This window comes from Citrobacter sp. Cpo090, assembly GCF_030332665.1.
Lineage (GTDB): Bacteria > Pseudomonadota > Gammaproteobacteria > Enterobacterales > Enterobacteriaceae > Citrobacter > Citrobacter portucalensis.
In genome coordinates, this window is record NZ_JAOWHK010000025.1 from 1,374,353 (window position 1) to 1,432,023 (window position 57,671).

Genomic DNA, 57,671 nt, shown 5'->3' on the forward strand with positions numbered 1-57,671 from the left:
ACTGTCTACCGCCACTAACGCCATACTATGTGATGCGCGTCGGACAGTTACCGCTGCTGCCTTATTTCAAACCCGGCCATGAAGGCATTGCCAGCGCACTGAGTGAAATCGCGGCAGACCATACGGCAGCGTTGCTGGCTAATCACGGGCCGGTAGTAAGCGGTCGCTCGCTGCGTGAGGCAGTGTTTAACGCCGAGGAGCTGGAAGACAGCGCCCGCATCTGGCTGACATTAAAACCGCTCGGCTATGTTCCGCTCTCAGAAGAGGCGGTGGCCGAACTTGAACATTCCCGGCAAGCGTGAGGTGACATGATGATCCCCGAGCAACGACGTGATTTTATCTACCGCTACGTGCACGAAAAGAATGCCGCCTCATTTAATGAACTGGCAGATCTGATGAGCGTGTCGCATATGACCGTGCGTCGCGACATTCAGTTGCTGGAAGAAGAAGGCAAAGTTATTGCCATTAACGGCGGCGTAAAGCTCAATAACCTGCTGAAATCCGAACTGCCGTGGCGGGAAAAAGCCGAGTTGAATCATGACGTGAAGCGTAAGATGGGCCAGCTCGCCGCAATGCTCATTGAGCCCGGACAAACGCTGTATCTGGATGCCGGAACGTCGTTGTTTGAAGTGGCGAAAGCGGTGGCCGCCAGCCACTGTTTCAATCTGACGGTCGTCACCAACGATTTTTCTATCAGCCACTATCTGATGGATATGCCACACATTACGCTCTACCACACCGGCGGTCTGGTGGATCAGCGTAACCGCTCATGTCTTGGCAAAAGCGCCGCCAGTTTTCTGCGCACCATTAATATTGATGTGGCGTTTCTCAGCTCATCGTCGTGGGATACCGAGCGCGGCATGTCGACGCCGAGTGAAGGGAAAGCCTCAGTCAAAGAAGCGGTACTCACCGTCTCACGGCGTCGGGTGCTGGTCTGCGACAGCAGTAAGTTTGGCAAATACGGCATGTTCCACATCTGTGGGCTGGAGCAGTTAACGGACATTATTTCTGATAACCGGTTACCGGAAAATGCTCAGCAGACTATTGCCAGCCAGGGCGTTAAGCTGCATCTGGTTGATGGCCGGGAGGGTGCACGCCATGCTGAAGTTAGCGGCTAACCTCGACTGGTTATTTACTGATTTACCGATAGCAGCGCGATTTTCAGCGGCGCAGGCGGCTGGTTTTCGCGGCGTAGAAGGGCTGTTTCTCTGGCAGCACCCGCTGGAGCATTTGCGAGCCGCTCAGCGGGAAACATCACTGCCGGTGGTGCTGATGAACGCCCCGGCTGGCAACTGGGCGCAGGGTGAACGGGGGCTCGCTGCATTGCCTGGTCGAGAGCAGGAATTTCATCACAGCCTGAACGTGGCGCGAGATTACGCCACAGCACTGGGTTGTCGCCGGGTTCACGTTATGTCCGGCTTGCTCTGTAATGACCTGACGCTGCACGCTCAGCGCGATCTCCTGACGAACCGACTGCGCATCGCTTGCGATGTGATGGCAGATGCGGAAATCGATGTTCTGATTGAACCATTAAATTCGCAGGATATGCCCGGTTATTTTATTGACAGTTTCCCGCTGGCTGAATCTATCATTCACGAGGTTGGTAAGAAAAATATCGGCTTACAGTTTGATATTTACCACTGTCAGAAAATTCATGGCAACGTGGCGAAAAATATCGAACGCTATTTTACCCTTATTAAACATTTTCAAATCGCCTCTGTTCCTTATCGCCATGAACCGGGAACCGGGGAGTTAAATGAAGCATGGTTATTTAATTTTATAAGAAAAATGAATTACCAGGACTGGATTGGCTGTGAATATCAACCGTCAACATCAGGGCCGGAATCATTACGCTGGATAACGCCTTACCTATAATTTTAATATCTTTATCTCTGTACCGGAGGAAAAAATGTCGGATACTGTTATTATTTCGCTGGCACCCGTTGCCGCGGATTGCCCCAGAGTTATACCCGAAGAACTGGCGCAGGAAATACTCGCCAGCGTAGAACATGGCGCGTCCATCGTACATTTACACGTTCGCGATAAACAGGGACGTCTGACGCCAGATACTACCGACTTTCAGGCAACCATTGACCGCGTTATGCGCCATTCAAACCTGATTATTCAGGCTTCTACCGGCGGCGTCTCTTCTATGTCCATCGCCGAGCGCTGCGCACCACTGGCCTGCCCCGGCGTGGAGATGGCCTCGCTGAACGTCGGTTCCGTCAACCTCGGTGATGCGGTGTATTTTAATCCCGGCCCTGACGTGGAATATTGTTCCCGGCAAATAACCGAACGCAATATTATTCCAGAGTTTGAAGTTTTTGAAATCGGCATGATTAATAATATCCTGAACCTTGAAGATAAAATAAAATTTCGAAAACCCATGCTCTTTAATATCGTGCTCGGTCACCGCGGCAGTACGCCTGCAACCGTTGACGCATTAATTGCTCTGCGTAGCATGATCCCACGCGACGCCTTATGGGGAATTACTCATTTTGGCAGAAAGAATTTCGATATTATCGCTGCTGCGGTCGCTATGGGTGCCAGTGAAGTGCGAATCGGTTTTGAAGATAGTTATTATTTAAGCGCCGAAGAAAAAGCGCAGCATAATTATCAGCAGGTCGCCAAACTCGCTTCGCTCATTCGCAGCATGGATAAAAAAGTCGCTACGCCGGAAATTGCGCGGCGCATGTTATCTATTCCACCCCGGCAGCAATAACAACAGCAAGGACATTTCAACATGACTATGACCACTGTTATTCACAAAACCGGACTCGGCGTCAGCGTTGCGGGCGCGGCGCTGGCGATTATCGGCGCACTCATCCAGTCCGCGGCGCTATGGCAACCTGGGCTGGTGATGTTCACCGCCGGATTCGCCGCCGGCGCGGGCTACTGGCCTGGTTTACGCAGCTATCAGTTTACGCTGTGGATCATCGCCGGTTTTGTTGCCGCCATGACCTGGTCTACGGATCTGATTGTCTGGGGCGGTTTCAATATCACCCATAAATGGATCGTGTTCCTCGTGATTCAGGCCACCATGTTCAGCATGGGCACAAAGCTGACGATCCAGGATTTTATTGATGTCGCCAAAATGCCGTGGGCCGTTTTTATCGGTACTTTCTGCCATTTTGTGATCATGCCCCTGCTCGGTCTGAGCATTACCCTGATCTTTGATTTTCCGCCTGAAGTGGCGGTGGGCATTTTGTTGATTGGCGCTTGCCCCAGTGGCCTCTCGTCGACGGTGATGGTTTACATCGCCAACGCTAACCTCGCGCTGGCTGTGTCAATCGCCGCAGTCTCAACGCTGGCAGCAACGGTAATGACGCCACTGTGGGTTAATCTGCTGGCCGGTTCGATGATCGATATCCAGCTCACCGCGATGGTGATGGACGTGGTGAAAATCGTATTAATTCCCATTGGCGCAGCAATTCTGCATGACTATCTGAAAACCTATGCCGACGTGCGCGGCCGCCGTGTCGTCCAGATGCTGGCCGGGATCGGCGCGCTTTGGCTGCTGTATATGATTGCCGGCGGCTGGGACGCGCTGTTTGGTCACGCCAGCGCCGAAGCACAGATGTACGCGGTGGTCCTCAACTTCGTAGCAGGCGGTCTCGTGTGGGCATTGTTCTACAACTGGCTGTATGGCCGCGTGGCGGGCGTGAAGAAGGTCATGCCAACCATCTCAATGATGGGGATCATTTTCTTTACCACCACCGCCGCAGCAGCCGGGCGCGACAACCTGGTGCAGGTCGGTTTCCTGCTCTGTTTCGCCATGCTGATGCATAATCTCGGCGGCTTCCTGATTGGTTATCTGATGAGCCGCTGGATCTTCCGCATGGACGTGCAGTCTGCCCGTACCGTGGCCTTTGAAGTTGGCCTGCAAAACGGCGGTATGGCATCCGGGCTCGCCGCGGCGATGGGCAAACTGGCAACGGTTGGCCTCGCATCAGCGGTGATGACACCTCTGGGTAACGTTAGCGGCTCGCTGCTCGCCAACTACTGGCGCAAAAAAGACGCCAGACAGGCGCAGACTGCCGCAGCCAAAGATCCCGTTCAACCCGCTTGCGAAAATCTGTCGAAAGGATAATCACGATGACAACTCTCACTCTGGAACACGCCCAGCGCGCCGTAACCTGTGCGCTCGAACTCGCCGAAACACGTTACGCAAATCGCCCGTTAAGCGTGGCCGTATGCGATGCAAATGGAGAACTGCTTAGCTTTGCGCGGATGGATAACGCCAAACTGTTAACCATCGAGTTAACCCAGCGTAAAGCGCGCACCAGTAGCCGCCTGGGCTGTACCACGCAGGCATTTTTACAGCGTCTGCAAAAAGAGCAACTGGACATTAGCTATTTTGCCGACCCGCGTTTTACGGCGCTGCCGGGCGGGATCCCAATTCTGCACCAGGGAAAATGCCTTGGAGCCGTCGCGGTAGGCGGTTTATCCGCGCAGGAAGATCATGATGCGGCGCTGACCGTCGCGGAAACGTTACTTAAGGAGATTGCCCAATGAAAAAGGTCGCCATGCTGCATACCAGTGCAGCCACGCTTGCGATGATGCAACAGCTGATCGCCGACATTATGCCGGACGTTGAAGTGATGCACCTGGTTGAAGAATCTATGATTAAACAGGTGATGAAAGCCGGAGGCGTATCGCCAAATATTGCCGCCCGCATCGCCGACTATGTGCATATTGCCGAAAAGGCGGACTGCGATATCTTTATTACCGCCTGTTCCTCAATTGGTACTGCGGTAGAGCAATGCCAGTTTATGACCCCGCTCCAGCTCGCGCGCATTGACTGCGCGATGGTGGAAGAGGCGATTGAAAAAGGCGAACGGATCGCCGTGTTAGCAACCGTGGCAACCACGCTGAAGCCAACGCTGGATTACGTCCAGCGCAAAGTTCAACAAAGCGGTAAATCGCGAACCATTACGCCTGTATTAATGGAGGAGGCATTCCACGCGCTGCTGGCGGGAGATATGGATACCCATGACCGTATCGTCAGTGAAGGGTTACAGAGCGCCTTTACTCAAGCGGATGTCGTGATGCTGGCGCAGGCTTCGATGGCGCGCGTTTTACAACAGCTCCCTTCCCCACCGGTGCCGGTAATGACCTCACCGGAAAGCGGTATTCGCTGGTTAAAAACGCTGGCTGAAAGCTAAATTCCCGGCAAAAAAAAGGCCATCATCAGATGGCCAACCATGTCGAAACGGGACCAGCCCTTGACCACGCAGACAGTCAGGGCTGTTTTTTTATTTCTTACTTAATAACGCTTTTCAGTGCTTCGCCGATATCGGCCAGGCTACGAACTGTTTTCACGCCTGCGGCTTCCAGCGCAGCGAATTTCTCATCCGCTGTACCTTTACCACCCGCGATGATCGCACCCGCGTGACCCATACGCTTACCTTTCGGCGCAGTCACACCCGCGATGTAACCCACAACAGGCTTGGTCACATGATCTTTGATGTAAGCAGCCGCTTCTTCTTCCGCGCTACCGCCGATCTCACCGATCATGACGATCGCTTCAGTCTGCGGATCTTCCTGGAACAGCTTCAGGATGTCGATGAAGTTAGAGCCAGGGATCGGGTCGCCGCCGATGCCCACACAGGTAGACTGGCCGAAACCGTAGTCGGTGGTCTGCTTAACTGCTTCATAGGTCAGGGTGCCAGAACGGGAAACGATACCCACTTTACCCGGCTTGTGAATGTGGCCCGGCATGATACCGATTTTACATTCACCCGGAGTGATAACGCCTGGGCAGTTCGGGCCGATCATACGTACGCCAGCTTCATCCAGCTTCACTTTCACGGTCAGCATATCCAGCGTTGGGATACCTTCGGTGATGGTGATGATAAGCTTGATGCCTGCATCGATAGCTTCCAGGATGGAGTCTTTGCAGAACGGCGCCGGAACGTAGATAACGGTGGCGGTTGCGCCGGTCGCTTCTACCGCTTCACGTACGGTGTTGAACACTGGCAGACCCAGATGCGTGGTGCCGCCTTTACCCGGCGTAACGCCACCGACCATTTGCGTACCGTAAGCGATCGCTTGTTCAGAGTGGAATGTCCCCTGGCTACCGGTGAAGCCCTGGCAGATAACCTTGGTATCTTTATTAATTAAAACTGACATTATTTCCCCTCCACTGCGGCAACAACCTGCTGAGCTGCATCCGTCAGACTTTTCGCTGCAATAATATTCAGGCCGCTATCAGCCAGTTTTTTCGCGCCGAGTTCAGCGTTGTTACCTTCCAGACGTACCACGACCGGAACGTTTACACCTACTTCTGCTACCGCGCCGATGATACCGTCAGCGATCAGGTCGCAACGTACGATACCGCCGAAGATGTTAACCAGTACGGCTTTAACATTGTCATCAGAGAGGATAATTTTGAACGCTTCGGTTACACGCTCTTTGGTCGCACCGCCGCCAACGTCGAGGAAGTTAGCCGGTTCGCCGCCGTGCAGCTTAACGATGTCCATGGTGCCCATTGCCAGGCCCGCACCGTTAACCATACAACCGATGTTACCGTCCAGTGCGACGTAGTTCAGTTCCCACTGTGCAGCCTGCGCTTCACGCGGATCTTCCTGAGACTGGTCGCGCATTTCGCGCAGGTCAGCCTGGCGGAACAGCGCGTTGCCGTCAGCGCCCAGTTTGCCGTCGAGGCAGATCAGGTCACCCTGCTTGGTCACCACCAGCGGGTTGATTTCGATCAGCGCCAGATCGCGCTCCAGGAAGATAGTCGCCAGACCCATGAAGATCTTGGTGAACTGCTGAACCTGTTTGCCTTCCAGACCCAGTTTGAACGCCAGCTCACGACCCTGGTAAGGCATTGGGCCTGCCAGCGGATCGAGCGCCACTTTGTGGATCAGGTGCGGGGTTTCTTCCGCTACTTTTTCGATTTCCACGCCGCCTTCGGTAGACGCCATGAAGACCACGCGACGGGAGCTACGGTCAACAACTGCGCCGAGGTAAAGTTCTTTACCAATGTCGGTCGCGGCTTCAACCAGAATCTGATTTACCGGTTGGCCATGAGCGTCTGTCTGGTAAGTAACCAGACGTTTACCCAGCCAGTGTTCAGCAAAAGCGCGAATGTCTTCTTTGCTGTTTACCACCTTCACACCGCCCGCTTTACCACGGCCACCAGCGTGAACCTGACATTTCACTACCCACGGGCCAGCGCCGATTTTAGATGCAGCTTCTTCGGCTTCACGCGGAGTAGTACAGGCATAACCCACCGGTGCCGGTAAGCCATAGCGGGCAAAAAGTTGTTTTGCCTGATATTCATGTAAGTTCATGTGTTCTGTCCATCCTTCAGGTAATCGTTATCTTTTACCCGTAGGCCTGATAAGCGTCCAGACCTACGGGGCAGGTGATACTCTTATTAACTACACGTCCAGCAGCAGACGCGTTGGATCTTCCAGCAACTCTTTAATGGTTACCAGGAAGCCCACTGACTCACGACCATCGATCAGACGGTGGTCATAAGACAGCGCCAGATACATCATCGGCAGGATTTCAACCTTGCCGTCTACTGCCATCGGACGATCTTTGATGGCATGCATACCCAGGATGGCGCTCTGCGGTGGGTTGATGATCGGCGTGGACATCAGGGAACCGAACACACCACCGTTAGTGATGGTGAAGTTACCACCCGTCAGATCTTCGACCGTCAACTTGCCGTCGCGACCTTTAACTGCCAGTTCTTTAATATTCTTCTCGATATCAGCCATACCCAGCAGATCCACATCACGCAGGACCGGCGTGACCAGGCCACGCGGCGTGGAGACCGCCATGCTGACATCAAAGTAGTTGTGGTAAACCACGTCATCACCATCAATGGACGCGTTCACTTCCGGATAGCGTTTCAGCGCTTCAACAACCGCTTTCACATAGAAAGACATAAAGCCCAGACGGATACCGTGGCGTTTCTCGAACGCATCACCGTATTGCTTACGCAGGTCCATGATTGGCTTCATGTTGACTTCGTTGAACGTGGTCAGCATGGCGGTGGAATTTTTCGCTTCCAGCAGACGCTCGGCTACGCGTTTGCGCAGACGGGTCATCGGAACACGTTTTTCGCCACGCGCGCCCAGTTGAGCCTGTGGTGCAGGTGCTGCTGCCGGCGCTTTTGCTTCGGCTTTCGCAGCCGGAGCTTTCGCCAGATGTTTTTCAACATCTTCACGGGTGATACGACCGCCGACACCGGTGCCGTTGATAGCGCTGGCTTCGAGGTTATGCTCACCCAGCAGGCGACGGATCGCCGGGCTCAGGGCATCGTTGTTCTGCTCAGCAAGAGACGCCTGCTGGCGCTGTGCCGGAGTAGAATCTTTCTCTTCAGACTTAGCACTGGTTTCTTTACCGGTGCTGTTGCCTTCACGCAGGCGACCGAGGATCTGGCGAGAAGTGACGGTTGTCCCTTCATCTTCCAGAACCGCATCAAGAATACCGTCCGCTGATGCCGGTACTTCCAGTACCACTTTGTCAGTTTCGATTTCTACCAGTACTTCATCACGACGTACTGCATCGCCCGGTTTTTTGTGCCAGGTTGCAACCGTTGCATCCGCTACGGATTCAGGCAGGTCGGGAACAAGAATATCTACGCTACTCATTATTTATCCTTTATTTAATCGACGTTCAGCGCGTCATTTACCAGATCTTGTTGCTGCTTCTGGTGAACGGACATATACCCTACTGCCGGAGAGGCAGAGGCCGGGCGACCTGCATAACGCAGAGCTGACCCAAATGGAATTACTTCACGGAAATGATGCTGGCTGCAGTACCATGCGCCCTGGTTGAGCGGCTCTTCCTGGCACCAGACAAAATCATGTACATGAGCAAACGGTTTCAGCGCTTCCTGCACCGCTTTATGCGGGAACGGATAGAGCTGTTCGATGCGCACAATGGCAACATCTTTTTGGTCGTTCTTGCGGCGTTGCTCCAGCAGGTCGTAATAAACCTTACCAGAACACATCACGACACGCTTCACGCCTTTAGGATCAAGTTCATCGACTTCACCAATGGCTGGCAGGAAGGTGCCGTTTGCCAGTTCGTCCAGCGTAGACACCGCCAGCGGATGACGCAGCAGCGACTTAGGTGACATCACCACCAGCGGACGACGCATACCGCGCAGCGCCTGACGACGCAGCATGTGGTAAACCTGCGCCGGGGTGGACGGGACGCAAACCTGCATGTTTTGCTCAGCGCAAAGTTGCAGATAACGTTCCAGACGCGCGGAGGAGTGCTCCGGACCCTGACCTTCGTAACCGTGCGGCAGCAGCATAACCAGACCGCACATACGGCCCCATTTCTGCTCACCGGAAGAGATGAACTGGTCGATAACCACCTGTGCACCGTTGGCGAAGTCGCCGAATTGCGCTTCCCAGATGGTCAGCGTGCGCGGTTCTGCTGTGGCATAACCGTACTCAAACGCCAGCACAGCTTCTTCAGACAGCACGGAGTCCCATACGCGGAACGTCCCCTGGCCGTTATGCACATGCTGCAGCGGCGTGTAGGTTGAACCGTTCGCCTGGTTATGAATTACCGCGTGACGGTGGAAGAAGGTGCCGCGACCGGAGTCTTCACCCGACAGACGGACCGGAATGCCTTCGTCAACCAGCGTGGCGTAAGCCAGATTCTCTGCACCACCCCAGTCAAACAGCTTCTCGCCTGCGGCCATGGCCTGACGGTCGCCGTAAATCTTGGCAACGCGCGACTGCATTTCAACCGCTTCAGGTACGGTGCTGATGCGTTTTGCCAGCTCCTGCAGACGCTTCATCTCAACTTTGTTCGGGTAGTTTTCATCCCACTCGTGGTTGAGGTACGGCGACCAGGTGAAGGAGTGCATGTTCATTGGACGCCACTCTTTCACTACGCATTCGCCAGCATCCAGCGCGTCACGGTACAGATTGACCATTTCGGTCGCATCTTCCAGCGTGGCAACTTTGTCCGCTTCCAGCTTATCAGCGTAGATTTTGCGCGGGGTCGGATGCTTTTTGATTTTCTGATACATCAGCGGCTGGGTTGCGCTCGGCTCGTCGGCTTCGTTGTGGCCGTGACGGCGGTAGCACACCAGATCGATGAATACATCGCGTTTAAAAGTATTACGGAAATCCAGCGCCAGACGCGTAACAAAAGCAACCGCTTCCGGGTCATCCGCGTTCACGTGGAAAATCGGCGCCTGAACCATCTTACCGATGTCGGTGCAGTACGGTGTAGAACGCGCATCCAGCGGGTTAGAGGTGGTGAAGCCTACCTGGTTGTTGATAACGATGCGAACGGTACCGCCCACTTCGTAACCACGCGCTTTCGACATGTTCAGGGTTTCCTGAACCACGCCCTGCCCGGTAACTGCCGCGTCACCATGAATGGTGATTGGCAGGACTTTATTGCTGCTCGGCTCGTCCAGACGATCCAGACGTGCACGTACGGAACCGATAACCACCGGGCTAACGATTTCCAGGTGCGACGGGTTAAACGCCAGCGCCAGGTGTACCAGACCGCCTTCGGTTTCGATATCAGACGAGAAGCCCATGTGGTACTTCACGTCACCGGTGCCGAGGTGTTCTTTATGTTTGCCCGCAAATTCGTCGAACAGTTCCTGCGGGCGTTTGCCCAGTACGTTAACCAGAACGTTCAGACGACCACGGTGCGCCATGCCCAGCACCACTTCACGGGTACCGCTGTTACCGGCGTGGCGGATCATCTCTTTGAGCATTGGGATTAACGCATCACCGCCTTCCAGCGAGAAGCGTTTTGCGCCCGGGAACTTAGCGCCCAGGTAGCGTTCCAGACCTTCCGCTGCGGTCAGTTCGCTGAGGAAGCGTTTCTTCTCTTCACTACTGAACGCGGCACGTCCAGACTCGATACGCTGTTGAAGCCAGCGTTTTTCTTCGGTGCTGGTGATGTGCATATACTCGGCGCCAATTGGGCCGCAGTAGGTTTGTTTCAGCGCAACAACCAGGTCGCTCAGCTTCATGGTGTCTTTGCCGCCGGCAAAAGAACCTACGTTAAAGCTTTCCTGGAAATCCGCATCGGTCAGATCGTGGAAAGACGGGTCCAGATCGGCCACATTTTCTTGTTGCCACAGTCCCAGCGGATCGAGATTCGCATGCTGATGACCGCGGAAACGATAGGCGTTAATGAGCTGCAGGACTTTAACCTGCTTCACATTGGCATCAGGGTCGGAAATAGAAGAAGAGTAACGTGGGGTAATCAACGCCTGTCGACGGAAATAATCACGTGTTTTTGAGTGGAGTTGATCCGGTTTGACTCCGGTACCAGGTAACTGCTGGAACGTCGAACGCCAGTTAGCATCTACCGAGTCAGGGTCGGTTAAGAAGTCTTCATAGAGCTGTTCTATCCAGCTCTGGTTAGAACCAGAGAGGTAAGAAGAGTCCAACCAGGCTTTCAAAGCGCTGTTCTGCATCGTGATCCCTTAAGCATCTTTTCTGCTTATTTAATACTCTAAATAGATCACGTTTCAGGAAGGCGGCAAGCTTGCGAATCCCCGGGAGCTTACATCCAGTAAGTGACCGGGGTGAGCAAGTGCAGCCAACGCACATGCAACGTGATCTATGACGAGTATTTCGCCGTGGATACTACCACGCACACCGATGTGCGTGCCGGGGTTCACTTGTTGCGGACTGTCGTGTTTTCTGCGTCCGCTAAGGAACCTTTAAAAACTGTCTAATAATCGTCGCTGTTCAGGCTGCGACTGCGTTGCAACCTTCACTCACTCCGGTCACATAGTTAACTATGCTCCCGAAGATTCGTTCCGTGCGCGCCTTGTCTCGCACTGAACATCTCGATTATTGCTATCAATGTGGCAGTTTTTAGAGGTTTCCTGCACTACCGGGGAATCACTTCCCCGGCAACAACAACTTACGCACTACGTTTGAGCAGCATCGACTTAATATGGCCGATGGCGCGCGTCGGGTTCAACCCTTTCGGACATACGCTGACGCAGTTCATGATGCTATGGCAGCGGAATACGCTGAAAGCGTCACTTAAACCTTCCAGGCGGCTGTCGGTTTCGGTATCGCGGCTATCGATTAAGAAGCGATACGCTGCCAGCAGGCCTGCCGGGCCAATAAACTTGTCCGGGTTCCACCAGAATGATGGACAGGACGTTGAGCAGCATGCACACAAAATACATTCATACAGCCCATCGAGCTTCTCACGCTGCTCTGGCATTTGTAAATGCTCACGAGCCGGCGGATTTTTCCCATTATTCAACAAGTAAGGCTTAATCTTCTCATACTGTGCGTAGAATTGCCCCATGTCTACCACCAAATCGCGCACAACCGGTAAGCCCGGCAGCGGGCGAATGACAATTTTCTTGCCCGGCTGATTCAGCGCAGAAATAGGTGTGATACAGGCCAGTCCATTTTTGCCGTTCATGTTCAGACCGTCGGAGCCACAAACCCCTTCACGGCAGGAGCGACGAAACGACAGCGACGGATCTTTTTCTTTCAGCTGCATCAATGCATCCAGCAGCATCATGTCGCGCCCTTCTTCCGCCTCCAGGGTGTAATCCTGCATGCGCGGAGCATCGTCAACATCCGGGTTATAGCGATAAACTGAAAACTCGAGTTTCATTGTCCTGTCTCCGCATTAATAAGTACGAATCTTCGGCGGGAATGCCGGGCGCAGCTTCGGTTCCATATTGACTTGACGTCGCGTCATGGATTCCGACTCTGGCAGGTACAGGGAATGGCACAGCCAGTTTTCATCATCACGTTCCGGGAAGTCGAAGCGGCTATGCGCGCCACGGCTTTCGGTACGGAAGTTTGCAGATACTGCAGTGGCGTACGCGGTCTCCATCAGGTTATCCAACTCCAGACACTCAACGCGCTGGGTGTTGAACTCGCTGGAAGTATCGTCCAGACGGGCATTTTTCAGGCGTTCGCGAATCGCTTTCAGCTCTTCCAGACCTTTCGCCATCGCATCGCCTTCGCGGAATACCGAGAAGTTATGCTGCATACATTCTTGCAGCGCTTTGCGAATCGCCACCGGGTCTTCACCGTTACGGTTACCGTTCCAGCGGTTCAGACGCGCCAGAGAAGCGTCGATTTCATCTTCGGTCGCATCCAGCAGGTCACCCTGCTCAGCAATAGATTCCTGCAGGTGCAGACCAACCGCACGACCAAATACGACCAGGTCCAGCAGCGAGTTGCCGCCCAGACGGTTGGCGCCGTGAACCGATACGCAGGCGATTTCGCCGACGGCAAACAGCCCAGGGATCACCACATCTTCGCCCTGCTCATTCACGGTCAGCGCCTGGCCAGTAACTTTGGTCGGAATACCGCCCATCATATAGTGACAGGTAGGGATAACCGGAATCGGCTCTTTAACCGGGTCAACGTGAGCGAAGGTACGGGACAGTTCGAGAATGCCCGGCAGACGGGATTCCAGTACTTCTTTACCCAGGTGGTCGAGTTTCAGTTTGGCGTGCGGACCCCACGGGCCGTCGCAGCCGCGACCTTCGCGAATTTCGATCATGATGGAGCGCGCCACCACGTCACGACCCGCCAGGTCTTTCGCATTCGGGGCATAACGCTCCATGAAGCGCTCGCCATGTTTGTTCAGCAGGTAGCCACCTTCACCACGGCAGCCTTCTGTTACCAGAACGCCTGCACCGGCGATACCGGTTGGGTGGAACTGCCACATCTCCATATCCTGCACCGGCACGCCAGCGCGGATAGCCATACCAACACCGTCACCGGTATTGATGTGGGCATTGGTGGTGGACTGATAAATACGGCCAGCACCGCCGGTCGCCAGCACGGTCGCGCGGGCTTTGAAGTAAACCACTTCACCGGTTTCGATACACAGCGCGGTACAACCGACAACGGCGCCATCGGCGTTTTTCACCAGGTCCAGCGCATACCACTCGGAGAAGATGGTGGTATGGTTTTTCAGGTTCTGCTGATACAGCGTGTGCAACAGCGCATGACCGGTACGGTCTGCCGCTGCCGCGGTACGTGCCGCCTGCTCGCCGCCGAAGTTCTTCGACTGGCCGCCAAACGGACGTTGATAAATTGTGCCATTGTCGAGGCGAGAGAACGGCAGCCCCATGTGGTCCAGCTCCAGAATCGCTTCCGGACCGGTTTTACACATATATTCAATAGCGTCCTGGTCACCAATGTAGTCCGACCCTTTAACGGTGTCGTACATGTGCCATTCCCAGTTATCTTCATGGGTATTACCGAGCGCAACGGTGATGCCACCCTGCGCGGATACGGTATGGGAACGGGTTGGGAACACTTTGGAGAGCAGCGCACAGGTCTGACCGCTCTGGGAAATTTGCAGCGCCGCGCGCATACCTGCGCCGCCGGCACCAATCACAACAGCATCAAATTCTCTGACTGGCAGTTTCATTACACACCCCACACCACAACAAATCCATAAATGACGTAAACCACCAGCGCAACGACGATAGCCAGTTGCAGAATCAGGCGCACAGCCAGAGGTTTAACGTAGTCGGTCAACACCTGCCACATGCCGATCCAGGCATGAATCAAGATGGAGAAAAGTGCCAGCAGGGTGAAGACTTTGGTGAATGCCGATGAGAAGAAACCGGTCCAGACTTCATACGTCAACTCGCCGCTGGTGGCGAAGAAACCGACCATATAGATGATGTATAACGTCAGAACGATAGCGGTAGCACGGACCAGAATGAAGTCATGTACGCCATTGCGTCCTAATGCGGAGGCGTTGCTTACCATACGAGGACTCCTGCGAGAAGTGAAAGCACGACAATGATAACGAAACAAATTTTGGCGGAGCGTGTCCCTGCTTCGAGGGTTTCTTCGATATAGCCAAAATCCATCAACAGATGGCGAATGCCCATTACGGCGTGATATGCCAGCGCAATCAGGATCCCCCACAGAATTAACTCCACAAAGAAGTTATTCATAATGGATGACGCGGTGAGGAAACCTTCAGGGGAGGAAAGGCTGGTACCCAATAACCACAACAGAATCCCGACCGCCACGAAGGTGATCACTCCGGATACGCGATGGAGAATGGACGCTATCGCCGTGATTGGGAACCGGATCGTTTGCAGATCCAGATTGACAGGTCTTTGTTTTTTCACATTTCTTATCATGAATAACGCCCACATGCTGTTCTTATTATTCCCTTTGGACTTCGGGTACAGAAGATGAAGACACCTGTAGCCTGAAAGACGACGGGATTTCCTTCCTCCGGTCTGCGTGCGGGTCAGACAGCGTCCTTACTATAACTACGCGTCATATAAAACACTGCTTCCAGATGCTAAAACGACACGTTACAACGCTGGTTGGCTCGGGATTGCAGGGTATTCCGGAGACCTGGCGGCAGTATAGGACGTTCACAAAATCATTACAATTAACCTACATATAGTTTGTCGGGTTTTATCCCGAACAGTGACATAGGTCACGATAACAACATTATTTTAATTTTTAATCATCTGATTTGACAATCATTAAACAAAGTTGTTACAAACAACACCAGAAAAAGCATATAATGCGTAAAAGTTATGGGGTCACTCTTTCACCGGAGATTTAGTTATGTAACAGTGTGGAAGTATTGACCAATACCTTCAGGACAGTTATTAGTGATAGACAGGTTAAATAATTCGGATTGCTAAGTTCTTGATTTGCAGTTTATTCGCCATGAAAAGACCGTTTTACCTGCAAGCGCCCATAGCTCTGTACCCAGGTCATCCCCTCTTTCGCAGAGCGGCGAGCCAAATAACAAACTGGTAACGGTTTATTGATGCACGAAGGCAAATTTAAGTTCCGGCAGTCTTAAGCAATAAGGCGCTAAGGAGACCGTAAATGGCTGATACTAAAGCAAAACTCACTCTAAATGGTGACGCTGCTATTGAACTGGATGTGCTGAAAGGTACGCTCGGTCAAGATGTTATTGATATTCGTACCCTTGGCTCAAAAGGGATGTTTACTTTTGACCCAGGTTTCACCTCTACCGCATCCTGCGAATCCAAAATTACTTTCATCGACGGTGACGAAGGTGTTTTGCTGCATCGCGGCTTCCCGATTGACCAACTGGCGACCGAGTCCAACTATCTGGAAGTGTGTTACATCCTGCTGTACGGCGAAAAACCGACGCAGGAAGAGTACGACGAGTTCAAAACCACAGTCACTCGCCATACCATGATCCACGAGCAGATCACCCGTCTGTTCCACGGTTTCCGCCGCGACTCTCACCCGATGGCCGTTATGTGCGGTGTCACCGGAGCGCTGGCTGCGTTCTACCACGACTCGCTGGATGTAAATAACCCGCGTCACCGTGAAATCGCCGCCTTCCGCCTGCTGTCCAAAATGCCAACCATGGCAGCGATGTGCTACAAATATTCCATCGGGCAGCCGTTCGTGTATCCTCGTAACGATCTCTCCTACGCCGGTAACTTCCTGAACATGATGTTCTCTACGCCGTGCGAAAAATACGAAGTGAATCCGATCCTGGAACGCGCAATGGACCGTATCTTAATCCTGCACGCTGACCACGAACAGAACGCCTCAACCTCTACCGTACGTACCGCGGGCTCTTCTGGCGCTAACCCGTTTGCCTGCATCGCGGCCGGTATTGCTTCCCTGTGGGGACCGGCTCACGGCGGCGCAAACGAAGCTGCGCTGAAAATGCTGGAAGAAATCAGCTCTGTTAAACACATTCCGGAATTTGTTCGTCGCGCGAAAGACAAGAATGATTCCTTCCGCCTGATGGGCTTTGGTCACCGTGTTTATAAAAACTATGACCCGCGCGCTACCGTCATGCGTGAAACCTGCCATGAAGTACTGAAAGAACTGGGCACCAAAGATGATCTGCTGGAAGTGGCGATGGAACTTGAGCACATTGCGCTCAACGACCCGTACTTCATTGAGAAGAAACTTTACCCGAACGTAGACTTCTACTCCGGCATCATCCTGAAAGCGATGGGTATTCCGTCCTCCATGTTCACCGTTATCTTCGCCATGGCGCGTACCGTTGGCTGGATTGCACACTGGAACGAAATGCACACCGACGGCATGAAAATCGCCCGTCCGCGTCAGCTGTACACCGGCTACGACAAGCGCGATTTTAAGTCTGCTATTAAGCGTTAATTGTCTGCCGGACGGTGCCAATGCCTGTCCGGCTTATTGCCATTAACTATCACGGGTCGGACAAGGCATTAAAGCCAGAATCCGACCTGTTTTTATTTGATCCACATTATTTTATTCTTATCGTGCTTTCTCTATGATTTACTGAGATTTCTCACATTTTACTCAGGAGCATGGGATGCCTGTTTTGCAGTGGAGCCTGCTGTTTGTGCTATCGCTCCTTCTTTCCCTGCTCTTTCTGTTTATCCATCTTCCAGGACCCTTGCTGCTCGGGTCGATGATCGTCGGCATCATTTTCAGTATGCGCGGCATCTCTCTGCACCCTCCCCGCTGCACATTTCTTGGCGCGCAGGCAATTCTCGGCTGCATGATTGCCCAAAATCTGACCGGTTCAATCTTCACAACCCTTGCGGCCCACTGGCCGATGGTGATTGCTATCCTGCTGGTAACCCTTATCAGCAGCGCGATAATCGGCTGGCTGCTGGTTCGCTACAGTAATCTACCGGGGAATACCGGTGCGTGGGGCTCGTCACCAGGCGGCGCAGCGGCAATGGTCGCGATGGCCCAGGATTACGGTGCCGACATCCGGCTGGTGGCGTTTATGCAGTATCTGCGCGTACTGTTGGTGGTCGGCGCGGCAGCGCTGGTCACCCGGTTAGTGATGGGCGACCAGGCGCAAACGGTCAGTGAACAAATCATCTGGTTTCCACCGCTAAGCGGCAATCTTTTCAGCACTCTGATGCTGGCCGCCGTTGCCGGTACGGCTGGACGCCTACTGCGTATTCCCTCTGGCGTCATGCTATTGCCAATGCTGGTGGGTGCCTTGCTGAATGCAAGCGGAGTGATGGTGATTGAACTGCCGGAGTGGCTGCTGGCGATAGCCTACATGTCAATTGGCTGGCAAATCGGTCTTGGCTTTGATAAGCAGATCTTTTTAATGGCATTACGACCACTGCCGCAGATCCTGTTGTCCATTTTTTCACTGATGGCGATCTGCGCCGCCATGGCCTGGGGACTGGCGCATTACATGCAGATCGACTTTCTCACTGCCTATCTGGCAACCAGTCCTGGAGGAGTGGATTCTGTTGCGGTAATCGCCGCAGGAAGCCACGCAGATATGGCGCTCATCATGGCGATGCAAACCCTGCGGCTGTTCAGCATTTTGTTAACTGGCCCCGCAGTCGCAAGATTTATTTCGGTGCACGCGCCAAAACAGCCCGCTTAGTGCTGACATCCCGGACACCAGTAAAAGGGGCGCGAAGAGAGCATCGTTTTTTCGATGATTCCACCACAGCGCTCACAGGCTTCACCGTCCCGATGAAAGACCTTGAAGCGAAACAGCGCGCCGTGATGTTTATTCTCATCGACCAGGCCGCGGGTATTATAAGACAGGCGCGGAATATCAAGCAGCGCATGTGCCAGTTGATCCAGTTGCTCATCACTAAGCTGCGACGCTTTATGCTGCCCGGTCAACCCAACCTGCCAAAGGATCTCTACCCGCAGGTAGTTACCTAATCCCGCCAGAAACGCCTGGTCCAGTAGCAGACCAGAAAACTGGCGATTGCGAAAACGCGGAGATAACAGACGCGCTTTAACCTCATCGGGAGTTAAACGTAAATCCAGTACATCCGGCCCAACCCGTTGCAGGAACGGATGGGTGGCAACCTGCTCTGGCGTCAGCATTTCGATATCAGACGCGCTATAGAGCAGAATTGTCTTGTCATGTGTTTGCAGACTGACGCGCAGTACCCGCGAAGTTTGCGGGATTGTGCCGGTATCCACCACTCGCCACACACCATAGAGCTGATTGTGACTGTACAGCGTCAGGCCATTAGAAAAATGGGTCAGTAATGCTTTCCCCCGCGTTTCAAGCTGGGTAACACGTTGCCCAATCAGTTGAGATTGATACGGTTTTAACTGCTCAAAGGCAAACCAGACATCCGTCAGGGGTTTGCCTTTGACTGCCGCCTCCAGGTTATCCGCCGCGCGGCGAATCTCCGGGCCTTCAGGCATAATACTGTCCTTTGTTAATGTGTTGCGCCGCCCGTCACTGCGATATCGCTTTCCACCTGCAAGGCGGTGGCAATCGCAATCTCCAGCGCACGGCGCACCGTTTCTGTCGCCATACTTGGCGCCCCGGGATGCTGTGCAGCCTGTTGCGGCAAATAAGGGATATGAATAAAGCCGCCCTTCACCGCAGGTACGTCGCGTAGTTTATGCAGCAGGCCATACATCACGTGGTTACACACGAAAGTACCCGCAGTCTGGGAAACCGAGGCCGGAATTCCCGCGTTGCGCATGGCGACAACCATCGCTTTAATCGGCAACGTACTAAACCATGCCGCCGGGCCATCGACTACAATCGGCACATCTACCGGCTGTTGTCCCTGGTTATCCGCAATACGCGCATCGTCAACGTTAATCGCCACGCGTTCCACGGTGATATCCGTGCGACCACCCGCCTGCCCCACCGCCAGCACCAGTGATGGCGACAACGCGTCAATCGCGGCATTGAGTACGGCAAGAGACTCGCCAAATACACACGGTAGTTGGCGGGCAATAACGCGGCATCCGCCGATAATAGCATTGTCGAGGCTCGAGACCACTTCCCAGGAAGGGTTAACTGACTCGCCGCCAAAGGGTTCAAATCCCGTGATGAGTACTGTTTTCATCCTTCCTCCTTACAGGAACATCAGGAAATACATCAGGAATACGTTGACCAGTAGCAGCAGTACGCCGGTTGGCACCTGCGCTTTAATCACCGCGTTTTTGTCCGGTAGCTCCAGCAGCGCTGCTGGAACAATATTAAAGTTCGCCGCCATCGGCGTCATCAGCGTCCCGCAATAGCCGGAGAACATACCAATCGCCGCCATTACCGCTGGATTGCCGCCGTGTTGCAGTACGAGGATCGGAATACCAATCCCTGCGGTCACGATCGGGAAAGCAGCAAACGCATTACCCATGACCATGGTCAGCAATGCCATGCCGATGGTGTACACCGCCACCGCAATAAAGCGACTATCCACCGCCAGATATTCCTGCGTCAGGTATGAAATGCCGCTACCGACACCCGCCGCTGTAAACAGCAGCCCGAGCGTAGCCAGAATCTGCGGCAGAATGAACGCCCAGCCAATGGAGTCCAGCAGACGGCGCGCCTCCTGAATCGGTTGATGCACCCGCTCATGGGTCATTTTTATCGCCATCGCCAGACCAATCAACGAGCCCGCTGTCATTGAAAAGAGCGTCACCAGCGTGGCGTGATTACCCGGCCCAAACAGCGCATCCTGTAAGCCCGGAATATGGTTGAACATCAGTACGCCAATAACCGTTACCACCGGGATCGCCAGCGCTGGGAAAAACAGGCGGTTGCCCAGGCGGCTGGCGCTTTCTTCGCGCTGTTGCTGCGTGCGTTGATGGTAGCTTCCCAGCTTCACACCGCCAAAACCTGCGATCAGGGCCAGCACGACCACCGCAACGCCGACGGCAATATGCACTGCGCGTTTATCGCCAAACAGCGAGTATGTCCAGTCACCAAGCAGAAACAGTACGCCGTATATGCCCCAAAACAGGCCTGTGGTGAAACGACGCGGGTTCGCTTTGTCCTGCCAGGACATCAGCGCCACAATCAGTAATACCGCACCCGCCAGCCAGTAGAGATAGCTTTGTTGAAAATTCATTTCGCTTCCCCTTTCGCTGCGGCATTCGCTTTCGCCACCTCTCGTTGCAAATAGCTATCCAGACGCCACAAACGCGTGCCGTGGATCAGGAAAGCACAAATTGCCGTTGGGATCCCCCACAAGGCGATATGCAACGGTTCAGTCTGGATGCCACCAGACTCCAGCATAAAGTTGTGCATGAATATGATCGCGCCGAAGGCAACAAAGATATCTTCACCGAAAAACAGCCCAACGTTATCGGTCGCCGCTGACATTGCGCGCAGTCGATAGCGAACCGCGCCGGGTATCTCGCCGTGATTTTTCTCGGCGGCCCCTTCCGCCATTGGCGCCAGCAGCGGGCGCACCATCTGCGGATGCCCGCCCAGACTGGTCAGCCCTAACGCAGCGGTCGCTTCGCGAATGAACAGATAGACAATAAGCAGACGGCCACTGGTGGCGCTGCGGATTTTAGCAATCCACGCCTGAGCGCGCTCTTTGAGTCCGTGACGTTCCAGCAGGCCAATAACCGCCAGTGGGATCAGCAGGATAAACGGCAGGTTGCGGGTGTTAAGAAAACCTTCACCCAGCTTCTCGAGAATGGTGGCGATCGGCATATGCGCCGCCAGTCCCGTGACGATCCCGGCAATAATTACCACCAATACCGGATTAAAACGTAAAAGAAATCCGACCACAATGACGGCGATGCCCGTCAATGGCCAGAGAGAAATAGCCTCTCCCATAATTAAAACCCTTATGTTGTTGTGTAATATCTTATTGTTTTATATTAAAAAATTATGCGCTAATTTGAATATTGCATGCATTAAAGGCGCTACGCAAGCGACGGGCAAAAGCGAGTGCGTGCTCGCCATCCCCATGAATGCATACCGTCTGGGCGGTCACGCTTGCCCATGTTCCACTTTGGCTTTTTACTCTGCCGGATTGCACCATTTCTAACGTTTGCGCCAGCGCCTGCTCTTCATCCTCAATCAGTGCGCCCGGCTGACTGCGAGGTACCAGACTGCCATCGGCCTGATAACCGCGATCGGCAAAAACCTCCTGACGTGTTATCAAGCCATAGTGTTCTCCGGCGCGAATCAGTTCGCTACCCGCCAGCCCGACCAGAACCAGCGACGGATCGCAGGCATGAACCGCTTTAGCAATCGCATCGGCCAATTGAGGATCTTTCGCCGCCTGGTTATAGAGCATGCCATGCGGTTTGACATGACGCATCACGCCGCCTTCTGCCCGCGTGATGGCAGCCAGCGCGCCAATTTGATATAGCGTCTGTGCATACACCGTTTGCGCAGGCAGTGCCATGGCGCTACGGCCAAAATTTTCCCGATCAGGAAAGCTCGGATGCGCGCCTATCGCCACGCCATTTTTTAGCGCTTCGCGCACGCTTGAGAGCATGGTCTGCGCATCACCGGCATGAAACCCACAGGCAATATTGGCTGAAGACACGAGTTGCAGCAGCGCTGCATCGTTCGCACATCCCTCACCGAGGTCCGCGTTGAGATCAATTTTCATTGTTAAGTCGCCATGTTAACTGTTCCAGGTAACGCTGCTGGTCGTACCGCGCCTTCAGCGCTTCCTCCAGCGAACACTGCACAAAATGAATCGGTTGACCGAGCGGGATCTGCGCCAGATGATACATATCTGCCTCGATGATACAGGCGATGCGCGGATAGCCACCCGTCGTCTGAGCATCGTTCATCAGCACGATTGGCTGGCCATTATGCGGAACCTGCACCACGCCGGGGAGCAAACCATGCGACAGCAACTCGCGATCGGTCGTGCGCGTCAGCGGCTGCCCCTGAAGACGATACCCCATACGGTTGCTTTGTGGGCTAAGTTGCCACGGCGAGCGCCAGAAAGAGGCCTGCGATACCTCATCAAACTCCTGATATTCAGGGCCAGGCAGTGCGCGGATGAGATTACCCCACATCAGTTGTTTTACACCTTGTGGCCCGTTGAATTGCCGGGCAGATACGCCAATCGCCAGTCGATCGCCATCACGCAGCAGACGCCCTTCAAACCCACCAATGCCCACTTTCAGATCGGTACTGCGCGAGCCCATCACTTCGGGAACATCAATACCGCCCGCTACCGCCAGATAACTGCGCATGCCATGAAGCGGACGTTTTAGCGTCAGGCGCTGCCCGGCTTTTACCGGTAGCCGCCACCCACTCCATACGGGAGTACGATCCAGATGTGCTTCGCATCCGGCACCGGTCAGGGCAAACCAGCCATCGGCTTCAAACTCCACCACCAGTTGCCCCAGCGTGATTTCCAGCGCGGCAGCATTCGCATCATTACCCACCAGCAGGTTGGCGACGTTCAGCGCCGGTTTATCCAGCGCGCCACAGTGACTGATTCCGGATTGACGAAAACTATGGCGTCCCCCGTCCTGTACTGAGGTGTACATGCCAGCGCGGATGATGTTTAACATATCCCCTCCTTCTGCGGGACAAAACGCACGGTATCGCCAGCCCGTAACAGAATCGGCTCCTCCCGTTTTGGATCAAATAACGAAACGGAGGTACGCCCAATCAATTGCCATCCACCGGGTGTGGAAAGCGGGTAGATCCCCGTTTGAGATCCACCGATACCGACAGAACCTGCAGGAACAAGCAAGCGCGGTTCCGCACGTCTGGGGGTATGCAGCTGTTCAGGTAAGCTCCCGAGATAGGGAAATCCCGGCTGAAAACCGATAAACCACACCACATAGTCAACTGACGCATGAAGTTCGACGACCTGCTTGTCGCTTAATCCACTGTGTCGGGCGACCTCTGCCAGATCGGGGCCAAACTCACCACCATAGGTCACAGGTATTTCAATGAAGCGTGAATCCGGCTCCAGTGCTTCGCTCTCTTCCCACCAGCGCTGCAGGCGTTCAATAGCATCCAGCGCCAGCGTTTGCGGGTCGCGCAGGGTAACCGTGATATTGTTCATTCCCGGAATAGCTTCAAGCACATTCGGGGCGTCAACTAAACGCTGAGCCAGACGCCAGATGCGTTTCTGAGTCGCCAGCGTGATGGGAGGCTCCAGTTCGAGAACCACCGCCGTTTCACCTAACAGATAACAACGCGCTCGCTGCACTTTCATCCCTCTTTATTACGCTGGATTAGGAATATCGATAAAGGTTACGTCCAGATCGGTATTTTCATTCAGCCATTCGCTTAATGCGCGAATGCCGCCGCGTTCGGTCGCATGGTGACCGGCAGCATAGAAATGCAGCCCCTGCTCGCGGGCTGAGTGAATGGTTTGCTCAGAGACTTCACCGGTAATAAAGGCGTCGACACCAAATCGGGCTGCGCTATCAATAAAACTTTGACCGCCCCCGGTACACCAGGCTACGCGCTGAACGTTTTCCGGCCCGGTATCACCGCACCATAACGGTTTACGACCTAAACGTGCTTCAATCCACGACGCCAACTCCAGTCCCGGAACCGGCATGGAGAGTTCTCCCCATGGCACCAGCGGTTCAATTTCCCCCATCACGGTGATTCCCAACAGCGCGGCCAACTGCGCGTTATTCCCCAGTTCCGGGTGCGCATCCAGCGGCAAGTGCCAGCCATACAGGTTGATATCATTTTCTAACAGCGTTTTCAGACGATTGCGCTTCATGCCGCGAATAACCGGAGATTCGCCTTTCCAGAAATAACCGTGGTGAACGATAACCGCATCCGCTTGCTGGCGTACCGCCTCGTCCAGCAATGCCTGGCTTGCAGTCACGCCGGTCACGATTTTATGCACCGTCTCTTTGCCCTCAACCTGCAAACCATTCGGCGCATAATCGCTAATGGCGGCGCTGTTTAGTTTGTCGTTGATCAGTTGTTCCAGTTCGGTGTTTTTCATCATCGTCCTCGTAGTCATCATTTCTGCCTGCCCAATCAGCAACACAGCTTAGGTTAAAATAGCGTCCCCGCCTGCGTTCGTCGATAGCCATTTCACTGACACATCAAGAAACAATCACTCCCGCTTTGAACGTAATTTGCTTACCACCACCCGATCTAATTCATGTATATTTATGCAATCAGACAGCATATTGCAAAAATAATCAGATCTGTATCAAAGTTACAACTTTAAGGAAACACACTCGCGCAGCACGTTCAGCCAGTCGCGAGGCATTTACTTCGAGAAAATAATGAATAAACAAGCATCTCAACCACGGGCGATTTACTACGTTGTCGCGCTACAAATCTGGGAATACTTCAGTTTTTACGGCATGCGTGCGCTGCTGATCCTGTATCTCACCAATCAGCTTAAGTACGACGATAACCACGCATATGAACTGTTCAGCGCCTACTGCTCGCTGGTCTATGTCACCCCTATTCTCGGGGGATACCTGGCCGATAAAGTGCTCGGCAATCGAATGGCGGTGATGATCGGCGCATTTCTAATGGCGGTGGGACATCTGGTATTGGGTGCCAGCGAAATGGCCCCGGCGTTCCTCTATTTATCGCTGGCGATAATTGTCTGCGGCTACGGTCTGTTTAAATCAAATATCAGTTGCCTGCTGGGCGAGTTGTATCAACCTGAAGACCCGCGTCGCGACGGTGGATTCTCTCTGCTTTACGCCGCCGGTAACATCGGTTCGATCATTGCACCAATTGCCTGCGGCTACGTGCAGGAAGAATACAGCTGGGCGATGGGCTTTGCGCTGGCTGCCATCGGCATGCTGGCAGGACTGGTGATTTTCTTATGTGGTAATCGCCATTTCGCTCACACCACCGGCGTCAACAAGGCCGTTCTGTGTGCTAAAACCTTTATCCTGCCAAACTGGGCCTGGCTGTTAGTTCTGCTGGTTGCAGCACCGCTGCTGATTACTGTCCTGTTCTGGAAAGAGTGGTCCGTTTACGCCCTGATCGTTGCCACCATTATTGGTCTGGCGGTTCTGACAAAGATTTACCGCCAGGCACAGACGCAGAAACAGCGCAAAGAACTGGGACTTATCGTCACCCTGACCTTCTTCAGCCTGTTGTTCTGGGCCTTTGCTCAACAGGGCGGCAGCTCGATTAGCCTGTATATCGACCGCTTCGTTAACCGCGATATCATGGGATACTCCGTCCCTACCGCGATGTTCCAGTCGGTTAACGCTTTTGCCGTGATGCTGTGCGGTATCGTGCTGGCATGGGTAGTCAAAGAGAGCGTGAGTGGCAATCGTACCGTACGTATCTGGGGTAAATTTGCCCTTGGCCTCGGCTTAATGAGCGCTGGGTTCTGTATTCTAACCTTGAGCGCTCGCTGGTCCGCAGCTTACGGCCACTCTTCCATGCCGCTGATGGTACTTGGGTTGGCGGTCATGGGCTTTGCCGAACTGTTTATCGATCCGGTGGCAATGTCACAAATTACGCGTATTGAGATCCCTGGTGTTACCGGCGTATTAACTGGCATTTATATGCTGCTTTCCGGTGCCATCGCCAATTACCTGGCAGGTGTTATCGCCGATCAGACCTCACAAGGCTCGTTTGATGCTGCGGGCGCTATCAACTACTCCATCAATGCCTATATTGATGTCTTTAGTGAAATTACCTGGGGCGCGCTGGCCTGTGTGGTGCTGGTGCTGCTGATTTGGCTGTACCAGTCGCTTAAGTTCAAAAACCGTCCGCTGGTGGTAGAATCCTGAGTGTACGGCCCGATGATGCAATCTGATTCGGGCCTGTTTTTTCAGGGAATTACGCATGACTGGCAGTCAAGTCCTCTTCAGAAAGACCTGTAACCAGTAGCACCATATCGCGATCTATTCCCTGCTCCAACATGGTTTGCGCTATACGTATTGCAGCTTCTCGTGTTCCTTGTTGTAATCCTTGTTGTAATCCTTGTTGTAGTCCTCGCTGCATCCCTTCCTGTAATCCATCTAATCGTAAACGCTCGGCAATCGTCATCAGCTTCTCCTTGTGTTGGGGGATCCGTTGCGCCATCTCTTGCATGAATTCATTAAAACGAGATTCATCACCGGATTGCAGAATGTAATTAAACATCGCCTGTAGTTGCGTGTCATTAGCGCACCCTGTAAGTAACAGCGTGGCCAACTGATCTACCAGCCCCATCAAATCCCGCTGACGGATATGTTTTTGCATGAGTTCCAGCAGTGCCATTCGCCTGTGAGCCATAATTTCATCATCCGGTACCACTGTGATATCCACCAATGGAAATGCGCTGGCATAAAGTTGCCGTGCCGTTACAGGATCGGTAAACGCATCAAGCCAGCAAAGTGAGTACGGATACGGGCTTCGACAGCCATGATAAAACAGCATGGGTATCACCAGCGGCAGTTCTTTGTGCCCGGCATCCAAATGACGCTGCATCGCCGCCATCGCGTAACGCAGAAGACGAAAAGCCATATGCGGATCGGCTGAACTCTGGTGTTCTATAACCACATAGACATAACCTTCACCGTCGTGTGTCTGCACAGACCAGAGCACGTCGGAGTAGCGGGTACGTAAATCCGCTTCAATAAAGCTTTCTGACTCCAGCTTCAGCGTATTTAAATCGCAAAGCACTTGCAGATCTGCGGGAAGATGAATTTCGAGGAAGTCCCGAGCTGTTTGCGGATGATGTAAAAACGTTTTAAATACCGCATCGTGCGGTGTGGGTGTCGTTGGCATTGTCATCAAGTTCCGTCACCTGACTGAAGATAACGGAACTTTACTGCGGGAGAAAAACGTCTTCATCAAGGCATTTACGGCCTTGCGCGCACGTTTCAGCACTAACTGCGCCCCACTGCAACATATTCATTTTGCTGGAAGGTATTACGCAGAAATCCGCTGCGAGCTTATCCCTTACGTGCTGCCTCATATGCCGCCAGCGTCGCCAGCCTTGCCTGTTTATGCTCCACAATCGGGCGAGGATAACTTAGTGTTACCTGCGCTTTTTCAGCCCACGTCCACGGGTCATGAATGGCTTTACCCGGCACGTCGCGCAGTTCCGGCACCCACTGGCGGATAAACTCACCGTCACGGTCGAATTTTTCGCCCTGCGTCGTGGGGTTAAAGATACGGAAATACGGTGCGGCGTCGGTTCCGGTTGAGGCGGCCCACTGCCAGCCGCCGTTATTAGCCGCCAGGTCGCCATCGATCAGTTGCGACATGAAATATTGTTCGCCTTTACGCCAGTCTATCAGCAGGTCTTTCACTAAAAAACTGGCGGTAATCATGCGTAAACGATTATGCATCCAGCCCGTGGCGTTGAGCTGACGCATGGCCGCATCCACAATTGGGTAACCCGTACTCCCCGTTTTCCAGGCCTGCAAATGCGTCGGATTATTCTGCCATTGCACGCGATCGGTCCAGCGAATAAAAGGTTGATACCGACACAGCGCCGGATGGTAAGTCATCAGATGACGATAAAATTCACGCCAGATAAGCTCGTTCAGCCAGACGCTGCCCGTCCCGCCCTCAAGTGCCTGCGGTTGCTCAGCGAGAAGTCGATTCAGGCACTGGCGCGGTGATAGCCCTCCTGTCGTCAGGCTCGCGGATAATCGACTGGTTCCGTCAATCGCCGGAAAGTCACGCAACTGCTCATACTCTCCGGCGGCCTGCTGGCAAAAATGGCGTAATTGCGCGATGGTCAATTTTTCTTCTACCGGAAACAGCTGCGTATCAAAATCTTGCTGCGGGTAGCTCAGCGCGATGGATGTTAATGGAGAGTCAAGAGCACCACTTTCTCTTACCTTCGGTGCACTGACACATTCTGGGATCCCGTCTTTTATCCGCTTCAGCCAGGCATTTTTAAACGGCGTAAAGACTTTATACATCTCATGATTACCGGTCATGACCGCCCCCGGAGGCAAGATCACGCTGTCGTCAAACCCTTCGCACACCACCTGAGGTAATGACTTTTCGACGGCAGCATCACGCTGGCGTTCGTTTATTTCATATTGATAGTTATAAAATAATCGACTGACGCCATGTTTTACGCAGACGTTTATGACGGTTTCCACGCTGGTCGCAAAATCAGCAACTTCATGAAACAGAAGCGGGATGCCCTTTTCTGCCAGCGCCGTTTGTAACGCGTTCAACTGCGCGTTAACCAATGCCGCCTGACGTGGGGCCATATCATGCGCCTTCCACTGTTCAGGCGTGGAGATATAGAGCGCGAGTACATGTGCAGAACGATCCCGACAAGCCGCCGCCAGCGCGAGATTGTCATGCAGACGTAAATCACGCCGAAACCAGACCAGATGCGTGGTCATAACACTCCCTGATAAAAATTAATCATTGCCCTGTAAACGCCAAATCGCAGGCCAGAGTTCAAAATAACGTTGCCCGGACAACCAGGTGTTCGGGTGCTCAGCCATATAGTGTTTGAGGAGCATTAAGGGTGCAAGTAGCGGCTGCGCCTCGCGTCGATAGTTATCGATTATCGAGGTCAGTTCCTGACGTTGACGCAGATCGAGCTGATTGCGGAAATAGCCCTGTACGTGCATCAATACATTGGTATGGTTACGCCGGGTAGCAGGATTTAATAACAGATGGGTCAAGCGTAGGCGATACTCGATAAAAAAGGCATCGAGATTTTGCCATTCGTGGATTGCGGCAACGAAGGGGCCAAGCTCCCGATACTCTGGCTGGGAATGCGCCAGTAGTACCAGTTTGTAGCGGGTATGATAGTCAATTAATGCGCCCCGCGTTAATCTTCGCTGACGCATACGGTGCAATTCGTGCAAAGCATAAATACGTATTAATGTATTTTCGTCGAACTGAGGTGCCTCACTCGCTTCTGTGGTCAGACAGGTGCGGATACCAACAGGAATTCTCGTGCTCATCGCCACTCCTTATCCATTACTCAGATAAGTGTAGACGGCGGCGTATAAAAAAACCGCCACATTGCTGTTAGCGGTTTTCTTGAGCAAAAACGACAACTTAATAGAAGTCGCAGGTGGCTTTTTCAGCCTGCTCCATCCACACCGGTTTATCACTGGTTTTGGACCAGACGCGGTGCAGATAGCTGTAAAAACGGGCGCGGTCTTTCCAGAACAACATGACCGGCAGCGCCAGCACGCCCGCCACAACGGCAAAGGTACGGCGCAAGAAAACAATGTGTGCTGGATATTCTTTATAAAAGTCCATAATCCTCTCCCATATATCTGTTCGGTGAATCGCACCGGAAAAATAAACTTGGTTAACTGATGAAAATAATACCGCCTTGTGTGTAATTTTGCTACTCATCCGACCACTTATTTTTATCTATTGATGCTCCGTTTAGCTAAAAACCGTAATTAAGTTACATAAAAGTTAAATTAATACTAATCATTAGTTAAATAATGGTCTTTGCCATTTTTATACTTTTTTTACACCCTACCCACTGATTTTTGCGAAATCTTTGCAAGCAAAAATCTACGCTCTGGTTATCACATTTATGCCACTGGAGGTGCACCGTGAGTGCAGGCGTGATAACCGGCATTGTGCTGGTCTTTTTATTATTAGGTTATCTGGTGTATGCCCTGATTAATGCGGAGGCGTTCTGATGGCGGCCCAAGGATTTTTACTCATTGCCTGCTTCTTGCTGGTGTTGTTTGTCATCGCCAGACCGCTGGGTTTTGGCTTGGCTCGGCTGATCAATAATACGTCCCTGCCGGGCCTGGCTGGCGTGGAGAGTTTGCTCTGGCGCGGTCTGGGCATCTCGCAGCAAGAGATGAACTGGCGGCAGTATCTGTTGGCGATCCTCGCACTTAATGTGCTGGGTTTGCTGGTCCTGTTTTCAATGCTGATGGCACAAAACCTGCTGCCGCTAAATCCGCAACAGTTACCAGGGCTGTCGTGGGATCTGGCACTCAACACAGCGGTGAGTTTTGTCACTAATACCAACTGGCAATCCTATGCTGGTGAAACCACCTTAAGCTACTTCAGCCAGATGGTCGGGCTGACCGTGCAGAACTTCCTGTCAGCGGCAACCGGGATTGCGGTGATTTTTGCCCTGGCCCGTGCCTTTACTCGCCAGAGTATGAACACGCTGGGTAACGCCTGGGTCGATCTGGTTCGCATTACGCTGTGGATCCTGCTCCCCATTGCATTGCTTATTGCGTTGTTCTTCATTCAGCAAGGTGTGCTGCAAAACGTGTTGCCCTATCAGCCCATTACTACCCTTGAAGGAGTGAAACAACTGCTGCCGATGGGGCCCGTCGCCTCACAAGAAGCGATTAAAATGCTTGGTACTAACGGGGGCGGTTTCTTTAACGCTAACTCATCACATCCGTTTGAAAACCCGACTGCGCTGACCAACCTGGTACAGATGCTGGCGATCTTTTTGATTCCCACCGCACTGTGTTTTGCCTTTGGTGACGTGGTGGGCGATCGTCGCCAGGGGCGGACCCTGCTGTGGGCCATGTCGCTGATATTTGTAGTCTGCGTAGCCGTGGTGATGTGGGCTGAAGTTCAAGGCAACCCGCACCTGATGGCATTTGGTGCAGACAGCAATATCAATATGGAAGGCAAAGAAAGCCGCTTTGGCGTGCTGGCCACGAGTCTGTTTTCCGTCGTGACGACAGCCGCATCCTGCGGCGCTGTCGATGCGATGCATGACTCCTTCACCGCGCTGGGCGGGATGGTGCCGATGTGGCTAATGCAGATTGGCGAAGTGGTCTTCGGTGGTGTCGGTTCGGGTCTGTACGGCATGCTGCTGTTCGTGTTGTTGGCGGTGTTTATCGCGGGCCTGATGATTGGTCGCACGCCTGAATATCTGGGTAAGAAAATAGACGTGCGCGAAATGAAAATGACCGCGCTGGCGATTCTGGTCACCCCTGCGCTGGTGCTGCTCGGTACGACGATAGCGATGATGAGCGATGCCGGGCGCAGCGCCATGCTGAATCCTGGTCCACATGGTTTTAGTGAGGTGTTGTACGCCGTATCGTCTGCCGCGAACAACAACGGCAGCGCCTTCGCCGGATTAAGTGCCAACAGCCCGTTCTGGAACTGTCTGCTGGCCCTGTGCATGTTCTTAGGCCGCTTCGGCGTGATCATTCCCGTGATGGCAATTGCCGGATCGCTGGTCAGTAAAAAGATCCAACCAGCAAGTCCTGGCACACTGCCTACCCACGGTGCACTGTTTGTCGGGTTGTTAATCGGTACGGTGTTACTGGTTGGCGCCCTCACCTTTGTTCCTGCCCTGGCGCTTGGCCCGGTCGCAGAATACCTGTCATTACACTGAGTGATGCGGAGCACATGACTATGAGTCGCAAGCAACTGGCGCTGTTCGAACCCTCTCTGGTCGCACAGGCGCTGATGGACGCCGTGAAAAAATTAAGCCCACATACCCAGTGGCGCAATCCGGTGATGTTTATCGTCTGGCTGGGTAGTCTGCTGACAACCCTGTTAACGGTGGCAATGGCAGCAGGCCATATGCAAGGCAATCCGTGGTTTACCGGCGCGATAAGTCTGTGGCTGTGGATTACCGTTCTGTTCGCCAACTTTGCCGAAGCGCTGGCAGAAGGACGTAGTAAAGCTCAGGCTAACAGTCTGAAAGGCGTTAAAAAAACCGCCTTTGCCCGCAAACTTCGCGAGCCAAAATACGGCGCGGCTATGGATCACGTTCCCGCCGATGATTTACGTAAAGGGGATATCGTGCTGGTGGAAGCTGGCGATATTATCCCGTGTGACGGCGAGGTCATCGAAGGTGGCGCATCGGTAGATGAAAGCGCCATTACCGGTGAATCCGCGCCTGTCATTCGTGAATCCGGTGGTGATTTTGCCTCCGTCACCGGCGGGACTCGTATCCTCTCCGACTGGCTGGTGATCGAATGCAGCGTAAACCCTGGTGAAACGTTCCTCGACCGGATGATCGCCATGGTTGAAGGTGCACAGCGGCGTAAAACGCCCAATGAGATCGCCCTGACGATCCTGTTGATAGCCCTGACCATCGTCTTTCTACTGGCGACTGCCACGCTGTGGCCGTTCTCCGCCTGGGGCGGTAGCGCGGTCAGTGTCACGGTGCTGGTTGCCCTGCTGGTGTGTCTGATCCCCACCACCATCGGCGGGTTGCTCTCCGCAATTGGCGTCGCTGGGATGAGCCGCATGCTGGGCGCGAACGTTATCGCCACCAGCGGACGTGCAGTTGAAGCGGCGGGTGACGTGGACGTACTGCTACTGGACAAAACTGGCACCATTACGCTGGGTAACCGCCAGGCTTCGGATTTTCTGCCCGCTCTGGGCGTGGACGAAAAAACGCTGGCCGACGCCGCGCAACTTTCATCGCTGGCCGATGAAACCCCGGAAGGCCGCAGCATCGTGATTCTGGCTAAACAGCGATTTAATCTGCGTATTCGCGACGTACAATCGCTGCACGCCACCTTTGTGCCATTTACCGCTCAAAGTCGGATGAGCGGTATTAACATCGACAACCGTATGATCCGCAAAGGGTCGGTCGATGCTATTCGTCGTCACGTCGAAGCCAACGGCGGCCACTTCCCTGCCGACGTGGAGCAGAAGGTTGAAAACGTCGCACGCCTTGGCGCTACGCCGCTGGTTGTTGCCGAAGGCTCCCGCGTGCTGGGCGTGATTGCCCTGAAAGATATTGTAAAAGGCGGGATCAAAGAACGTTTTGCCCAACTGCGCAAAATGGGGATCAAAACGGTAATGATCACCGGCGACAACCGTTTGACCGCCGCCGCGATCGCCGCTGAAGCCGGAGTAGATGACTTCTTAGCTGAAGCCACGCCGGAAGCCAAGCTGGCGCTGATTCGTCAGTATCAGGCGGAAGGTCGTCTGGTGGCGATGACCGGCGACGGAACCAATGACGCCCCGGCGCTGGCGCAAGCCGACGTGGCGGTCGCCATGAACTCCGGAACCCAGGCGGCGAAGGAAGCAGGCAACATGGTGGATCTTGACTCTAATCCCACCAAACTGATTGAAGTGGTGCACATTGGTAAACAGATGCTGATGACGCGCGGCTCGCTGACCACCTTCAGTATAGCCAACGACGTGGCGAAGTATTTCGCCATTATCCCGGCCGCGTTTGCCGCCACCTATCCGCAGCTCAATGCGCTTAACGTGATGGGGCTGCATTCGCCGGACTCGGCGATCCTCAGTGCGGTTATCTTTAACGCACTGGTTATCGTCTTTCTGATCCCACTGGCGCTTAAAGGCGTGAGCTACAAACCGTTATCCGCGTCCGCGATGCTGCGCCGCAATTTGTGGATCTATGGTCTGGGTGGTCTGGTTGTGCCGTTTATCGGTATCAAAGCAATTGATTTACTGCTGACCCTGCTGGGTCTGGTGTGAGGTTTCAGATGAGTGGATTACGTCCTGCATTATCAACATTGATTTTCCTGATGCTTATCACCGGCGGAGCTTACCCGTTGTTGACCACCGCGCTGGGGCAATGGTGGTTTCCCCATCAGGCTAACGGCTCGCTTCTGCGTGAAGGTCAGGTCGTTCGCGGCTCTGCGCTCATTGGGCAACATTTTACCGCGGCTGGTTATTTTCAGGGACGCCCGTCAGCTACAGCAGAAATGCCCTATAATCTAATGGCTTCAGGCGGCAGCAATCTGGCAGTCAGCAACCCGGAACTGGATAAACTGCTGCAAAGCCGAATTGCCGCGCTACGTGCCGCCAACCCGCAGGCAAGTCCTGCCGTTCCGGTAGAGCTGGTAACGGCGTCTTCCAGCGGGTTGGACAACAACCTGACACCCGCCGCGGTGGCCTGGCAAATCCCCCGCGTGGCGCAGGCTCGCAACCTCAGCGTTGAAGAGGTCACGCGCCTGGTTGCACAATACACGCAAAAGCCGTTGGTCAGTTTTATCGGCCAGCCGGTGGTGAACCTGGTGGAACTTAATTTAGCGCTGGATAAGCACTGAGAAAAAGGACATGCATAACGAACCCTTACGCCCCGACCCCGATCGCCTGCTGGAGCAGACCACAGCCCCGCACCGGGGAAAACTGAAAATTTTCTTCGGCGCGTGTGCAGGCGTCGGTAAAACCTGGGCCATGCTGGCAGAGGCCCAGCGGCTGCGGGCGCAGGGGTTAGATGTGCTGATTGGCGTGGTGGAAACCCACGGACGTAAAGAGACCGCCGCGCTGCTGGACGGTCTCAGCATCCTGCCGCTAAAGCGACAGGCGCGCCATGGTCGTCATATCAGCGAGTTCGATCTCGACGCGGCGCTGGCCCGCCGTCCGGCGCTCATTTTGATGGATGAACTGGCGCACAGTAATGCGCCTGGCTCACGCCACCCTAAGCGTTGGCAAGACATTGAAGAACTGCTGGAAGCCGGTATTGACGTTTTTACTACCGTCAACGTACAGCATCTGGAAAGCCTCAATGATGTGGTCAGCGGCGTTACCGGCATTCAGGTGCGCGAAACCGTGCCCGATCCTTTTTTCGATGCCGCCGACGATGTGGTGCTGGTCGATCTTCCCCCCGACGATTTGCGCCAACGCCTGAACGAAGGCAAGGTCTATATCGCCGGTCAGGCGGAAAGAGCCATCGAGCATTTCTTTCGCAAAGGGAACTTGATCGCGCTACGTGAGCTGGCCCTGCGCCGCACGGCCGATCGGGTTGACGATCAGATGCGTGCCTGGCGTGGACGTCCGGGAGAGGAGAAAGTCTGGCATACCCGCGATGCCATTTTGCTGTGTATTGGACACAACACCGGCAGCGAAAAGCTGGTGCGTGCCGCCGCGCGTCTGGCAGCGCGCCTCGGCAGCGTATGGCACGCGGTGTATGTCGAAACGCCAGCGCTGCACCGACTGCCCGAAAAACAGCGCCGCGCAATTTTAAGCGCTCTGCGGTTAGCCCAGGAGCTGGGTGCAGAAACCGCCACCCTTTCCGATCCCGCTGAAGACAAAGCGGTAATCCGCTACGCCCGTGAGCATAATCTGGGAAAAATTGTCCTCGGACGTCCGACTACACGACGCTGGTGGCGCAGTGATTCCTTTGCTGACAAACTGGCCCATCGCGCACCGGATCTCGACCTGATGATTGTTGCGCTCGATGAGCCACCTCCGCGCCCTGTGCTACAAACCGCAGATAACCGTACCTTTAAGGATAAATGGCGGGTACAAATTCAGGGTTGTGTGGTTGCCGTCGCGCTGTGCGCCATTATTACGTTAATTGCCATGCAGTGGTTGATGGCCTTTGACGCCGCCAACCTGGTGATGATCTATTTATTGGGTGTGGTAGTTATCGCCCTCTTTTACGGACGCTGGCCTTCAGTGCTGGCAACTTTTATTAACGTCGCCAGCTTCGATCTCTTCTTTATTGCCCCACGCGGTACGCTAGCCGTTTCCGACGTCCAGTACCTGCTCACCTTCGCCGTGATGCTAACGGTAGGTCTGGTTATTGGTAATCTGACCGCTGGAGTGCGTTATCAGGCGCGAGTTGCCCGTTATCGTGAACAGCGTACGCGCCATTTGTATGAAATGTCGAAAGCGCTGGCCGTCGGACGGAGTCAACAGGATATCGCCGCCACCAGCGAACAGTTTATTGCCTCAACGTTTCAGGCCCGCAGCCAGGTTTTACTGCCCGGTGAGAACGGTAAGCTGGCCCCTCTCACCCATCAACAGGGCATGACGCCGTGGGATGATGCCATCGCCCAATGGAGCTTTGATAAAGGGCAACCGGCTGGCGCAGGTACTGACACGTTACCGGGTGTGCCGTATCAAATTCTACCGCTAAAAAGCGCTGATAAAACGCATGGGCTGCTGGTGGTGGAACCGGGAAATTTACGCCAGCTAATGATCCCCGAACAGCAACGCCTGCTGGAAACCTTCACTTTACTGGTCGCCAGTGCGCTGGAGCGTTTGACGCTGACCGCCAGTGAAGAGCAGGCCCGGTTTGCCAGCGAGCGTGAAAGCATTCGCAACGCCCTGCTCGCCGCCCTTTCCCACGATTTACGCACGCCGCTGACGGTGTTGTTCGGTCAGGCAGAGATTTTAACGCTGGATCTGGCCAGCGAAGGATCGCCGCACGCGCGCCAGGCCAGTGAGATTCGCCAGCACGTCCTGAATACGACCCGACTGGTTAATAACCTGCTGGATATGGCGCGAATTCAGTCTGGAGGCTTTAATCTTAAGAAAGAGTGGTTAACGCTGGAAGAGGTGGTCGGCAGCGCCCTGCAGATGCTGGAGCCAGGACTCTCTGCTCCTATTAATTTGTCGCTACCATCACCGTTGACGCTGATCCACGTCGATGGCCCGCTCTTTGAACGGGTGCTGATTAATCTGCTGGAAAACGCCGTTAAATACGCAGGTCCACAGGCGCAAATCGGTATTGATGCCAGCGTCGATGGCGAGCTCCTGCAACTGGACGTCTGGGATAATGGCCCCGGCATTCCATCGGGTATGGAGCAGCGAGTTTTTGACAAGTTTTCCCGGGGAAACAAAGAGTCATCTGTGCCGGGGGTTGGGCTGGGGCTGGCAATCTGTCAGGCCATTGTGGACGTGCACGGCGGTACAATTTCCGTCCACAATCGCGCACAGGGAGGAGCATGTTTCCGTGTTACACTGCCCCAGGAAATCCCCCCTGAACTTGAAGATTTTCATGAGGATATGTGACGAACGTACTGATTGTTGAAGATGAACAGGCTATCCGCCGCTTTCTGCGCACCGCGCTGGAAGCCGATGGTCTGCGTGTATATGAAGCGGAAACGCTGCAACGTGGTCTGCTGGACGCCGCCACGCGAAAACCCGATCTCATCATTCTCGATCTCGGTCTGCCGGACGGTGACGGCATTGATTTTATTCGTGACCTGCGACAATGGAGCGCGATACCGGTAATTGTGCTCTCAGCCCGCAGCGAAGAAAGCGATAAAATCGCCGCCCTGGATGCCGGTGCCGATGACTATCTCAGTAAACCCTTTGGTATAGGCGAGCTACAGGCGCGATTGCGTGTGGCATTGCGTCGCCACGCCAGCGGTGCCTCTCCCGAACCGGTGGTGCATTTTTCCAACGTAAAAGTAGATATCGCCGCCCGGCTCGTACATCGTGGTGATGAAGAGATTCATCTGACGCCGATTGAGTTTCGCCTGTTAGCAGTACTGCTAAATAATGCCGGAAAGGTACTGACGCAACGCCAGTTGTTAAATCAGGTTTGGGGGCCAAACGCCGTCGAACACAGCCACTATCTGCGAATTTACATGGGACATTTGCGCCAGAAGCTGGAACTGGATCCGGCACGTCCGCGTCATTTTCTGACCGAAACCGGGATTGGTTATCGGTTTATGCCGTGAATCTAAGCCGAATAAAAAAAGCCGGATCAGCATATTAGCTGTCCGGCTTTTTCATTATTCATGCCGGATAGCGACGCTAGCGTCTTATCCGGCCTACGGTTTACGCGTTCTTCAGCACTTCGCTGACGATCTCAACCGCTTCTTTTTCGATCTGCTTGCGATGTTCTTCACCGAGGAAGCTCTCGCAGTAGATTTTGTAAGCGTCTTCCGTACCTGACGGACGCGCGGCAAACCAGCCGTTGTCAGTCATTACTTTCAGACCGCCGATAGAAGCACCGTTACCCGGCGCCGCCGTCAGACGTGCGGTGATCGGATCGCCCGCCAGCGTACTGGCGCTCACCATTTCCGGAGACAGCTTAGACAGCGCCGCTTTCTGCGCGGAGGTCGCGCTTGCCTGCAGGCGGTTGTAGCTCGGCGCACCAAAGCGGGCAGCCAGTTCGTTGTAGTGCTCCTGCGGATTCTTACCGGTCACTGCGGTAATTTCTGCCGCCAGCAGGCACATGATGATGCCGTCTTTGTCGGTTGACCACGGTGTACCGTCGAAACGCAGGAAAGATGCCCCCGCGCTCTCTTCACCACCAAAGCCAAAGCTGCCGTCGAACAGACCGTCAACAAACCATTTAAAGCCAACCGGCACTTCGACCAGTTTACGCCCTAAATCATTCACCACACGGTCAATCATCGCCGAGGACACCAGCGTCTTACCGACGGCAACGTCTTTGCCCCACTGCGGGCGATGCTGGAACAGGTAGTTGATCGCCACCGCCAGATAGTGGTTCGGATTCATTAGCCCAGCCGGGGTCACGATACCGTGACGGTCGTAGTCTGGGTCGTTGGCAAAGGCCAGATCGAACTTGTCGCGCAGCGCCAGCAGGCCCGCCATCGCGCACTCGGAGGAGCAGTCCATGCGGATTGCGCCATCTTTGTCGAGATGCATGAAACGGAAAGTCTGATCAACGTGATCGTTAACGATAGTCAGGTTCAGGTTGTAGTGCTTAGCAATACGCTTCCAGTATTCGATACCGGAACCGCCCAGCGGATCGACACCCAGCGTCAGACCCGCTTTCTGGATCGCCGCCATGTCGACGATGTCAGCCAGTCCTTCAACAAACGGCTGAACCAGATCCTGCTCTTTTACATGACCAGATGCCAGCGCCGCGTCCAGCGACATGCGCTTCACGCCTTGCAGACCATCAGCCAGTAGCGCGTTGGCTCTGTCTTCCACCACTTTGGTGACGTTGGTATCGGCCGGACCACCGTTTGGCGGGTTGTATTTAATGCCGCCATCTTCCGGCGGGTTGTGGGACGGCGTGATCACAATGCCATCAGCCAGCGGGCCGCCTTTTTTGTTGTGGACCAGGATAGCATTCGACACCGCAGGGGTTGGCGTAAAGCCGTTATTTTCCTGCACGATGACGTCAACGCCGTTCGCCGCCAGCACTTCCAGTACAGAGATAAAAGCCGGTTCAGACAGCGCGTGGGTATCCTTGCCCACATAGCACGGGCCAGTAATCCCGTTTTTCGCACGTTCTTCAGCAATCGCCTGAGCGATAGCCAGAATATGCGGCTCGTTAAAACTATGACGACCTGCACTGCCGCGATGTCCGGACGTACCGAACTTAACGGCGTGCTCAGCGTTCCCTGCCGTTGGTTTCAGTACGTAGTACTGTGCCGTCAGTTGGGCGACGTTAATCAAATCACTCTGTTGCGCAGGTTGACCTGCGCGGTTGTGGATTGCCATTGCCTGGTCCTTCTAATGCAAGGATTAAATTGTTCCGCAAACCTTTTCAATCAATTCCGCGGGGAATTGCATTGACTGCATGATGTGTTCAACCATGCTGCATTTACGGCCGGTATTGGTGTTGGTGATCACCCAGTACGGCGTGCCTGGCACGTGTTTCGGTTTGGTTTGATTACCATTTTTCAGCAGCGTCTGTTCATCCGCTGCAAAATAAACGCGCGTACGGCCATGCAACGATTCCGTTGCTTCGGCAAACGCGTTTTGATCCAGTGAATAGAGTGTAGACAGCACCAGCATAAAGCGATTTACTGCTTTCTTCTGTTCCGCGTATTCGTCGGACAGGAGCAGTTCACGCATCGCGCGCACTTTATCTTTTACGGGGTTAACCGGCTTGGCTTCCACGACAGGTTGCACAGCGCGGACTTCTTTGACTATCGGAGTGACAGGCTGTGATGCGGCGGAAAATTTCAACATACGCCGTAAAATGTCGGATGCGCTCTCGCCAATATGCTTGGTGTGGCTGGCAATATAGCTATAGAGTTCATCATCAACTTCAATCGTTTTCATCTTAATCCAGTGCAGTGTTTAGCTGAATACAAGTTGTCGGGGTAAACACACGTAGTGTAAAGGCAAATCCCAACAGCGGATAGCGTCAAGCCTGGTGGCCAGCAAAACTCAGAGTAACCGTAGTTGTTGCAGCCATGTGGCAGAATGGTCAACATGATACCCTAACCCGTGAGTGTGAAAAAAAGAACTTTGCCATGAAATTGAATATCCGAGCGCAATCTGCGCAAAACCTGCACAATAATTCTCCCATCGTCCTGGTTCACGGCCTGTTTGGCAGTCTGGATAACCTGGGGATCCTGGCGCGCGATCTGGTGGTCGATCACGATATCATCCAGGTCGATATGCGAAATCATGGCCTCTCCCCTCGCTCCCCTGAGATGAATTATCCGGCCATGGCGCAAGATTTGCTGGATACGCTGGACGATCAGCAAATAGAGAAGGCGACCTTTATTGGTCACTCTATGGGTGGAAAAGCCGTCATGGCGTTAACCGCGCTGGCCCCTGATCGTATCGATCGACTTGTGGCTATTGATATTGCGCCGGTCGACTATCATGTTCGCCGTCACGATGCGATCTTTACCGCTATTAATGCCGTAACCGATGCCCAGGCCACTTCGCGTCAGCAGGCGGCCAGCGTCATGCGTCAACATCTGCAAGAAGAAGGCGTAATCCAGTTTCTGCTGAAATCTTTCGTTGACGGCGAGTGGCGTTTTAATGTTCCCGTGCTGTGGGATCAATATCCTCATATCGTCGGTTGGGAAACCATTCCTGCGTGGGAGCACCCGGCGTTGTTTATCCCAGGCGGCAACTCACCGTATGTTACCGAAGCGTATCGCGAACAGCTGCTGGCGCAATTCCCGCAGGCTCGGGCGCATGTTATTGCTGGCGCGGGGCATTGGGTACATGCGGAAAAACCGGAGGCGGTGCTGCGTGCCATCCGTCGTTATCTGAACGAACAGGCTAACTGATTAAAAACTCAGCGTCTGCGCGCGATTACGCGCGTGGGCGTTGGCGTGCCTCCCCTGCTGATGTATTATGGCGCGCTATCCATCCGGGCAGACGCCTGGCTGATTGTTTCCCCGAAGTCACCAAGATCATGGCCAAAGAACAAACGGACCGTACGACATTAGATCTGTTCGCGCAGGAGCGTCGCCCGGGACGACCCAAAACCAATCCGCTCTCGCGTGATGAACAGTTACGTATTAACAAACGTAATCAGCTTAAACGCGATAAAGTTCGCGGGCTTAAGCGTGTCGAACTGAAACTGAACGCTGATGCCGTTGATGCTCTGAACGAGCTGGCCGAGGCACGCAACATGAGTCGCAGTGAACTCATCGAAGAAATGCTGATGAATCAACTCAGCGCATTGCGCGGTCAGGCATAGTCTGAATTTCTGCTCTAAATCATAAATCGTGTAGCACAGAGTGCAGTCCTGCGTGTTTGCTGTTTCCGCATGCCTGACTGTTCTGCTATGATTGCCCTTATCCGTGGGCAATGCGCCACCACCATTTCAATAAGTTTCAAGAGGTTATTTAACTCATGGCAATCACTGGCATCTTTTTCGGCAGCGACACCGGTAATACCGAAAACATCGCAAAAATGATTCAAAAACAGCTTGGTAAAGACGTTGCCGATGTTCATGACATTGCAAAAAGCAGCAAAGAAGACCTCGAAGGTTATGACATTCTGCTGCTAGGCATCCCAACCTGGTACTACGGTGAAGCGCAGTGTGACTGGGACGACTTCTTCCCTACCCTCGAAGATATTGATTTTAACGGCAAACTGGTTGCATTGTTCGGCTGTGGCGACCAGGAAGATTACGCAGAATATTTCTGCGATGCATTAGGAACCATTCGCGACATCATCGAACCGCGCGGCGCAACTATCGTTGGTCACTGGCCGACGGCGGGTTATCACTTTGAAGCGTCCAAAGGCCTGGCTGACGACGACCACTTTGTCGGTCTGGCTATCGATGAAGATCGCCAGCCTGAACTGACCGCAGAACGCGTAGAAAAATGGGTTAAGCAGATCTCTGAAGAGCTGCACCTCGACGAAATCATTAATGCCTGATTTCGTGCGGCGCAGATTTCCATCTGCGCCGCATCAATAGATAAAACCAATCAAAATAATTGCTACAAATTTGTAACTTTTTCGTCTGACCCTGTACAATGGCTGGATGCCAATCGGGTGTTGCACAGTGTGTTTGTCGGCGATACCACGTTTTGATTAACAATATATGCCAGAGACTTGCAGTTTTCATTTAGCCATGGCAGTTCTATAATGATACGCATTATCTCAAGTGCAATTTCTGTCACTTCTGTTAATGAAGTGAATCGTTTAGCTACAGGACAGATTCCGCATGACTGACAACAATACCGCATTAAAGAAGGCTGGCCTGAAAGTAACGCTTCCTCGTTTAAAAATTCTGGAAGTTCTTCAGGAACCGGATAACCATCACGTCAGTGCGGAAGACTTATACAAACGCCTGATCGATATGGGTGAAGAAATTGGTCTGGCGACCGTGTATCGCGTGCTGAACCAGTTTGATGATGCCGGTATCGTGACCCGCCATAATTTTGAAGGTGGTAAATCCGTCTTCGAACTGACTCAACAGCATCATCACGATCACCTCATCTGCCTTGACTGCGGCAAAGTGGTCGAGTTCAGCGATGATTCCATCGAAGCCCGCCAACGTGAGATTGCGGCTAAACATGGTATTCGTTTAACCAACCACAGTCTCTATCTTTACGGTCACTGCGCCGAAGGCGATTGCCGCGAAGATGAGCACGCCCACGACGGCAAATAATGTAATGCTTTCTGAAAAGCCAACCCTCCGGTTGGCTTTTTTTATGGGCGTTACCTGCCCTTTTCCCCTTCCCTCTGTTCCTGTGTTGCTTTAATGTAAAAATCAATTGCCCCTTCCGGAGAATCGAAATGGAACTTCGCCAACTACGCTATTTTGTGCGCATTGTAGAAACCGGCAGCATGGGTAGCGCGGCGCTCGATCTCAATATCGGGGTTTCGGCACTCAGCCAGCAAATGTCGCGTCTTGAAAACGAACTCGCTATTCGCCTGCTGCAGCGCACTTCGCGAGGCGTGACGCCTACCAGCGCCGGACTGGCTTTTTACTCCCAGGCACAGCTGGCGCTCCGTCACGCAGACGATGCGATCCTCGCTGCACGAGAGTCCCGGCTTTCCGGACACGTCAGCGTCGGCATGGCACCCAGTACCGCTTCCGTTCTCGGTATGCCTTTTATTCACGCCATGCGGGAAAGCTATAGCGATGTTCGCCTGCACGTGGTGGAAAGTCTCTCTGGTAATCTGGAACGGATGATTAATACCCGCCAGATTGATCTGGCTGTGGTGTTTCAAAAAGAAAAGATCCTGCGCTGGAGTGCCAGACCGATTCTCGAAGAACGGCTGTTTTTGATTGGGACCCACGCCCTACTGGCTGGTATTGCCGATGACAATATTGCTCCTGCCCAGTTGGCGAGTATTCCATTGATAATGCCAAGCCCAGGCCACGGTCTGCGCGGCAGGCTGGACGCAATTTGCCATGAACACGCGCTGAACATTGAGATCGCTACAGAAATTGATGGCCTGGCGCTGCTGATGCGCGCCGTGCGCAGTGGCATTGGCGCCACTCTTCAACCCGGAGCGGCGATTTCCCATCTTGATAAAGAGACGCTAAGAGTGATCGGCGTCCATAATCCGATACTTAGCCGCCCCAACTTTCTGGTGAGCCTCTCTGACGATGAGCTCACCCCGGCGGGCCTCGCTGCCCGCGTGGTGCTGACGAAAGTGATGCATCAACTGGTAGAAGCAGGAAGCTGGCCAGGCGCCATCCTTTACAATAACTAAAGCCCACTTTAGCGCTACGTCATAGCGCCCGCACAAGCCGTGCGTATACATTTCAATTACAAATTTAACAATTAGTTAAATGGTAATGGAGTATACGATGGTTGATGTTCTGGTGATTGGCGGTGGCAATGCTGCCTTATGCGCTGCCCTTACCGCCCGGGAGCAAGGCGCTTCCGTTTTACTACTCGAAGCGGCTCCCCGGGAATGGCGTGGGGGAAATTCCCAACACACGCGTAATCTGCGCTGTATGCATGACGCACCGCAGGATGTGCTGGTGGAAAGCTATCCGGAAGAGGAGTTCTGGCAAGACCTGCAGCGCGTAACAGAAGGAAATACCAACGAAGCCCTGGCGCGTCTGGTGATCCGTACCTCATCACAGTGTCGCGACTGGATGCGCCAGCACGGCGTCAATTTTCAGCCCCCACTCTCTGGCGCTCTACACGTGGCGCGAACCAACGCTTTTTTTATGGGTGGCGGTAAAGCTCTCGTCAATGCCTATTATCGCAGCGCAGAAAAGCTGGGCGTGCAAATCCGCTATAACACACCGGTGCAGGCGCTTGAACTGCACAACGGCGAGTTCGTGGCGGCGCTGGCAGGCAAAGAGCGTATCACAGCGAAATCCTGCGTGCTTGCTGCTGGCGGATTCGAATCTAACCGGGAGTGGTTGCGCGAAGCCTGGGGGGAAAATGCCCGCGGCGAGTGGCCTGCGGATAACTTTCTGATTCGCGGCACGCGTTTTAATCAGGGCGTATTGCTCAAATTTATGATGGATGCAGGGGCGGACATCATCGGCGAACCCTCCCAGTCACACTGCGTAGCCATTGACGCCAGAGCGCCATTATATGACGGCGGGATTTGTACCCGCGTGGACTGCGTTTCGCTCGGCATAGTCGTCAACCGTGACGCTGAGCGTTTCTATGATGAAGGCGAAGATTTCTGGCCTAAGCGCTACGCCATCTGGGGACGTCTGGTCGCCCAGCAGCCGGGACAGATTGGCTACTCCATCATCGACAGTAAGGCCATCGGCCACTTCATGCCCCCCGTTTTTCCCGGCGCACAGGCCAATACACTGGCTGAACTAGCTCATCAGTTGGGGCTGAATGGCGAACGCTTTACCCACACCGTAACGGAATACAACAACGCCTGCCAGCCAGGTCAGTTCGACCATACGGTTCTGGATAACTGCACGACAAAAGCGTTAACCCCCGCGAAGACACACTGGGCGCGACCGTTGGACCAGCCGCCTTACTACGGCTATGCCCTGCGGCCAGGGATCACCTTCACCTATCTCGGGTTAAAAGTGAATGAGCGCGCTGCCGTACACTTTGCCGGGCAGCCAAGCCGCAACTTGTTCGTCGCCGGAGAGATGATGGCGGGCAACGTGCTGGGCAAGGGCTACACCGCAGGCGTGGGCATGTCAATCGGCACAACCTTTGGTCGTATTGCCGGAAAAGAGGCCGCGCTGGCCGCACGTAAGGAGACTCGTCATGAAGCCGCTTGAGAAACTGATCATCGAAGCACAAATTATCACCGAACCGGAAGCGGAAGTTGAACGCGTGATGCAGGTCTGCAACGCCTGTCGCTATTGTGAAGGATTTTGTGCCGTGTTCCCGGCCATGACACAGCGCCTGGAATTCGGTAAAGCGGATATCAATTATCTGGCGAACTTGTGCCATAACTGCGGTGCCTGCCTGCACGCCTGTCAGTATGCCCCGCCTCATGAGTTTGCCATCAACGTGCCGAAGGCGATGGCGGAAGTCCGGCTTGAAACCTATCAGCACTACGCGCAACCTGCCGTCTTTGGCGCGCTTTATCGTCGTGCAGGCGTTACCGTAACGCTGGCGCTGGTTTTCGGTCTGATCCTGTTTTTACTCCTCGCCATAGGCTTAACAGGCTCGTTACTCCATCCACCGCTGGCCGGAGATTTCTACCAAATTTTCCCGCATAACCTGCTGGCCTGGATGTTTGGTTCGGTATTTATTCTGGCGATAGGTTTGCTGATGGCGGGCGTTATCCGCTTCTGGCGCGAGATCTCTCCCGGTATGCCACGTTCCGTCGAAATTGCTCAAGCTTCACACGATGCGTTGACGCTGAAGTATCTCGATGGTGGGCACGGCAAAGGTTGTAACGAAGCAGATGATGCTTTCACCCTGATGCGCCGCCGTTTCCATCACTTCACCTTCTACGGTTTTCTGCTCTGCTTTGCCGCCACCGTGGTGGCAACGGGCTATCACTACTTTGCCGGCATAGAAGCACCCTATCCGTTCTTCAGCGTTCCGGTCATGCTGGGCACGTTGGGAGGCATTGGCCTGGTTGTGGGCCCGGCTGGCTTGCTATGGCTCAATCTCAAGCGCTCACCGCTACATGGCGACGCACGGCAAAAACCGATGGATCGCGGTTTTATTTTGCTGCTGCTGCTGACCAGTCTGACCGGTTTAGCCCTGCTGGCAGGAAGAGACTCGTCCTGGATGGCTATTTTACTCGCCATTCACCTCGGCGTGGTCATGGCGCTCTTTCTGACCATTCCTTACGGAAAATTTGCCCATGGATTTTACCGCTGCGCGGCCTTACTCAAGTGGGCGATTGAGAAACGGCGCGGCAAACAGGCGGGGGTCACAGGCAACTAACCCGCAAACTCTTACCTCTATAAATATTATGATAAGACAGTGGAGCAAACCCAATGACACAACAACCATCGCGTGCCGGAACTTTCGGCGCAATACTGCGGGTAACCAGCGGTAATTTCCTCGAACAGTTCGACTTTTTTCTGTTCGGTTTTTACGCCACCTATATCGCCAGGACTTTCTTTCCTGCGGAGAGTGAATTTGCCGGGCTAATGTTGACCTTTGCTGTTTTCGGCTCGGGTTTCTTAATGCGGCCGGTTGGCGCAATTGTGCTGGGCGCTTACATCGACAGAATTGGTCGCAGGAAAGGGCTGATGGTGACGCTGGCCATTATGGGCTGCGGTACCCTGCTGATTGCCCTGGTACCCGGTTATCATAGTATTGGTCTGCTGGCCCCCGTGCTGGTATTGCTCGGCCGATTATTACAGGGCTTCTCCGCGGGCGTGGAGCTGGGCGGCGTCTCAGTTTATCTGTCTGAAATCGCCACACCTGGCAATAAAGGATTTTACACAAGCTGGCAGTCCGCCAGCCAACAGGTCGCCATTGTGGTGGCGGCGTTGATTGGCTACGGCCTGAACGCCACGCTGGGACACGATGAGATCTCTGAATGGGGCTGGCGCATTCCCTTCTTTATTGGTTGCATGATTATTCCTTTGATCTTCGTGCTACGCCGCTCGCTTCAGGAAACAGACGCATTTTTACAACGAACACATCGTCCCGACACCAGGGAAATTTTCACCACTATCATCAAAAACTGGCGCCTCATTGCTGCGGGTACGCTGCTGGTGGCGATGACCACTACGACGTTCTATTTCATTACTGTCTACACCCCGACCTACGGCAGGGCTGTACTCCACCTGAGCGCTCGCGACAGCCTGGTAGTCACCATGCTGGTCGGTATTTCTAACTTTATCTGGCTGCCGATTGGCGGGGCAATTTCTGACCGAATTGGTCGTCGTCCGGTGTTAATGGGGATTACCGTACTCGCACTGATCACCACCTGGCCGGTAATGCACTGGCTCACCGCCGCACCAGATTTTACGCGCATGACGTTGGTCCTGCTTTGGTTCTCGTTCTTTTTTGGTATGTATAACGGGGCAATGGTAGCCGCTCTCACCGAGGTGATGCCGGTCTATGTGCGTACGGTGGGCTTTTCACTGGCATTCAGTCTTGCCACGGCGATTTTTGGCGGCCTAACGCCGGTCATATCCACGGCGCTGGTTCAGCTAACCGGGGATAAAAGCTCACCGGGATGGTGGCTGATGTGCGCGGCACTTTGCGGACTCGCCGCCACGGCAATGCTGTTTGTCCGGCTGAGTCGGGGTTATCAACCAGTGGAACATAAGCTCTAAAATGCAAACGGGCGGAAAATTCTCCGCCCGTCGTCTTCTTCATTTTTCGATTTACTGCGCAGTATTCTTACTGCGTATTTCCTGCCAGACTTTGTCACAGTCAGCATTAACGGACTGACCGTTACCCGTGCGCGTGGCCTGGATACACTGCTGATAATCCAGCACGCGTACGCTTTCTTCATCGGCAAACTGTTGGTGCTGTTTTTCTTTCTTCAGCACATTTAACACACTTTGGCAGGCTTCAATTTTCTCCGGCGAACCCTGAGCGGTATTAATACACGCACTGTAGGCTTCTTTCAGACGGCTGTCTTCTTTCGGCGCAGGAGATTGCGCACACGCCACCAGCCCTGATGCCATAACGGCGATGAGTATCAGTTTTTTCATAACACTTTCCTCAACGAGGCGGCAGGCACCTGGCCTGCCGCTGTTGGCATTAGAAGATGGTGAACGGAGCAATAACGATGAACTTCACGTCGCGCTCATCCTGGAACATGTTGCCGTAACCACCGCCCCAGCTCGGAATGTCTGAATGGTTGTCGTACTGAGTGAAGTGCAGCTTAAACATGGTGCCCTTCGCACGACCTTCCTGCAGGGTGTATACCGCATCCAGGCTGTAAGAAGACTCTTCGATAGTCCGGTTTTTGTCGTAGTACGCATCCGGGTTAAGCTGCCAGGTTGATGGCTTAGCATCCCATGCGTAAACGTAGGACGCGCCTACCGCCCAGCCCGGCAGATTCCAGTTTTTCAGGTCATACATTGCGCCGAAGAAGACTGCCTTTTCACCGTTGGCGTTAAAGTCAGAACGGTTATCCCACCAGACATCCAGACGACCGTTCGAAGAGGCGTAGGTTGGGGTCATACGCTGCAGGAAGTAACCCTGCTGGCCGTCCGCTTTAACCCAGGTCCCTTCCAGACGCAGGTCAACGACTTCCGCCACTTTGTAGCCAAAGGTCAACGCCTGCAGCCAGGCTGTGCCATCATAAATATCGTTCACGGTACGATCATCAACTTTGTCGCGTGCACCGTAGAACTGGTAGCTGGTGGTAAATGGGTTACCGCCTAAATCGAATTTGTAGCTGGCTTTTGCGAAGTACTGATCGACATAACCTTCAGACTGACCAAATGCCGCTTCCAGCAACAGGTTATTTTTGAAGTCATATTTCGCGCCAATTGAGTGCAGGTAATCAACGCTGGTCTTTTTATCCGCCTGATAGAATTTATCAACTTCGGTGTGCCACGGTGCTTTATATTCGTTAGCCCACATATAGGAGAAGCTCAGCGCGCCAGCATCACCATAGTCGAAGTTGGCACCAGCTTCAGCACCCTGATAGGTACCTGGCATAAAACTCCAGTGCGGTGCCAGCAGAGTCTGGCCGGTTGGCTGAATGTAACCGGCACGCGCCCAGGTTGGGCCGTATTTAAATTTAGCTGCTGCTTTATAAAGGCTAATCCCGCTCTTATCGCCGGAGTAATCCTCGTCATAGCCTTTATTTTTGGAAGAGAATGCGATTTCGTTTGGATGACCGCTTTCACTACTTTCGTTCATTTCAATAGCGGTGAATGCTGCGATATCAATACCAAACATATCGGCCGCATAACCGGACTGGAAGTCGAGGTTAGCGTTCCAGGTGGAGTGAGAAAGGTTGGTTTTGTATTTGTCATGATCGGTCACATCTTTACGGTCACGCTCACGCTGCCAGTAATAGATGCCGCCGGTTAAGGTTGAGTCATCAATAAATCCTTCGGCGTGTACCTGGGGAGCGACAACAAAGCCCGACATTGCTGTGATACCGGCGATAGCCAGCGCCAGCGTACTACGTTTGCCACTAAACGTACGCATATGTTAATCCTCTTTGACATATAAAATGCTGCCGATAAAAGCGGTCAGCGAAAAAACAAAAATTAAAAAAGTAGCGCCAAGAAAACCTCAGTGACTACAATGAATAGACTATTTTTCGCGACGCGAATTATCAATCTCTTTCTGTAACGAGTATGTAATAGTATGAGCAACCGCACATATTTCATTGCTTTCTGTTACATTTTCATTGGGAGATAAAAAAGCGTTGAAAAAATGAAAAAAGCGCTTGTTTTCCATGGGGATGAAATCGGTTTCAGCCCATTTCACATTGAGGTAAGTTATTTAAACGCAAAAACATTCAGCTAAGCCATTATTACAAGCATGTAATTAATTCGCTCCGCAAATGGAGCCTGTTTCACGGTTTTTTTGCGAAAAAAAACGCCGCATGAAGCGGCGTTTAGAGAGGATGTGTTGCAGCTTATTCGCCCGCTTTAGCCCACGTATCACGCAGGCCAACGGTACGGTTAAACACCAGCTTATCAGCCGTTGCATAACGGCTGTCCAGGCAGAAGTAACCTTCACGCTCAAACTGGAACGCTTTACCTGCAACCGCTGCCTGCAGCGACGGTTCACCGTACCCCTGCTTAATGACCAGCGATTCCGGGTTAATAACGGACAGGAAGTCTTCCGCCGCACCTGGGTTTGGCACGCTAAACAGACGGTCGTACAGACGGATTTCAATCGGTAGCGCATGGGACGCGCTCACCCAGTGAATAACGCCTTTAACTTTACGACCATCGGCCGGATCTTTGCTCAGGGTATCGGCATCGTAGGTGCAGAAAATGGTGGTGATATTCCCTTCCGCATCTTTCTCAACACGTTCGGCTTTGATCACATAAGCATTACGCAGGCGTACTTCTTTGCCCATCACCAGACGCTTGTACTGCTTGTTCGCTTCTTCACGGAAGTCTGCACGATCGATCCAAATTTCACCGCTAAATGGCACTTCGCGGCTGCCCATTTCCGGTTTGTTCGGATGGTTAGGCATGGTGACCAGTTCACTTTCACCCTGCGGATAGTTTTCGATAACCAGTTTCACCGGATCGATAACTGCCATTGCGCGCGGGGCGTTTTCGTTCAGATCTTCGCGGATACAGGATTCCAGAGAAGCGATCTCAATGGTGTTGTCCTGCTTGGTCACGCCAATGCGTTTGCAGAACTCACGGATCGCGGCAGCGGTGTAACCACGACGACGCAGGCCAGAAATCGTCGGCATACGCGGATCGTCCCAGCCTTCAACGTGCTTGTCGGTCACCAGCAGGTTTAGCTTGCGCTTGGACATCACGGTATATTCCAGATTCAGGCGCGAGAATTCGTACTGGCGCGGATGAACCGGAATGGTGATGTTGTCCAGCACCCAGTCGTACAGACGACGGTTATCCTGGAACTCCAGCGTACACAGGGAATGCGTAATGCCTTCCAGCGCATCGCTGATGCAGTGGGTAAAGTCGTACATCGGGTAGATGCACCACTTGTTACCGGTCTGGTGGTGTTCGGCGAACTTAATGCGGTACAGCACCGGATCGCGCATCACGATAAACGGCGAAGCCATATCGATTTTCGCGCGCAGACAAGCCTTACCTTCTTCAAAGCCACCGGTACGCATTTTTTCGAACAGCGCCAGGTTCTCTTCGACGCTACGATCGCGGTACGGGCTGTTTTTGCCAGGCGCAGTCAGCGTACCGCGGTATTCGCGGATTTCGTCCGCTGACAGTTCGTCAACGTAAGCCAGGCCTTTATTAATAAGCTCTACCGCATAGGCGTGAAGCTGATCGAAGTAATCCGAAGAGTAGCGAATGTCGCCAGTCCAGTGGAAACCTAACCATTCAACGTCGTTTTTAATCGACTCAACGTACTCGATATCTTCTTTAACCGGGTTCGTATCATCAAAACGCAGGTTGCACTGGCCCTGGTAATCTTGCGCAATGCCAAAGTTCAGACAAATGGATTTCGCGTGGCCAATGTGCAGATAGCCATTTGGCTCCGGCGGAAAACGGGTATGGATAGTGGTGTGCTTACCACTGGCCAGATCTTCATCGATGATCTGACGAATAAAGTTACTCGGGCGGGCTTCAGCCTCACTCATCGTGGATTCCTCAAAGCGTAAACAACGTATAACGGAGTATGATCTTATAAGCGACGTCAGGAGACAACTATTAGTTGCACAAAAAAGGTGTTTCAACAGGATATATGAGGGTATTTGCTGCAAAAAAAAGCGGCGGAGGAATATCCCCCGCCGCTTAAGGCACTTAACTCACTTTACTCAGGAGCAGTTATTTACCTTTAATCTCATACAGTGGTGTTTGACCAGCAACCACATGACCTTCGGCTTTAATGACCAGAGCGCCGAAATCATCGCTGTTGCTGCACACAACCGGGCTTATCATGGAACGTGCGTTAGCGTTCAGGAACTCCAGATCCATTTCCAGAATCGGTTGCCCTGCAGTAACTTCCGCACCTTCTTCAACCAGACGCTTGAAGCCTTTACCTTCCAGCGCAACGGTATCGATGCCCATATGGACCACGATTTCCGCGCCCTTAACAGTTTCCAGACAGAACGCATGGTTAGTGTTGAAGATTTTCACGATGGTACCCGCAGCCGGCGCAACCACGATTTTATCTGTTGGTTTCACCGCTACGCCGTCGCCTACAGCTTTGCTGGCGAAGGCTTCATCAGGAACCTGCTCCAGCGCTACTACGTCACCGGTAATCGGAGAAACCAGCGCTTCAACGGTGACTGCGTTCGCTACAGCCTGCGGTTTTACTACCGGAGCCGCTGCTGCTGGCGCACTTTCACCAGACGCTGCTGCCACCGGGCCACGCGCGACAACTTTCTTCATTTCGTCGCCGATGGATTCGGCTTTCGCCCCCACGATGACCTGGATAGTTTGCTTGTTCAGCTTAACTACACCCGATGCACCTAAACGCTTACACATCGCATCGTTTACGCGACCGGAGTCGGCAACAGTCAGACGCAGACGAGTGATACAGGCATCAATCGCTTTCAGGTTATCAGTACCGCCAACCGCTGCAATGTAGTTGGTTGCCAGTTGAGCCAAACCTTCTTCAGTGTTGCTGTTGGCTTCTTCAGTAACGATATCGTCTTCTTTATCTTCGCGGCCCGGCGTTTTCAGGTTAAACATACGAATCACCGCGCTGAACAGCACAAAGTAGATGACGAAGAACACCAGGCCCATAGCGACCAGCATCCAGACGTTCTTACTTGCTGCCGGCAGGTTGTACATCAACACGTAGTCGATTGCACCTGCGGAGAAGGAGAAGCCTGCGTGGATCCCCAGCAGTGTTGCAACGAACAGGCTGATACCCGTTAACAGTGCGTGCAGGAGGTACAGCAGTGGAGCCAGGAACATGAACAGGAATTCCAGCGGCTCGGTAACACCGGTCAGGAACGCGGTGATCGCAACGGACAGCAGCATACCGCCAACCATCGGACGACGTGCTTTCGGAGCCGCGAAGTACATCGCCAGCGCCGCACCCGGCAGACCAAACATCATGATCGGGAAGAAGCCAGACATGAACATACCCGCAGTGCCGTCACCCGCGTAGAAGCGGTTGATGTCACCGTGGAATACGGTACCTGCAGCGTTAGTAAATTCGCCAATCTGGAACCAGGCGATAGTATTCAGCACCTGATGCAGACCGGTTGGGATCAGCAAACGGTTGATGAAACCAAAGATACCGGAACCCAGCGCGCCAGCGCCAACGATCCACTCACCACCCGCATGGATGGCGTTCTGTACCGGTGGCCATACGTAACCGAAGATAGCAGCCAGCACCAGACAGAAGAAGCCAGTGGCGATCGGCACAAAGCGTTTGCCGCCAAAGAAGCTCAGGAAGTCAGGCAGTTTGATACCAGACCAGCGGTTATACACGGCACCGCCGACCAGACCGGTGATGATACCAGCCAGCACGCCCATATTGATTGCAGGGTTAATGGTAACCATTGCTTTGGTCAATATGAAATAACCGACCGCACCTGCCAGTGCTGCTGCACCTGCACTGTCTTTTGACCAGCTGGAAGCAACACCGATCGCAAATATTAACGCGAGGTTATCAAAGATGGCCCCACCCGCTTGCGCGATGAAGGGTACGTTAAGTAAATCTGGTTGGCCGAATCGCAGCAGCAGTGCCGCGACTGGCAGCACAGCGATGGGGAGCTGTAACGCCCTACCCAGCCGCTGGAAAAAACCTAAAATATTCATTTTATTCCCCCTACGAGACCCCGATTAGGCTTCTTTGAAGCCATATTTTTATTGTGCGACCATTCCTGACAGCAAGATTCTGGAACAACGATATTAACCATTCATCTACATTCAGAGTGTGTGAAAAATTAATTCGTATCGCAAATTAAACGCATGTTTTTTGTGATTCCAGTCACCAAATATCGTTATTAACCCTCCCTTTCACTGGCTAACTACGAAAACTTATTTTATCATTCAAAAAATCGAAACGGATTGATCCTTACCGATGCAAAACCAGGTTACGCTTAATACTGCACAGAGACTCAATCCGCCAATTGCTTACATTTACTTTTGAGGTGAAGAATGAGACTGATCCCCCTGAATACCGCTGAACAAGTCGGCAAATGGGCTGCTCGCCATATCGTTAACCGTATTAACGCGTTCAAACCAACGGCAGATCGTCCGTTCGTTCTGGGCCTGCCGACTGGCGGTACTCCGCTGACAGCTTATAAAGCATTGGTTGAAATGCACAAAGCGGGCCAGGTGAGCTTCAAGCATGTTGTTACTTTCAACATGGACGAATATGTTGGCCTGCCGAAAGAGCATCCGGAAAGCTACCACAGCTTTATGCACCGCAATTTCTTTGATCACGTTGATATTCCAGCAGAAAACATCAACCTCCTCAATGGTAACGCGCCGGATATTGATGCAGAATGCCGTCAGTATGAAGAAAAAATCCGTTCTTACGGTAAAATCCACCTGTTTATGGGCGGTGTAGGCAACGATGGTCACATCGCGTTCAACGAACCTGCTTCCTCTTTGGCTTCCCGTACCCGCATCAAAACGCTGACTCACGACACACGTGTTGCTAACTCACGCTTCTTTGACGGCGACGTAAGCCAGGTGCCTAAATATGCGCTGACCGTTGGCGTGGGCACCCTGCTGGATGCTGAAGAAGTGATGATCCTGGTTCTGGGCCACCAAAAAGCACAGGCGCTGCAAGCCGCCGTTGAAGGCAACGTTAACCACATGTGGACCATCAGTTGCCTGCAACTGCATCCAAAAGCCGTTGTGGTCTGCGATGAACCTTCCACCATGGAACTGAAAGTGAAGACGCTGAAATATTTCAACGAGTTAGAAGCGGAAAATATTAAAGGTCTGTAATTGATGTCTCCGCCCTGTCGATAAGTTGCAGGGCGGCATTTTTTTGAAATCGGGGGTCGGAATGTATGCTTTAACCCAGGGCCGGATCTTTACCGGTCACGAAATTCTTGATGACCATGCGATTGTTGTCGCCAATGGCCTGATCGACAGCGTTTGCCCACTGGCTGAATTACCGTCAGGGATCGAACAGCGCTCACTGAATGGGGCCATTGTTTCCCCCGGTTTTATTGATGTACAGCTGAACGGCTGCGGCGGCGTACAGTTTAACGATACGGCAGAAGCCGTGACCGTTGAAACGCTAGAAATCATGCAGAAAGCCAATGAAAAATCTGGCTGCACCAACTATTTGCCAACGCTTATCACCACCAGCGATGACCTGATGAAACAAGGTGTTCGCGTGATGCGTGAATACCTGGCGAAACACCCGAATCAGGCATTAGGACTTCATCTTGAAGGCCCGTGGCTGAACCTGGTGAAAAAAGGCACCCATAATCCGGGATTTGTCCGTCAGCCGGACGCTGCGTTGGTTGATTTCCTGTGCGATAATGCGGATGTGATCACCAAAGTCACACTGGCACCAGAAATGGTCCCGGTAGAGGTCATCACCAAACTGGTGAATGCGGGTATCGTGGTTTCTGCGGGTCACTCCAATGCGACGGTAAAAGAAGCAAAAATCGGCTTCCGTGCAGGTATTACCTTTGCAACGCATCTGTTCAACGCGATGCCGTACATTACCGGCCGCGAACCCGGTCTGGCGGGCGCTATTTTGGATGAAGCCGATATCTACTGCGGTATCATCGCCGATGGCCTGCATGTTGACTACGTTAACATTCGTAATGCTAAGCGCCTGAAAGGCGACAAGCTGTGCCTGGTCACTGACGCGACCGCGCCGGCAGGTGCAAACATTGAACAGTTCATTTTCGCTGGTAAAACAATATACTACCGCAATGGACTGTGTGTTGATGAGAATGGCACGTTAAGCGGTTCATCATTAACCATGATTGAAGGCGTACGCAATCTGGTCGAGCATGCAAATATCGCCCTCGACGAAGTCTTACGCATGGCAACGCTCTACCCTGCTCGCGCCATTGGCGTCGACAAACAACTCGGCAGCATCGCGCCAGGCAAAGTAGCCAACCTGACTGCGTTCACGCACGACTTTAAAATCATCAAGACCATCGTTAATGGCAACGAGGTCGTTACTGAGTAAGAGAAAGAATGACACCAGGCGGACAAGCTCAAATAGGTAATGTTGATCTCGTAAAACAGCTTAACAGCGCGGCGGTTTATCGCCTGATTGACCAGCATGGGCCAATCTCGCGAATTCAAATTGCCGAGCAAAGCCAGCTTGCCCCCGCCAGCGTAACCAAAATTACGCGTCAGTTGATCGAACGCGGGCTGATCAAAGAAGTCGATCAGCAGGCCTCCACCGGGGGCCGCCGCGCTATCTCTATCGTCACAGAAACCCGCAACTTCCACGCCATCGGCGTACGCCTGGGTCGCCACGACACAACGCTCACGCTCTATGATATGAGCAGTAAAGTTGTCGCTGAAGAGCATTACCCCCTCCCGGAGCGCACCCAGGAAACGCTGGAATATGCGCTGCTCAACACCATTGCCATCTTTATTGAGAGCTGCCAGCGGAAAATCCGTGAGCTGATCGCAATTTCTGTCATCCTGCCTGGCCTTGTCGATCCTGAAAGCGGCGTCATCCGCTATATGCCACACATTCAGGTCGAAAACTGGGGACTGGTCGAAGCGCTCGAAAAACGCTTCAAAGTCACCTGCTTTGTTGGTCACGATATTCGCAGCCTGGCGCTGGCTGAGCACTATTTCGGGGCAAGTCAGGATTGCGAAGACTCCATTTTGGTGCGAGTGCACCGCGGAACCGGGGCAGGAATCATCTCCAATGGCCGAATTTTCATCGGTCGCAATGGCAACGTCGGCGAGATTGGTCATATTCAGGTAGAGCCGCTGGGTGAGCGCTGTCACTGCGGTAATTTCGGCTGCCTGGAAACCATTGCCGCCAATGCTTCTATTGAACATCGCGTGCAGAACTTACTGAAGCAGGGTTATCCAAGTCGACTCACGCTGGATGATTGCAGCATCAAAGCCATCTGTAAGGCAGCAAATAAAGGCGATAATCTGGCAGCAGAAGTCATTGAGCACGTTGGTCGCCACCTGGGTAAAACCATCGCCATCGCCATTAACTTGTTTAATCCACAAAAAATCGTCATTGCAGGCGAAATTACCGAGGCGGATAAGGTGCTGCTGCCTGCAATAGAAAGCTGTATCAACACGCAGGCGTTGAAGGCGTTTCGCCATAATTTACCGGTGGTTCGGTCCACGCTGGATCATCGCTCCGCCATTGGCGCTT

Annotated in this window: 54 protein-coding genes and 1 pseudogene (2 of these 55 running past the window's edge); 29 read left to right on the forward strand and 26 right to left on the reverse strand. The window is 53.4% G+C overall.

The features are described from left to right. The 7 genes in view from otnC to OGY83_RS09385 are tightly spaced (at most 34 nt apart) and all read left to right on the forward strand, a layout consistent with a single transcriptional unit that may run on beyond the window. Positions 1-302, forward strand: partial view of a 3-oxo-tetronate 4-phosphate decarboxylase gene (gene otnC, locus OGY83_RS09355; protein WP_008784146.1) — the 3' end only. 343 nt of this gene lie to the left of the window's left edge; 302 of the gene's 645 nt are visible here — the last part of the coding sequence; the start codon falls outside the window, past its left edge; it ends in the stop codon at positions 300-302. A gap of 6 nt (positions 303-308) precedes the next feature. Continuing rightward, positions 309-1,118 carry a DeoR/GlpR family DNA-binding transcription regulator gene (locus OGY83_RS09360; protein ID WP_172313033.1) on the forward strand — a complete coding sequence of 270 codons (810 nt, stop codon included), beginning with the start codon at positions 309-311 and terminating at the stop codon, positions 1,116-1,118. After that, positions 1,099-1,875 carry a hydroxypyruvate isomerase family protein gene (locus OGY83_RS09365; RefSeq protein WP_286635747.1) on the forward strand — a complete coding sequence of 259 codons (777 nt, stop codon included), beginning with the start codon at positions 1,099-1,101 and terminating at the stop codon, positions 1,873-1,875. The genes OGY83_RS09360 and OGY83_RS09365 overlap by 20 nt, the downstream gene beginning before the upstream one ends. A 34-nt stretch (positions 1,876-1,909) precedes the next feature. Beyond that, positions 1,910-2,722: a beta-keto acid cleavage family enzyme gene (locus tag OGY83_RS09370; RefSeq protein ID WP_286635748.1), complete on the forward strand. Its 813-nt coding sequence runs from the start codon at positions 1,910-1,912 to the stop codon at positions 2,720-2,722. Positions 2,723-2,743: 21 nt separating this feature from the next. After that, positions 2,744-4,090: a bile acid:sodium symporter family protein gene (locus OGY83_RS09375; RefSeq protein WP_286635749.1), complete on the forward strand. Its 1,347-nt coding sequence runs from the start codon at positions 2,744-2,746 to the stop codon at positions 4,088-4,090. Between the two features lie 5 nt (positions 4,091-4,095). Further along, on the forward strand, positions 4,096-4,515 hold the full coding sequence (locus OGY83_RS09380) for a GlcG/HbpS family heme-binding protein (RefSeq protein ID WP_286635750.1): 420 nt from the start codon (positions 4,096-4,098) through the stop codon (positions 4,513-4,515). Beyond that, entirely contained in the window at positions 4,512-5,165 is a 654-nt protein-coding gene (locus tag OGY83_RS09385; RefSeq protein ID WP_079936904.1) for an aspartate/glutamate racemase family protein, read from the forward strand. The genes OGY83_RS09380 and OGY83_RS09385 overlap by 4 nt, the downstream gene beginning before the upstream one ends. 97 nt (positions 5,166-5,262) lie before the next feature. Here OGY83_RS09385 and sucD read toward each other — a convergent pair whose 3' ends face one another. The 8 genes from sucD to sdhC form a co-directional block, all read right to left on the reverse strand. After that, positions 5,263-6,132, reverse strand: coding sequence for a succinate--CoA ligase subunit alpha (sucD, locus tag OGY83_RS09390; RefSeq protein WP_079936905.1), 870 nt, complete (start codon positions 6,130-6,132; stop codon positions 5,263-5,265). After that, positions 6,132-7,298, reverse strand: a complete 1,167-nt coding sequence (sucC, locus tag OGY83_RS09395; protein ID WP_003022927.1) for an ADP-forming succinate--CoA ligase subunit beta — start codon at positions 7,296-7,298, stop codon at positions 6,132-6,134. The genes sucD and sucC overlap by 1 nt, the downstream gene beginning before the upstream one ends. Positions 7,299-7,388: 90 nt before the next feature. After that, positions 7,389-8,612, reverse strand: a complete 1,224-nt coding sequence (gene odhB, locus OGY83_RS09400) for a 2-oxoglutarate dehydrogenase complex dihydrolipoyllysine-residue succinyltransferase (RefSeq protein ID WP_003022925.1) — start codon at positions 8,610-8,612, stop codon at positions 7,389-7,391. 14 nt (positions 8,613-8,626) lie between these two features. After that, positions 8,627-11,428 (reverse strand): 2-oxoglutarate dehydrogenase E1 component, encoded by a 2,802-nt coding sequence (gene sucA / locus OGY83_RS09405; RefSeq protein ID WP_003831411.1) that lies wholly within the window; start codon positions 11,426-11,428, stop codon positions 8,627-8,629. Between the two features lie 455 nt (positions 11,429-11,883). Beyond that, positions 11,884-12,600: a succinate dehydrogenase iron-sulfur subunit SdhB gene (sdhB, locus tag OGY83_RS09410; protein ID WP_003022921.1), complete on the reverse strand. Its 717-nt coding sequence runs from the start codon at positions 12,598-12,600 to the stop codon at positions 11,884-11,886. Between the two features lie 15 nt (positions 12,601-12,615). Beyond that, complete coding sequence (sdhA, locus tag OGY83_RS09415; protein WP_003831409.1) at positions 12,616-14,382, reverse strand: succinate dehydrogenase flavoprotein subunit; 1,767 nt, start codon at positions 14,380-14,382, stop codon at positions 12,616-12,618. Beyond that, complete coding sequence (gene sdhD / locus OGY83_RS09420) at positions 14,382-14,729, reverse strand: succinate dehydrogenase membrane anchor subunit (protein WP_003831408.1); 348 nt, start codon at positions 14,727-14,729, stop codon at positions 14,382-14,384. The genes sdhA and sdhD overlap by 1 nt, the downstream gene beginning before the upstream one ends. Beyond that, positions 14,723-15,127: a succinate dehydrogenase cytochrome b556 subunit gene (gene sdhC, locus OGY83_RS09425; RefSeq protein WP_003831406.1), complete on the reverse strand. Its 405-nt coding sequence runs from the start codon at positions 15,125-15,127 to the stop codon at positions 14,723-14,725. Before sdhC ends, sdhD begins: the two co-directional genes overlap by 7 nt. A 383-nt stretch (positions 15,128-15,510) precedes the next feature. On the opposite strand from sdhC, the pseudogene OGY83_RS09430 reads away from it, so the two are divergent. The 3 genes and pseudogenes from OGY83_RS09430 to OGY83_RS09440 all read left to right on the forward strand — a co-directional run bounded on the left by OGY83_RS09430 (position 15,511) and on the right by OGY83_RS09440 (position 18,330). Then, a pseudogene (locus tag OGY83_RS09430) lies at positions 15,511-15,621 on the forward strand (hypothetical protein). Between the two features lie 203 nt (positions 15,622-15,824). Further along, positions 15,825-17,108, forward strand: a complete 1,284-nt coding sequence (locus OGY83_RS09435; protein ID WP_191213111.1) for a citrate synthase — start codon at positions 15,825-15,827, stop codon at positions 17,106-17,108. A gap of 175 nt (positions 17,109-17,283) precedes the next feature. Further along, positions 17,284-18,330 (forward strand): AbrB family transcriptional regulator, encoded by a 1,047-nt coding sequence (locus OGY83_RS09440; RefSeq protein WP_079936907.1) that lies wholly within the window; start codon positions 17,284-17,286, stop codon positions 18,328-18,330. Here OGY83_RS09440 and nei read toward each other — a convergent pair. The 8 genes from nei to ybgI are packed head-to-tail and all read right to left on the reverse strand — an operon-like array spanning position 18,327 to position 24,619. Further along, entirely contained in the window at positions 18,327-19,118 is a 792-nt protein-coding gene (gene nei, locus OGY83_RS09445) for an endonuclease VIII (protein ID WP_191213112.1), read from the reverse strand. The genes OGY83_RS09440 and nei overlap by 4 nt on opposite strands. A 14-nt stretch (positions 19,119-19,132) precedes the next feature. Then, the gene (gene pcp / locus OGY83_RS09450) at positions 19,133-19,777 is read right to left on the reverse strand and encodes a pyroglutamyl-peptidase I (RefSeq protein ID WP_003831398.1); all 645 of its coding nucleotides are present in this window, start codon (positions 19,775-19,777) and stop codon (positions 19,133-19,135) included. Between the two features lie 9 nt (positions 19,778-19,786). Then, complete coding sequence (locus OGY83_RS09455; RefSeq protein ID WP_008784131.1) at positions 19,787-20,782, reverse strand: DUF979 domain-containing protein; 996 nt, start codon at positions 20,780-20,782, stop codon at positions 19,787-19,789. After that, on the reverse strand, positions 20,779-21,501 hold the full coding sequence (locus OGY83_RS09460; RefSeq protein ID WP_063940693.1) for a DUF969 domain-containing protein: 723 nt from the start codon (positions 21,499-21,501) through the stop codon (positions 20,779-20,781). The genes OGY83_RS09455 and OGY83_RS09460 overlap by 4 nt, the downstream gene beginning before the upstream one ends. 52 nt (positions 21,502-21,553) lie before the next feature. Then, positions 21,554-22,288, reverse strand: a complete 735-nt coding sequence (pxpA, locus tag OGY83_RS09465; RefSeq protein ID WP_136391637.1) for a 5-oxoprolinase subunit PxpA — start codon at positions 22,286-22,288, stop codon at positions 21,554-21,556. Further along, the gene (pxpC, locus tag OGY83_RS09470) at positions 22,278-23,210 is read right to left on the reverse strand and encodes a 5-oxoprolinase subunit PxpC (protein WP_286635751.1); all 933 of its coding nucleotides are present in this window, start codon (positions 23,208-23,210) and stop codon (positions 22,278-22,280) included. The genes pxpA and pxpC overlap by 11 nt, the downstream gene beginning before the upstream one ends. After that, positions 23,204-23,860, reverse strand: coding sequence for a 5-oxoprolinase subunit PxpB (gene pxpB, locus OGY83_RS09475; protein ID WP_123268521.1), 657 nt, complete (start codon positions 23,858-23,860; stop codon positions 23,204-23,206). The genes pxpC and pxpB overlap by 7 nt, the downstream gene beginning before the upstream one ends. Before the next feature lie 15 nt (positions 23,861-23,875). Further along, positions 23,876-24,619, reverse strand: a complete 744-nt coding sequence (gene ybgI / locus OGY83_RS09480) for a radiation resistance protein YbgI (RefSeq protein ID WP_079937015.1) — start codon at positions 24,617-24,619, stop codon at positions 23,876-23,878. A 289-nt stretch (positions 24,620-24,908) separates the two neighbouring features. Here ybgI and dtpD point away from each other — a divergent pair, with 289 nt between their 5' ends. Next, positions 24,909-26,390 (forward strand): dipeptide permease DtpD, encoded by a 1,482-nt coding sequence (gene dtpD / locus OGY83_RS09485; RefSeq protein ID WP_286635752.1) that lies wholly within the window; start codon positions 24,909-24,911, stop codon positions 26,388-26,390. A 49-nt stretch (positions 26,391-26,439) separates the two neighbouring features. Here dtpD and OGY83_RS09490 read toward each other — a convergent pair whose 3' ends face one another. The 4 genes from OGY83_RS09490 to OGY83_RS09505 all read right to left on the reverse strand — a co-directional run bounded on the left by OGY83_RS09490 (position 26,440) and on the right by OGY83_RS09505 (position 29,835). Then, positions 26,440-27,378 carry an Rpn family recombination-promoting nuclease/putative transposase gene (locus tag OGY83_RS09490; RefSeq protein ID WP_286635753.1) on the reverse strand — a complete coding sequence of 313 codons (939 nt, stop codon included), beginning with the start codon at positions 27,376-27,378 and terminating at the stop codon, positions 26,440-26,442. A 161-nt stretch (positions 27,379-27,539) separates the two neighbouring features. Continuing rightward, a complete protein-coding gene (phrB, locus tag OGY83_RS09495) occupies positions 27,540-28,958 on the reverse strand; it encodes a deoxyribodipyrimidine photo-lyase (protein WP_286635754.1) in 1,419 nt (472 codons plus the stop codon). Between the two features lie 18 nt (positions 28,959-28,976). Next, complete coding sequence (locus OGY83_RS09500) at positions 28,977-29,531, reverse strand: DUF1722 domain-containing protein (RefSeq protein WP_286635755.1); 555 nt, start codon at positions 29,529-29,531, stop codon at positions 28,977-28,979. Between the two features lie 97 nt (positions 29,532-29,628). Next, positions 29,629-29,835 (reverse strand): YbfA family protein, encoded by a 207-nt coding sequence (locus OGY83_RS09505; protein ID WP_003022870.1) that lies wholly within the window; start codon positions 29,833-29,835, stop codon positions 29,629-29,631. Between the two features lie 308 nt (positions 29,836-30,143). Between OGY83_RS09505 and kdpF the strand changes: the two genes are divergently transcribed. Genes kdpF through kdpE form a run of 6 tightly spaced genes read left to right on the forward strand, consistent with a single transcriptional unit; the run spans position 30,144 to position 37,925 of the window. Further along, positions 30,144-30,233, forward strand: a complete 90-nt coding sequence (gene kdpF / locus OGY83_RS09510; protein ID WP_001670793.1) for a K(+)-transporting ATPase subunit F — start codon at positions 30,144-30,146, stop codon at positions 30,231-30,233. Further along, complete coding sequence (gene kdpA / locus OGY83_RS09515) at positions 30,233-31,912, forward strand: potassium-transporting ATPase subunit KdpA (RefSeq protein WP_286635756.1); 1,680 nt, start codon at positions 30,233-30,235, stop codon at positions 31,910-31,912. Before kdpF ends, kdpA begins: the two co-directional genes overlap by 1 nt. 20 nt (positions 31,913-31,932) lie before the next feature. Continuing rightward, positions 31,933-33,981, forward strand: a complete 2,049-nt coding sequence (gene kdpB / locus OGY83_RS09520) for a potassium-transporting ATPase subunit KdpB (protein ID WP_286635757.1) — start codon at positions 31,933-31,935, stop codon at positions 33,979-33,981. Between the two features lie 8 nt (positions 33,982-33,989). Next, on the forward strand, positions 33,990-34,556 hold the full coding sequence (gene kdpC / locus OGY83_RS09525; RefSeq protein WP_286635758.1) for a potassium-transporting ATPase subunit KdpC: 567 nt from the start codon (positions 33,990-33,992) through the stop codon (positions 34,554-34,556). Between the two features lie 10 nt (positions 34,557-34,566). Next, a complete protein-coding gene (gene kdpD, locus OGY83_RS09530; RefSeq protein ID WP_286635759.1) occupies positions 34,567-37,251 on the forward strand; it encodes a two-component system sensor histidine kinase KdpD in 2,685 nt (894 codons plus the stop codon). Then, on the forward strand, positions 37,248-37,925 hold the full coding sequence (gene kdpE, locus OGY83_RS09535; RefSeq protein WP_286635760.1) for a two-component system response regulator KdpE: 678 nt from the start codon (positions 37,248-37,250) through the stop codon (positions 37,923-37,925). The genes kdpD and kdpE overlap by 4 nt, the downstream gene beginning before the upstream one ends. 100 nt (positions 37,926-38,025) lie before the next feature. Here the strand turns inward: kdpE and pgm are convergent, their stop codons facing one another. Together pgm and seqA are read right to left on the reverse strand one after the other, a co-directional pair. Further along, positions 38,026-39,666 (reverse strand): phosphoglucomutase (alpha-D-glucose-1,6-bisphosphate-dependent), encoded by a 1,641-nt coding sequence (pgm, locus tag OGY83_RS09540; RefSeq protein WP_016152262.1) that lies wholly within the window; start codon positions 39,664-39,666, stop codon positions 38,026-38,028. Positions 39,667-39,690: 24 nt separating this feature from the next. Continuing rightward, entirely contained in the window at positions 39,691-40,233 is a 543-nt protein-coding gene (gene seqA / locus OGY83_RS09545; protein WP_003022848.1) for a replication initiation negative regulator SeqA, read from the reverse strand. Between the two features lie 194 nt (positions 40,234-40,427). Between seqA and ybfF the strand changes: the two genes are divergently transcribed. The 9 genes from ybfF to OGY83_RS09590 all read left to right on the forward strand — a co-directional run bounded on the left by ybfF (position 40,428) and on the right by OGY83_RS09590 (position 48,070). Beyond that, positions 40,428-41,201: an esterase gene (ybfF, locus tag OGY83_RS09550; protein WP_191233941.1), complete on the forward strand. Its 774-nt coding sequence runs from the start codon at positions 40,428-40,430 to the stop codon at positions 41,199-41,201. A 128-nt stretch (positions 41,202-41,329) separates the two neighbouring features. Next, on the forward strand, positions 41,330-41,617 hold the full coding sequence (ybfE, locus tag OGY83_RS09555; protein ID WP_003022842.1) for a LexA regulated protein: 288 nt from the start codon (positions 41,330-41,332) through the stop codon (positions 41,615-41,617). A 155-nt stretch (positions 41,618-41,772) separates the two neighbouring features. Next, positions 41,773-42,303: a flavodoxin FldA gene (fldA, locus tag OGY83_RS09560; protein ID WP_003022839.1), complete on the forward strand. Its 531-nt coding sequence runs from the start codon at positions 41,773-41,775 to the stop codon at positions 42,301-42,303. A 210-nt stretch (positions 42,304-42,513) separates the two neighbouring features. Continuing rightward, complete coding sequence (locus OGY83_RS09565) at positions 42,514-42,600, forward strand: ryhB-regulated fur leader peptide (RefSeq protein WP_100247215.1); 87 nt, start codon at positions 42,514-42,516, stop codon at positions 42,598-42,600. After that, positions 42,593-43,039: a ferric iron uptake transcriptional regulator gene (gene fur, locus OGY83_RS09570; protein WP_003022836.1), complete on the forward strand. Its 447-nt coding sequence runs from the start codon at positions 42,593-42,595 to the stop codon at positions 43,037-43,039. The genes OGY83_RS09565 and fur overlap by 8 nt, the downstream gene beginning before the upstream one ends. Before the next feature lie 128 nt (positions 43,040-43,167). Continuing rightward, positions 43,168-44,094 (forward strand): tricarballylate utilization LysR family transcriptional regulator TcuR, encoded by a 927-nt coding sequence (gene tcuR / locus OGY83_RS09575; protein WP_286635761.1) that lies wholly within the window; start codon positions 43,168-43,170, stop codon positions 44,092-44,094. Positions 44,095-44,191: 97 nt separating this feature from the next. After that, complete coding sequence (gene tcuA / locus OGY83_RS09580; protein ID WP_286635762.1) at positions 44,192-45,595, forward strand: FAD-dependent tricarballylate dehydrogenase TcuA; 1,404 nt, start codon at positions 44,192-44,194, stop codon at positions 45,593-45,595. After that, positions 45,582-46,721 carry a tricarballylate utilization 4Fe-4S protein TcuB gene (gene tcuB / locus OGY83_RS09585; RefSeq protein ID WP_286635763.1) on the forward strand — a complete coding sequence of 380 codons (1,140 nt, stop codon included), beginning with the start codon at positions 45,582-45,584 and terminating at the stop codon, positions 46,719-46,721. The genes tcuA and tcuB overlap by 14 nt, the downstream gene beginning before the upstream one ends. A gap of 53 nt (positions 46,722-46,774) precedes the next feature. After that, a complete protein-coding gene (locus OGY83_RS09590; RefSeq protein WP_286635764.1) occupies positions 46,775-48,070 on the forward strand; it encodes an MFS transporter in 1,296 nt (431 codons plus the stop codon). 51 nt (positions 48,071-48,121) lie between these two features. On the opposite strand, the gene OGY83_RS09595 is transcribed toward OGY83_RS09590, so the two are convergent. From OGY83_RS09595 to nagE, 4 genes are all read right to left on the reverse strand, one after another. After that, entirely contained in the window at positions 48,122-48,454 is a 333-nt protein-coding gene (locus OGY83_RS09595) for a ChiQ/YbfN family lipoprotein (protein WP_191213130.1), read from the reverse strand. A 49-nt stretch (positions 48,455-48,503) separates the two neighbouring features. Beyond that, positions 48,504-49,910: a chitoporin ChiP gene (chiP, locus tag OGY83_RS09600; RefSeq protein WP_008784105.1), complete on the reverse strand. Its 1,407-nt coding sequence runs from the start codon at positions 49,908-49,910 to the stop codon at positions 48,504-48,506. A gap of 436 nt (positions 49,911-50,346) precedes the next feature. After that, positions 50,347-52,014: a glutamine--tRNA ligase gene (glnS, locus tag OGY83_RS09605; protein ID WP_079936926.1), complete on the reverse strand. Its 1,668-nt coding sequence runs from the start codon at positions 52,012-52,014 to the stop codon at positions 50,347-50,349. Positions 52,015-52,201: 187 nt separating this feature from the next. Next, entirely contained in the window at positions 52,202-54,151 is a 1,950-nt protein-coding gene (nagE, locus tag OGY83_RS09610; protein WP_079936927.1) for a PTS N-acetyl glucosamine transporter subunit IIABC, read from the reverse strand. Positions 54,152-54,493: 342 nt separating this feature from the next. Between nagE and nagB the strand changes: the two genes are divergently transcribed. The 3 genes from nagB to nagC all read left to right on the forward strand — a co-directional run. Then, complete coding sequence (gene nagB / locus OGY83_RS09615; protein WP_003022803.1) at positions 54,494-55,294, forward strand: glucosamine-6-phosphate deaminase; 801 nt, start codon at positions 54,494-54,496, stop codon at positions 55,292-55,294. A gap of 61 nt (positions 55,295-55,355) precedes the next feature. Further along, a complete protein-coding gene (gene nagA, locus OGY83_RS09620; RefSeq protein ID WP_003831339.1) occupies positions 55,356-56,504 on the forward strand; it encodes an N-acetylglucosamine-6-phosphate deacetylase in 1,149 nt (382 codons plus the stop codon). 8 nt (positions 56,505-56,512) lie between these two features. Next, positions 56,513-57,671 carry the 5' portion of a DNA-binding transcriptional regulator NagC gene (gene nagC, locus OGY83_RS09625; RefSeq protein WP_048235883.1) on the forward strand. 62 nt of this gene lie beyond the right edge of the window, so 1,159 of the gene's 1,221 nt are visible here — the first part of the coding sequence; its start codon is at positions 56,513-56,515; its stop codon lies beyond the right edge, outside the window.

Bases quoted from the DNA above. Each gene is read 5' to 3' on its own strand.
- ybfF (WP_191233941.1), top strand. From the start codon at position 40,428: ATGAAATTGAATATCCGAGCGCAATCTGCGCAAAACCTGCACAATAAT.
- nei (WP_191213112.1), bottom strand. From the start codon at position 19,118: ATGCCTGAAGGCCCGGAGATTCGCCGCGCGGCGGATAACCTGGAGGCG.
- dtpD (WP_286635752.1), top strand. From the start codon at position 24,909: ATGAATAAACAAGCATCTCAACCACGGGCGATTTACTACGTTGTCGCG.
- sucC (WP_003022927.1), bottom strand. From the start codon at position 7,298: ATGAACTTACATGAATATCAGGCAAAACAACTTTTTGCCCGCTATGGC.
- OGY83_RS09455 (WP_008784131.1), bottom strand. From the start codon at position 20,782: ATGAATTTTCAACAAAGCTATCTCTACTGGCTGGCGGGTGCGGTATTA.
- nagE (WP_079936927.1), bottom strand. From the start codon at position 54,151: ATGAATATTTTAGGTTTTTTCCAGCGGCTGGGTAGGGCGTTACAGCTC.
- OGY83_RS09590 (WP_286635764.1), top strand. From the start codon at position 46,775: ATGACACAACAACCATCGCGTGCCGGAACTTTCGGCGCAATACTGCGG.
- ybfE (WP_003022842.1), top strand. From the start codon at position 41,330: ATGGCCAAAGAACAAACGGACCGTACGACATTAGATCTGTTCGCGCAG.
- pxpA (WP_136391637.1), bottom strand. From the start codon at position 22,288: ATGAAAATTGATCTCAACGCGGACCTCGGTGAGGGATGTGCGAACGAT.
- odhB (WP_003022925.1), bottom strand. From the start codon at position 8,612: ATGAGTAGCGTAGATATTCTTGTTCCCGACCTGCCTGAATCCGTAGCG.
- pxpC (WP_286635751.1), bottom strand. From the start codon at position 23,210: ATGTTAAACATCATCCGCGCTGGCATGTACACCTCAGTACAGGACGGG.
- OGY83_RS09370 (WP_286635748.1), top strand. From the start codon at position 1,910: ATGTCGGATACTGTTATTATTTCGCTGGCACCCGTTGCCGCGGATTGC.
- OGY83_RS09385 (WP_079936904.1), top strand. From the start codon at position 4,512: ATGAAAAAGGTCGCCATGCTGCATACCAGTGCAGCCACGCTTGCGATG.
- sdhD (WP_003831408.1), bottom strand. From the start codon at position 14,729: ATGGTAAGCAACGCCTCCGCATTAGGACGCAATGGCGTACATGACTTC.
- kdpC (WP_286635758.1), top strand. From the start codon at position 33,990: ATGAGTGGATTACGTCCTGCATTATCAACATTGATTTTCCTGATGCTT.
- kdpA (WP_286635756.1), top strand. From the start codon at position 30,233: ATGGCGGCCCAAGGATTTTTACTCATTGCCTGCTTCTTGCTGGTGTTG.
- OGY83_RS09490 (WP_286635753.1), bottom strand. From the start codon at position 27,378: ATGACAATGCCAACGACACCCACACCGCACGATGCGGTATTTAAAACG.
- sdhA (WP_003831409.1), bottom strand. From the start codon at position 14,382: ATGAAACTGCCAGTCAGAGAATTTGATGCTGTTGTGATTGGTGCCGGC.
- OGY83_RS09435 (WP_191213111.1), top strand. From the start codon at position 15,825: ATGGCTGATACTAAAGCAAAACTCACTCTAAATGGTGACGCTGCTATT.
- nagA (WP_003831339.1), top strand. From the start codon at position 55,356: ATGTATGCTTTAACCCAGGGCCGGATCTTTACCGGTCACGAAATTCTT.
- OGY83_RS09595 (WP_191213130.1), bottom strand. From the start codon at position 48,454: ATGAAAAAACTGATACTCATCGCCGTTATGGCATCAGGGCTGGTGGCG.
- fur (WP_003022836.1), top strand. From the start codon at position 42,593: ATGACTGACAACAATACCGCATTAAAGAAGGCTGGCCTGAAAGTAACG.
- OGY83_RS09500 (WP_286635755.1), bottom strand. From the start codon at position 29,531: ATGAGCACGAGAATTCCTGTTGGTATCCGCACCTGTCTGACCACAGAA.
- OGY83_RS09505 (WP_003022870.1), bottom strand. From the start codon at position 29,835: ATGGACTTTTATAAAGAATATCCAGCACACATTGTTTTCTTGCGCCGT.
- glnS (WP_079936926.1), bottom strand. From the start codon at position 52,014: ATGAGTGAGGCTGAAGCCCGCCCGAGTAACTTTATTCGTCAGATCATC.
- OGY83_RS09460 (WP_063940693.1), bottom strand. From the start codon at position 21,501: ATGGGAGAGGCTATTTCTCTCTGGCCATTGACGGGCATCGCCGTCATT.
- seqA (WP_003022848.1), bottom strand. From the start codon at position 40,233: ATGAAAACGATTGAAGTTGATGATGAACTCTATAGCTATATTGCCAGC.
- nagB (WP_003022803.1), top strand. From the start codon at position 54,494: ATGAGACTGATCCCCCTGAATACCGCTGAACAAGTCGGCAAATGGGCT.
- pgm (WP_016152262.1), bottom strand. From the start codon at position 39,666: ATGGCAATCCACAACCGCGCAGGTCAACCTGCGCAACAGAGTGATTTG.
- OGY83_RS09360 (WP_172313033.1), top strand. From the start codon at position 309: ATGATGATCCCCGAGCAACGACGTGATTTTATCTACCGCTACGTGCAC.
- pcp (WP_003831398.1), bottom strand. From the start codon at position 19,777: ATGAAAACAGTACTCATCACGGGATTTGAACCCTTTGGCGGCGAGTCA.
- tcuB (WP_286635763.1), top strand. From the start codon at position 45,582: ATGAAGCCGCTTGAGAAACTGATCATCGAAGCACAAATTATCACCGAA.
- fldA (WP_003022839.1), top strand. From the start codon at position 41,773: ATGGCAATCACTGGCATCTTTTTCGGCAGCGACACCGGTAATACCGAA.
- ybgI (WP_079937015.1), bottom strand. From the start codon at position 24,619: ATGAAAAACACCGAACTGGAACAACTGATCAACGACAAACTAAACAGC.
- phrB (WP_286635754.1), bottom strand. From the start codon at position 28,958: ATGACCACGCATCTGGTCTGGTTTCGGCGTGATTTACGTCTGCATGAC.
- chiP (WP_008784105.1), bottom strand. From the start codon at position 49,910: ATGCGTACGTTTAGTGGCAAACGTAGTACGCTGGCGCTGGCTATCGCC.
- OGY83_RS09365 (WP_286635747.1), top strand. From the start codon at position 1,099: ATGCTGAAGTTAGCGGCTAACCTCGACTGGTTATTTACTGATTTACCG.
- tcuA (WP_286635762.1), top strand. From the start codon at position 44,192: ATGGTTGATGTTCTGGTGATTGGCGGTGGCAATGCTGCCTTATGCGCT.
- kdpD (WP_286635759.1), top strand. From the start codon at position 34,567: ATGCATAACGAACCCTTACGCCCCGACCCCGATCGCCTGCTGGAGCAG.
- kdpB (WP_286635757.1), top strand. From the start codon at position 31,933: ATGAGTCGCAAGCAACTGGCGCTGTTCGAACCCTCTCTGGTCGCACAG.
- tcuR (WP_286635761.1), top strand. From the start codon at position 43,168: ATGGAACTTCGCCAACTACGCTATTTTGTGCGCATTGTAGAAACCGGC.
- sdhB (WP_003022921.1), bottom strand. From the start codon at position 12,600: ATGAAACTCGAGTTTTCAGTTTATCGCTATAACCCGGATGTTGACGAT.
- OGY83_RS09440 (WP_079936907.1), top strand. From the start codon at position 17,284: ATGCCTGTTTTGCAGTGGAGCCTGCTGTTTGTGCTATCGCTCCTTCTT.
- sdhC (WP_003831406.1), bottom strand. From the start codon at position 15,127: ATGTGGGCGTTATTCATGATAAGAAATGTGAAAAAACAAAGACCTGTC.
- OGY83_RS09380 (WP_286635750.1), top strand. From the start codon at position 4,096: ATGACAACTCTCACTCTGGAACACGCCCAGCGCGCCGTAACCTGTGCG.
- OGY83_RS09565 (WP_100247215.1), top strand. From the start codon at position 42,514: ATGATACGCATTATCTCAAGTGCAATTTCTGTCACTTCTGTTAATGAA.
- sucA (WP_003831411.1), bottom strand. From the start codon at position 11,428: ATGCAGAACAGCGCTTTGAAAGCCTGGTTGGACTCTTCTTACCTCTCT.
- OGY83_RS09375 (WP_286635749.1), top strand. From the start codon at position 2,744: ATGACTATGACCACTGTTATTCACAAAACCGGACTCGGCGTCAGCGTT.
- sucD (WP_079936905.1), bottom strand. From the start codon at position 6,132: ATGTCAGTTTTAATTAATAAAGATACCAAGGTTATCTGCCAGGGCTTC.